The following is a 57063-nucleotide window of genomic DNA, read 5'->3' as shown; positions in this document are numbered from 1 at the left end:
GGACAAGGGCATCGGCGACACGGTGGAGTTCTGGTTCGCTGACGGTCAGCAGGCGAAGCTGAAGGTCGTCGCGACCTACGAGCACGATCTCGCGTTCGGCGACTACGTGCTGTCCGCCGCCGACGCCCGTGCCCACACCACGGCCGGCATGGACAGCGCCGTGCTCGTGAAGGGCGCGGACGTCACCGCTCTCAACGGCCTGACCAGCCTTTACCCAGGCCTGCAGGTGACCGAACGGGTCGCGGCGCAGGACCGCGGCGCCGAGCGGACCCAGTTCCTGCTCAACCTGGTCGCGGTCGGCGTCATCCTCGGCTACGTCGCGATCTCCGTGTCGAACACGCTGGTGATGTCCACGGCCGCCCGCCGCCGCGAGTTCGCCCTGCTGCGGCTGGTCGGCACCGGGCGCCGGCAGATCGTCCGGATGATGCGCACCGAGGCGCTGCTGACGGTCGGACTGGCCGCCGTGCTGGGGTCGCTGGTGGCAGTGGTGCCGCTGGGGATGCTCGCGCTCGGCCTCACCGGGAGCCCGCTGCCCGCCGGGTCGATCCTCGTCTACCTGGGTGCGCTCGCCGGTGCCGCGTTGCTCGGCCTGGTGTCGATCGCGGTGTCCACCCGGTTGTCGCTGCGCGCCAAACCCATCGACACCATCGGCAGCCGCGAGTGAACGCGACAAAGGCCACCCGGACCGGGTGGCCTTTGTCGCGTCGTCATCAGCCCACGGGCGGGGCCATGTCGAACCAGTTGAAGCCCTCCACCAGGACCGTGGTGGTCGACGTGGAGCCCGCCGTGGTGAGCTGCCAGCGGGTCACCGTGCGGTAGGTGCCCGGCGTGAGGCTCTCGTCGGTGTCGGTGTCCGGGTTGTCGGTCACCGGGCTGTACTCGTAGACGGACCTCTTCGTCAGCGTCGCGGTGACCGTTGAGTACGCGGACTGCGTCTTGAGGTAGTCACCGACGCCGTGGTCGGCCGCCTTGGCCGGGTCCATGTAGCGGACCTGCACGGTGTTGCCGCCGAACGACCCGTCGACCGCGGTGACCGTGACGAGGTGCCCGCCGCCCCGCTGCAGGCTGTTCTGCGGACCGGCCGAGTAACGGCCGTAGAGCATCTGCAGCGGCCCGCGGGCGAGCCTCTTCGCCATGTCACCGCCGAAGTCCGCGTTGCCGTGCGGGCTGATGCCCTCGGTGGCGGTGCTCCAGCCCGCGTCACGGGCGGGCTTGGTCGCGATGGTCCACGCGGTCCGCAGGTTGCTCAGCTTCGTGCCCTTGCTGGTGTACTTCGCGTCGACGCCGATCCGGCCGACGGAGTTGGTGATGATGTTGTGGTCGGCCGGGTCCTTCGGGTCGAGGTTCTTGACCTTCGTGGTCAGCCAGCCGACCGGCGCGTTCCTGTCGTGGGCCCAGTGGTGCAGCACGTTGTAGAGCGACGACGGCCCGCAGTAGGAGCCACCGTTGTTCTCCAGACCCGCGCGGTACTGGTCGACGTCGCTGACCCCGCACTGCTTCACCGAGAAGTCCGCACCGGCGAGGTCGGCGACCTTCACGCACGGCACGGGCTGGCCGATGATCGGGTCCGCGGCGGCCACGGCCGGGAGTGCGATGGTCGAGAGGGTGGCGGCGGCGATGATGGCCTGGCGGATCATGGTCTCTACCTTCCGTTCGCGGAATGCGGTGGTAGGCAAAGACTGTTCGATCGTGAACGCGAAGGCATGAGGGATGGACCCTCAACCCCGACGGCGAAAAGTTGGGTGTATCAGGCCATCCCCCACGCGCCTCCGTCAAAGAACCTGCTGGATCGGGCTGGGCTGCGCGCCGAGGTGCATCGGCATCGAATGCAGCCCGTAGACGATCGAGAGCTTGCGGAACGACAGGTCGCCCGGCGCGACCGCGAGGCGCATCTCCGGGAACCGCTTGACGAGCGCCGGGTAGGCGATCCGCAGCTCCATCTTCGCGAGCTCGGCGCCGATGCAGCGGTGCGCGCCGTAGCCGAACGCGAGGTGCTGGCCCGCGGGACGCTCCGGGACGATGACGTCGGGGCTGGGGTACGCGCTCGGGTCGCGGTTCGCCTGGGACAGCGAGCACGCCACGATGTCGCCCGCCTTGATCTTCGTGCCGGCGACCTCGATGTCGTGGCGCGCGATCCGCAGGAACGCCACCGACACGACGCTCAGGTGCCGCAGCAGCTCGTCGACCAGCCCGTTCACGGCCTTGTCGTCGCCGAGCGCCTGTTCGCGCAGGCCGGGGTCGCGCAGCAGCGCGAGGGTGCCGAGCGAGATCATGCTCGCCGTCGTCTCGAACCCGCCGGTGAGCAGGCCGTCCGCGAGGCCCGCGAGCTCGTCGTCGCCCAGGTCGTCGCCGTGCTTGCGGACGAGCTCGCCGAGCAGCCCGTCGGTCGGGGCCAGCCGCTGGGCCCGCACGAGCTCCCGGAAGTAGACGATCGACTCGGACACGGCCGACAGCGACGTCGTGGCCGCGCCGCCGAGGTCGAACCGCGAGACGCTGCGGCGCTGGAACTCCTCGCGCTCACTCGCGGGCACGCCCAGCAGCTCGCAGATCGTGAGCGCCGGCACGGTCATCGCGAAGTGCTCGACGAGGTCGACGGGACCGTCCTTCATGGACATCAGGTCGAGCTGGTCCGCCACGATCGCCTCGATCCGCGGCACGAGCCGGGAGAGGCGGCGCATGGTGAACTCCGGCGTCAGCACCTTGCGCAGCCGCGTGTGCTCCGGCGGGTCGCTGAACCCGAGCCCGCCCGGCGCCTCGTCCGAGAACAGCCCGAGCTCGCGCAGGTGCCCGAAGTCGTTGCTGAACGCCACGGAGTCCGCGAGCACCTGCTTGGACGCCTCGTAGCCCGTCACCAGCCACACCGTCACGGGCAGCGGCAGCCTCGTCACCGGGCCGTGGGCCTGCATCCGCGCCATCTCCGGCACGGGGTCCAAGCCGTTGCGCCGCAGCGGAGCGAGCACCCGGGAGGGCACGAACCAGGACGACTCGAGGTCGAACCCGGTCTTGCTGAGGTGTGCGAGGAACCGCTTCCCCATCCACTCGGTCACGCGCGACCGGACGTCGGTCGCTGACTGCAGAACTTCCCACATGACGCGGCTGTCCCTCCGGCGGAAAGGGGGTTACGGCTGACGGTGTCCAACGGAACGGACAATAACGACGTGGCCGCCCGCTCGCGTCATACCTGGGCCTAACGCGCCGTCATACTTTGGTCCAGACGTGTGTCAGAACCAGTGCAGACAATGCGGAGGGCGTTCGGCACGGAACAGAGCGTCAGCTTTCACAACTGATCCGTGCGCCTTCACATGTCCGGCGCGCACGAGAGTACTGGGCGTCGTTCCTCCCAGGTAGACCGAGCCCAGGTCACGCACGTCCAGGGAGAGGTCCGGATCACGGGTCGTCTCCACGCATTCGGCCATCCCGCCCTCGACGGTCAGCAGATACCGGTGGTGCTCCCCGAGGAACGGGTCGTCGACGTCGAGCACGATCTCACCGTCGGTGAGCCAGCCACGCGCGGTGAGCGCCCTCGGCACGTCCAGCAGCCGCACCCAGAGCCAGTCCATCTCGCCGCTCGTCGGGCCCGCGTCGAAGTCCGCGAGCACCCACCGCAACGGATGGTCCGTGGGGACGTGCTTGAACACCACCTCGGTCACCAGGTCGTGGTCCAGCGCGAACCGGGCCAGCGCCGCGAACACGGCGTCGTCGGCGGTGATGACCTCGTCGATGGTCAGCGTGCCGTTGTCGAGCACGTAGGTGGTGTAGCCGTCCGGGACGCCGTGAGCGTCGCGGTGCACGGCGACGTAGCGCGGCGCGGGCGCGACGGGAGGCATTCCCGCGCCCAGGGCCCACCACCGGTGCGGCCTCGACAACGCGCCGGGCTGGGTGCGGCGGTAGCGGTCGTAGACCTCCCCCATGATCTCCGTGGCCTCGGACCGGGGGAGGACCTCGATCGCGCTCCAATGCACCTGGGTCCTGAAGGCGCTCTGCGCGCGCTGCACGGTCATGCGGCGCGTGTAGGTAGCCGGGCCGTAACCGAACCTGCCGTAGATCCCGCCCTCGGTCGCCAGCAGCACGGAGAGGAACTCGCCGCTGTCCCGCAGTGCGCCGAGCTGGTACCGCATCATCGCGGTGAGGACGCCCTGCCGCCGGTGCGTCGGCAGCACGCCGACCGAGGTGATCCCGGCCGCAGGGGCGAGGACCGAGCCGGGCAACGTGAGTTCGAACGGGTACGAGATGGCCGTTCCGACGGCCCTGCCCGCCGTCTCGGCGATGACACCGCGGTCCATCTCGAAGGCCGACCACCAGACACCACCGCCGTGGGCGTCCGGTGTCTCGGGGAAGCGCCCGAACGCGGTGTGGACGGTGCGGAGGAAGACGTCGAGGTCCTGCGCTGTCGTGGAACGGATCTGCACGCGCCACAGTGGACCGGGCGAAAGCCACGAGCACAAACGCGTTTTCTGGCAAGGTCTGCGCGGTGACGAGTGCTGAGGACTTCGACCGCTGGTACGCCGATCGGGCCACCTCGCCGCTGGCCGATGACCTGGTGCGCCGGACGCTCGGCCTCCCGCCGGGCCTCGAGTCGACCAGTCTGCTCGGCGGGCAGGGCCTCGACGAGGTCGTGCCGGCACTGCGCCTGGCGGCGGGCCGGGTGCTGCTGGACCTCGCGTGCGGGCGGGGCGGGTACGGACTGGAGATCGCGCGCCGCACCGGGTGCCGCCTGGTCGGTGTGGACTTCTCCGCCGTGGTCGTCGACCAGGCCAGGAAGGCCAGCGACGGCGGCGACTTCCGGGTCGGCACGCTGACCGCCACCGGCCTGAGCACGGCCTCCGTGGACGCGGTGCTGGTCGTCGACTCCGTGCAGTTCGCGGAGTCCAAGCCGGACGCGCTGCGGGAGTGCCTGCGCGTCCTGCGCCCCGGCGGACGGCTCGTCATCACCTGCTGGCAGGCGGCCGAGCCCGCGGACGAGCGCGTCTGGCGCCGCATCCGCGAGCTCGACCTGGCCCGTCAGCTCCCCGAGGCCGGCTTCGCCGACGTCGAGGTGGTCGACCGGCCGGAGTGGCGGGAGCAGGAGAAGCGGATGTGGGAGGAGGCTCTCGCCACCGACGCACCCGGCGACCCCGCGATGGCGTCGATGCGGAAGGAGGCGCGGAGCGTCCTGGAGACCTTCGACCGGAAGCGCCGCGTCCTCGCCACCGCGACCCGACCCCGCTGATCAGTGGCAGTGGCCCTGCCGCCCCAGGGTCCGCACCGGCGTCGCACCCGGCCGCGTCCACTGCGGCACGGGCCTGCTGTCCTCACCCCAGCTGGAGTCGCCGTCGGCGTTCGTCCGCCAGAACCACCCCGCCTCCCGCGGCGCGGGCCAGCCCTCCGGGTGCTGCTCCCAGACCTCGCCACGCCCGTACACGGTCATGTCGAGCAGCCCCAGCGACCCGTTGACCCGCTCACAACCGCGCCCGGTCGTGGAGTAGGTGAGGAACGTGCGGTCACCATCGCGCAGGTAGCTGGTCAGGTACCCCATGTCGCCGCCGGCGGGACCGTCCACTCCGCGCACGGAGTACCACGGCTGGGCGTAGCCCATGAACTCCACGAACGGCGCCACCTCTTCCCACTCCCCGGTGGTCAGCATCGCGAACGAGACCCCGCGCGCGTTGAGGTACGCGGCGTCGTCGAAGTGCCACGGCACGTGGGTGCACCCCTCGCACTGCCCCTGGTGAGGCGCGCCGTCCCACCACATGTGCTTGTAGACGACGAGCTCGTCACGCCCCTGGAACAGCTCCACGAACGGCACGGCCCCCTCAGCGCCGACGACCTCGACCTTGCCGTCGAACTCGACCATCGGCAGCTTCCGGCGTTCGGCCGCGATCGCGTCACCCTCGCGGGTGTGGGCCTTCTCGCGGACCAGCAGCGCGTCACGGGCCTGCTGCCAGGTGGCGAGGTCGGCGGCGGGCGGGCGTCCGGTCATGATCAGTCCTCCGTGGTGTGCGGGTGAGTCCTTGCACAACCACGTCGAAGCTGGTTCCGCCGTCTCGACATCACTCGCCGGACCGAGATCGGTACGGCCGTCCCCGGCGCGGGCCAGGTCTCCCCTGTCTGCGGATGCCCGGGGCACCATCGGGAGATCGGCTCGGGCGGTCTTGCCTGGCCCGGCCGGCACCCGAGGTCCGCGGAGTTCGTCCTGGCCGCCTCAGCGCGTCGAGATGCCCCGGAACAGGTCAGCAACAGGCCCGTCCGCGGCGGCCACAGGCGCGTCCCGCGCGGCGAGCGCGACCACGTCTGCGATCCCCACGCGCCTGGGCCACCACAGGCCGCTATCAGTCAGCGGCACCCTGTCCCGGTCGAACGCATCCCACGGCCGCACCGGGTCCGGCTCACCGGCAACCTGCACGGCACCGGGTGCGAAGCGCACCACCGCGCACAGTGGTCCACCGAGACTCTCACAGCCCGATCTCCGCGCCCTCCCACCGGCGTCGCAGCCACCGGTCGTGGCTCGCCAGCACGATCGCCCCCGGACCCGGCCCCAGCGCGTCCTCCATCTCGTCGCACAGGGTCGGCGACAGGTGGTTGGTCGGCTCGTCGAGCAGCAGCAGGTGCGGCGGGTTCGCCACGAGCAACGCCAGCGCGAGGCGGCGTTGCTGGCCCACCGACAGCGCGCCGACGGGCTTGCCCAGGTCCCACTTGTGCAGCAGCCCCAACGACTCCAGCGGCACCTGCGCGATCCGTTCGGCACCGAGTGCGCGGCCGTACGTGGCTCGCGCGGTGAGGCGGGGGTTCGCGAACGACGTGTCCTGGTCGAGCAGCCCGACGCGGACGCCGGGAGACCGCCGCACGCCCGAGGCCGGGAGGCGGCCGGCCAGGACGAGCAGCAACGTCGACTTGCCTGCGCCGTTCGGGCCCGTCACGAGCAGGCGGTCGCCGTCGCGCACGTCGAGGAAGTCGAGTGCGAGGCGGCCGGGGACCCTGATCTGCCGCAGCGACACCAGGTCCTCCGCCTGCAGCGCGACCGTGTCCGGTGCGAACCGCAGCGGGCGCGGGGGAGCGGGCACGGCGTCGCGTTCCAGCTCTTCGAGGCGGCGGGTGGCGTTGCGGACGCGGCGGGAGATCTGGCTCTGCACGCGGTTCGCGCGCACGCCGTAGCCCATCTTGTCGCTGTCGCGCATGGCCCGGTTCGGTGCGACGCGGCCCGCGATCAGGCCCAGCGAGTCGCGCACCGAGGCCAGTTCCTCCTGTTCCTCGGCGTGGCGGCGTTCCCAGCGGTCGCGGTCGGCGCGCTTCTGCCGCAGGTAGTCGGTGTAGGTGCCGCCGAAGCGGACCGGGCCGTCCACCGCGGGGTCGAGGTCGACGAGGTCGGTGCACACCGCGTCGAGGAACGCCCTGTCGTGGCTCGCCAGCACGACGATGCCGGGCAGGGCGCGCAGCTGCTCCTCCAGGAACGCGGCCGCGTCGTCGTCCAGGTGGTTCGTGGGCTCGTCCAGCAGCAACGCGGCCGGGCGCCGGATCACCAGCGCGGCCAGGTCGAGGCGGCGCCGCTGACCGCCGGACAACGACCCGAGCGTGCGGTCGTGAGCCACTTCGCCGAGCCCGAGTCCGGCGAGGACGATGCCGGCCCGGCGGTCCGCGTCCCAGGCCTCGTGCCGCTGCGCGAGCTCCAGGCGTTCCGAGTACTCCTCCAGGTAGGCGGGGTCGGCGACCAGCGCTCCCAGCCGTTCCAGCTCGGCCAGGTCCTCCCGCGCCTCGGCCAGCGCGTCGTCCAGGACCTCGGCGACCGTCGCGGAGTCCGGGAACGGCATCTCCTGGCGCAGGAAACCCAGGTCCGGCGGTCTCGTGACGACACCGCCGTCGGGCTGGTCGACGCCCGCGAGCAGCCGCAGCAGCGTCGACTTGCCCGCGCCGTTCTCGCCGATCAGTCCGATGCGGTGGCCGGGTGCCGCGGTCAGCGACACCCCGTCGAGCACGCGCCGGCCACCGAACCCGCGCACCAGTTCGGTGGCGACCAGTGCCTCAGCCATGGGTGGCCTCCAGCAGCTTGCCGTCCTCCAGGCGCAGCCGGCGGTCGATCCTCACCTCGCTCAGGAACCGTTCGTCGTGGCTGACGACGACGAACGCGCCCCGGTACGCGTTCAGCGCGCTCTCCAGCTGCCCGGCGCTGACCAGGTCGAGGTTGTTCGTCGGTTCGTCCAGCAACAGCAGCTGCGGCGCCGGTTCGGCGAACAGGACGCACGCCAGCGTGGCGCGCAGCCGTTCGCCGCCGGACAGCACGCCGACCGGCAGGTGCGCGCGCGTGCCGCGGAACAGGAAGCGCGCCAGCAGGTTCATCCGCTCGGCAGGGGGCATCGCCGGGGCGAACGCGGCCAGGTTCTCCGCCACCGTGCGCGAGTCGTCGAGCAGGTCCAGCCGCTGCGACAGGTACGCGACCCGGCCGTCGGCCCGTTTCACCTCACCGCTGTCCGGCGCCAGGGAACCGTGGACCACCCGCAGCAGCGTCGACTTGCCGGCGCCGTTCGGGGCGGCGAGCGCGATGCGTTCCGGCCCCCGGATCGCCAGCGAGAGGTCGTCGAACAGGTCCCGCACCCGGATGTCCGTGCCGAGGAACAGCGTGCGGCCCGCCGGCACCGCCGTCTGCGGCAGCTCCAGGCTGATCTTCTGCTCTTCCTTCAACGCCCGTTCGGCCTGGTCGAGCTTCGAGCGGGCCGCGCCGAGCCGGTTCGCGTGCGTGCCGTCGGCCTTGGCCGCCGACACCTCCGCGTTGCGCTTCATGGTGCCCGCGAAGATCTTCGGCAGCCCTGCGTTCGAGAGGGTGCGCTGCGCGTTGGACGCCCTGCGCGCGGCACGTTCGCGGGCCTGCTGCATCTCCCGCTTCTCGCGCTTGACCTCCTGCTCGGCGCTGCGGATGTTCTTCTCGGCGACCTCGCGCTCGGCCGCCACAGCCTCCTCGTACTCGCTGAAGTTCCCGCCGTAGAACCGGATCTCACCGCCGTCGAGCTCCGCGATCCGGTCCATCCGGTCGAGCAGCGCCCGGTCGTGGCTCACCACGAGCAGGCACCCGCGCCAGTCGTCCAGCACGTCGTAGAGCCGGTGCCGGGCGTCCAGGTCGAGGTTGTTGGTCGGTTCGTCGAGCAGCAGCACGTCCGGCTGCTTCAGCAACTGGGCCGCGAGCCCCAGCGAGATGACCTGCCCGCCGCTCAGCGTGCCGAGCGGCCGGTCGAGCGCGAGGTCACCGAGCCCGAGCCGGTCGAGCTGGGCGCGCGTGCGTTCCTCCAGGTCCCAGTCGGTGCCGATGGTGGTGAAGTGCTCCTCGCCGACGTCACCGGACTCGACGGCCGCGATGGCGCGCAGCACGTCCGCGACACCGAGCACCTCGGCCACGGTCAGCCCGGCGGTGAGCGGCAGGTCCTGCGGGAGGTAGCCGAGGACGCCCTCGACGGACACGCTGCCTCCGGATTGCGCCAAAGCGCCCGCCACGAGCTTGAGCAGCGTCGACTTCCCGGCACCGTTCGGGGCGACGAGACCGGTGCGCCCGCCCGGCACCGAGACGGACAGGCCGTCGAACACAGGGGTGTCGTCCGGCCAGGAGAAGGACAGGGACGACACGACGATGAATGCGTCGGACATGGGTGTGAGACCTCAGGAATGTGCCGCGCGCGCAACGAGCGCGCGTGTGGAAAAGGGGACGACTGAACGGCCATCGCGGACGATGGCCTGTCACATCCAGGGCTCACCCTGAGATGTCGTCTTCACCCACCAGCACGTCGAGCTCCTCATCGAGGGCGGTTGATCTCACTTCCACAGTAGCAGCGTCCCCGGAGGTCCGCAGATAGTGTTTTCGTCATGACGGTTCTCGAGTTGCTGCGCGAGCGCAAGCAGCATCAAAGCGTTCCAGGGCAACGGAACGACGACGCGCGGCTCGTCCTGCTGGTCGAGGGCGGGAGCTCGCGCGGTGTCTACTCCAGCGGGATGACCGTCGCGATCGAACGGCTCGGGCTGCTGCCGTTGTTCGACGCCGTCTACGGCAGTTCGGCGGGCTCGCTGAACGCGGCCTGGCTGCTGTGCGGCCGGGCGGACAGCAGCAAGCACGCCTGGTGGGACCCGGCCGTCATGCGCGCCACCATCAACCCGAGGCGCGCGTTCACCCGGCGGCCGGTCGTGGACACCCACCACCTCGTCCACACCGTCTACACGCAGGTGCATCCGATGGGGTTCCAGGAGATCCTCGACAGTCCCGTCGAGTTCCACCCGATGACCACGGACGGGCTCACCGGTGACGCGGTCGACCTGCACGGGTACGTGCGCGACCAGCTGAGCCTGCAGACCGCGCTGCGGGCGTCGGCCGCGATGCCGTTCCTCGCGGGCGATCCCGTCCGGATCGACGGCCGCCCGTACGTGGACGCCGGGCTGAGCGAGACGATCCCCGTCGGCACGGCGATCTCGCAGGGGGCGACGCACGTCGTCGCACTGCGCACGCGGCGCGAGGACGAGTTCCTCGGCGTGCCACCGTCCCGTGGCGAACGCTTCGTGCTGTCGCGCTGGTTCGCCCGGCACGCACCGGGAGTCGTGGCGAACTGGTTGCGCCGCGAGGAGATCAGGGCCAAGGACGAGGAGCTGCTCGCCACCCACCCCGCCTGCCTGCAGATCCGGCCACCGCTGGGCAGCGCGGTGATCGGCCGCACGGAACGCCGCCGGCGCGTCATGCAGGACGCGCTGGACGTCGGGGTCGAGGCCGCGATGAGCCACCTGGGCAACGGGCACTTGTGATGCCGTGCCGGGAGCCCTACGGTATCGCTACAACTTGTAGTGAATTGGAGGGGTGCCGGTGGCAGGGCGTCCGCGGGATCCCGATCTCGAACAGCGACTGCTGGCGACGGCGTGGTCGCTGCTGACCTCGCACGGCTACGACGCGCTGACGTTGACGCAGGTCGCGGCCCAGTCCGGTGCGCACAGGACGGACGTCTACCGGCGCTGGCGCAGCAAGGTGCGGCTGGTGGCGGACGTGCTCGACGCATACCTACCACCGGTGCCGGACCCCGACACGGGCACGTTGCACGGTGACCTCAGGGCGTTCGCGCAGGACCTGGCGGGTGCCTGGGACGAGCCGTGGAACGACGGCCTGGTCGGCTTCCTGGCGGACCTGCGCGGTGACGCCGAGGCCGGGCGGACGTTCCGCGCCCTCGCCGTGCGCCGGTCACAGCCGCTGGTCGACGCGATCGCGCGGGCCGTGCGGCGCGGGGAGATCACCGAGGTGCCGGAGCTGCCGTTCGTCGGCAACCTGCTGGAGGGCCCGGTGATGCACCGGCGGATGTTCGGTGGCGCACCGATGACGCCCGAGGAGCTCGACGTGGTCACGTGGTCGGTGCACCGCCTGCTGACCGGAACCACCGTGAAGCCATGAGCCTGCACGAACTCACGGCCGCGCAGCAGATCGAGGCGTTGCGCGCCAAGGAGATCAGCTCCCGCGAACTGACCGCGCACTACCTCGCCCGAGTCGAACGGCACTCCGGGCTCGGCGCGTTCGTGACGATCAACGAGAACGCGCTCGACGAGGCCGCACGCGCGGACGAGCGGCTGGCCGGGGGAGACCGGGCCGCGCTGCTCGGACTGCCGCTGGGCATCAAGGACCTCGCCGCGACGGCGGGCATCCGCACGACGCTCGGGTCCGCGGCGCTGGCGGACCGCGTGCCGCAGGAGGACTCCTGGACGGCAGGGCTGCTGCGCCGGGCCGGAGCGGTGGTGCTGGGCAAGACGAACACCTCGGAGTTCGGCGCGACCTGCTACACCGAGAACGACGTCACCCCGAGTCCGGCCGTGACCCCTTATGCCCCAACGCGGTACTCGAGCGGCTCCAGCGGTGGCGCGGCCACGGCGGTCGCGGCGGGACTGCTGCCCGTCGCGCACGCCAGCGACGGCGCGGGGTCGATCCGCACGCCCGCGGCGACCTGCCACCTGGTCGGGATGAAGCCGAGCCGCGGCCTGGTGAGCCCGGCGCCCGCCACGTCGTTCCTGCTCGCGAGCACCGAGGGGCCGATCGCGCGGACCGTCGAGGACGCGGCGCTGCTGCTGGACGTGATGGCGTCGCCCGCACCGGGTGACCTGTACGGGTGGCGCAACGAGGGCAGCTTCGCCTCGGCGCTGACACTCCGGCGCCGGCTGAAGGTCGCGATGTGGACGGACAGCGGCACCGACGAGGACACCGACCCGCAGGCCGAACTGGCCGTGCGGCGGACCGCGGAGGTCCTCACCGCACTCGGTCACGACGTGCGCGAGATCCCGTTGCCGTGGCGCTGGGACCGGCACATGCGGCGGGCGGTCACGCACTGGTTCGCCTACCAGGTCGCCGACGTGGTCAGGAACACGGTGGCGCCGCCGCGGATTCCCCTGCTCCGGCCCTACACGCGGCACCTGCTCGCCACGAACGAGACCTTGAACGTCCAGAGCGTTGTCGCGGGGCAGGCGACGCTCGCCCGCTACGCCAGCGCGTTCCTCGCCGCGGTCGACGACTACGACGTCGTGCTGACGCCCACGAGCAACGGGCCGCCGGTCCCGATCGGCCACTACACCGGCGACGAGGCCGACCTGATGCTGAAGTGGTCCTGCTACACCCCGTGGGCCAACCTGGCCGGAGTACCCGCGATCTCGCTCCCGTCGCATGTGGACGGTGACGGGCTGCCGCACGGCGTGCACCTCGTCGGCCGCGCCCGCGGTGACGCCGAACTGCTCGCTCTCGCCGCACAGCTGGAAAGCGCGGCGCTGTGGGACGAGCTGCACCCGCCGAGCTGGCACCAGTGAGAGGCCTCGTGATGCTGGAGGAGTTCGTCACGCTCCCGGACGGGCGGGGGATCCGCGCGGTCACGGCGGGGGAGGGCCCCGGCCCGCTGATCGTCTTCGAGGCCGGGATGAGCGCGCCCGGTTCGTCCTGGATCCACACCCAGCGCGAGGTGAGCGCCCGCTACCGCACGCTGTCCTACGACCGCGCGGGCTACGGCGGCAGCGACGCCGACCCGCACGACCGCACGCTCGACCGGATCGCGGACGACCTGACCGCGCTGCTCGACGCGCTCGGCGAGACCGAGCCGGTGCTGCTGGTCGGGCACAGCTGGGGCGGCCCGATCATCCGGGTGTTCGCCGACCGGCACCCGGAGCGCGTGGCCGGGATGGTGTTCGTGGACGCGACCCTCGCCGAGATCATGTCGACGCGCAACGCCAAGGTCGCGGCGGGGTTCTTCGGCCTCATGGCCGTGCTGGCCCGCCTGGGGGCCAAGGGGCTGATCAGGCGGCAGGCGTTCCGCAACGGCGTCTCGCCGGAGATCTCCGCGGCCGACGTGGAGGTCATGACGCGCGACTACACGACCGTGCGGGCGATGAAGGCGGGCAGCAGGGAGGCGTCGCAGATCGCGTCGTCCCTGCCGGTGATGCGCCGGGTGCAGGACGCGGGCACCCCGGACGTTCCGACGGTCTGCCTGCAGGCCGGTCTGGTCGAGCGGGGGATGGCCAAGTGGCGCCCGCTGTTCAACCGGTACACGGCAGAGCTGATGGACGCCGTCCCGCGCGGCAGGACGATCGTCGTCGAGGGCGCGGGGCACCTCATCCCGCAGGAGAACCCCGCCGTGGTGCGGGAGACCATCTTCGGGGTGGCCGAGCAGCTACCTTGAGCGCGTGGACTTCGACGAGTACCGGAAGTACGACGCCACCGGGCTGGCCCGGCTCGTCGCGGACAGGCACGTGTCCGCGGCCGAACTCCTCGCGGTGGCGAGGGAACGCGCCGCGGAGGTCAACCCCCGGCTCAACGCGATCGTGCGGGACGTTCCGGCCGAGCCGTCCGACGACCTCACCGGTCCGTTCGCCGGCGTCCCGTTCCTGATCAAGGACCTGGGCCAGGACTACGCGGGCCTGCCGACCTCGAACGGGTCGCTCTCGCTCAAGGGGCTGAAGGTCGCCGGGCACTCGACCGTCGTCCAGCGCTGGATCGACGCCGGCCTGGTGATCTTCGGCAAGACCAACCTGCCGGAGTTCGGCGCCAAGGCGATCAGCGAGTCGACCGTCTGGGGCCCGGCGCGCAACCCCTGGAACCTGGAACGGACTCCCGGCGGTTCTTCGGGTGGCTCGGCGGCCGCGGTCGCGGCCGGGATCGTGCCCTGCGCGGGCGCGAACGACGGCGGCGGCTCGACCCGGATCCCGGCGGCCTGCTGCGGGCTCGTCGGGCTGAAGCCCGGCCGCGGCCTCACGCCGTTCGGGCCGGAGACCGCCGAGATGATGCACGGCGCGGCGGTGCAGGGCGTCGTCTCGCGCACGGTCCGCGACACGGCCGCGATGCTCGACGTCATCTGCGGTGGTGAGCCGGCCGGGCCGTACTCGCCCGCGATGCCGCCGGAGTCGTTCGCCTCCTACGTCGGCCAGGCGCCCGGCCGGCTCCGCATCGGCGTGCGGGTGCCGTCGGCGATCAACCCGGACCCGCACCCCGAGGCGGTCGCGGCCGTCGCGTCGGCCGTCCGCGTGCTCACCGACCTCGGGCACCACGTGGAGGAACTGCCGCAGGCGCCGTTCGACGACGCGGTGCTGGCCAAGGACTTCCTGCTGACGTGGTTCGTGAACCTCGCGTGGAAGGTCGCCGACGCGAAGCGCCTGACCGGGGCGCCGGACCTCGCGTTCGAACGCGACACGCTGCTCATGGCCGCCCTGGGACGGGCCACGAGCAGCGTCGACTACGTGGACGCGGTGCAGCGGCGGCACGAGCACACCCGCCGCCTCAGCACCTACTTCGAGTCCTACGACCTGCTGCTGACGCCGACGCTCGCGACCCCGCCTCCGAAGGTCGGCCAGTTCGACCTGCCGGTGTCGTTGCAGCGGGCGACCGACGTGCTGCTCAAGACCGGCACGGCCCGGTTCCTCAAGCACACCAAGATCGTCGACGACATGATCTCCGAGAACCTGGGCTGGGTGCCGTACACGCAGCTCGCGAACATCACCGGCAGGCCCGCCCTCTCGCTGCCGCTGCACTGGACGGCGGACGGGCTGCCGCTCGGCGTCCAGTTCGTCGCGCCGCTCGCGGGGGAGGCGTTGCTGATCAAGCTCGCGGCGCAGCTCGAAGAGGCGCTGCCGTGGTCCGACCGCATGCCGGTCATGAGCTGAGGAAGCGCAGCAGTTCGGCGGTGACGAACGCCGGGTTCTCCTCGACCAGCCAATGTCCGGCCTTCGGGACGTCGAGCGTGCGCACGATGTTCGTCATCCGCGGCGCGGCCGTGCCCTTGATCGCCTCGGCCTGGCCCTCCGCCGCCATGACCAGGGCCGGAGCCCGCACGGGCCGGGCGGCCTCGGTGTCGCGGACGTCCTGGTCGAGCGCGCGGTACAGCTCGAAGCCGTTCGAGAGGGCGGAGCTGTAGGTGCGCGCGTACTCGTCGATCTCGTCGTCCGCGAACGGCGACTTCGTCGACGTGCCGCCGAACGCGCTGCCCTGGTAGGACACCTGCGGGTAGAAGAGCGCGAGGTAGTCGCGGACGTCGTCGCGGACGACCGCCTCGGGGACCTCCGGCTGCGAGTGGAACGCGATGTGCCAGCTGAGCGTGCGGTAGGTGCGCGCGTCGATCGCCGGGCCAGGTAGCGGCAGGTCGAGGTAGCCCAGGCGGGCGGTGTCCTCGGGGAACTGGCTGGCGTACTGGAACGCGACCGCCGCGCCGAGGTCGTGGCCGACGATCGCGGCGTCGCGGAGGCCGAGCCGGCTGGTCAGCGCGTGGACGTACCGCGCGAGGGTGGCCTTGTCGTAAGCCTTGGGCGTGCCGGTGCTGTCGCCGAGTCCGGGCAGGTCGAGCGCGTAGACGGTGTGGCGTTCGGCGAGCGAGGGCATGATCGGCCACCAGCCGTACCAGGTCTGCGGCCAGCCGTGGATCAGCACGACCGGGCTGCCGCTGCCGCCCGTCACGTAGTGCATCCGCACGCCCTCGACGTCGGCGAACTCGTGCCGGAAGGTCTTCTGGAAGGCCGGGTCGTTCTGGGTGACGGCGGCGTGCGCCGGGGTCTCCTGGGGTGTGGCACAGGCCGTGATGAGGAGCAGCAGGGCGAGTACTAGGCGTTTCATGCGGTCAGCTTCGGCTGAGGTTGCTGGATCTGGCACGAAAACTTGCCAGTGTGGCAAGCTCGGCCCGGTGAACCGCGAAACCGAGGACGTTCTGGACGGGGTGGGCGCGCGGCTGCGCACTCTGCGCCGGCACCGCGGCATCACGCTCGCCGACCTCGCGACGACCACGGGGATCTCCGAGAGCACCCTGTCGCGGCTGGAGAGCGGGCAGCGCCGGGCGACCCTGGAACTGCTGCTGCCGTTGTCGCGCGTCTACGACGTGCCGCTGGACGACCTCGTCGGCGCCCCGCGGACCGGCGACCCGCGCATCCACCTCAAGCCGATCCACAAGTACGGCATGACGTTCGTGCCGTTGTCGCGGCGGCCGGGCGGCGTGCAGTCGTTCAAGATGCTCATCCCGGCCGTGCCTGAGCCGTTGGAGCCCACTCTGCAGACGCACGACGGGTTCGAGTGGCTCTACGTCCTGAACGGACGGTTGCGGCTCGTGCTCGACGACCTCGACCTGACGTTGCCGCCGGGTGAGGCCGCCGAGTTCGACACCTCGAAGCCGCACTGGCTGGGCAGCGCCGACGGCGGCGCGGTCGAGCTGCTGATCCTGTTCGACCCCCAGGGGGTGCGCACGCACGTCCACGCCGACCGGGTCAGCCCCGGTTGACCCGCACCACCGCGACCACGCTGACCAGCGTCACGATCGCGACGGCGATCCCGTAGCCGATCGCCATGGTCGCCGCGCCGACGACACCGACGAACAGCCCCGCGATGATCGCCGAGCTGCCCATCGCGAGGTAGCCGACGAAGAAGATCGCCGTGAACAGCCCGGCGCGCTCGTGCGGTGCGACCTCGGGCACGAGCCCGCGGGTGGTGCCGGCGAACGAGGCCCCGATGCCGCCGCCGCCCACGATCGCGGCGGCCCAGAGCAGGGGCAGCGAGGTGGCGCCGATGCTGCCGATGAACAGCACGGCCCCGGCGACCATCGCGATCGTCCCGCCGAGCCGCAACCGCGGTGCCTTGACACCGCTGGAGAACGCGGAGGCCACAGTGGACGCTCCGAGCGCGACGAAGGCCAGCAGCGAACCGACGATCGGGCTCTGCACGGCGAACACCGCGACCAGCAGCGCGGGCACGAGTCCCATGAACGCCGTCATCGTCATGAACCCGCCGACGATGCCGGGAACCGAAGTCCAGTAGAGCCTGCGGACCTGGACGGGCAGGGAGATGCGGGGGTTCAGCGAAGCCACGGCGCCCGGCTTGCGCGTCGCGGTCTCCGGCGTGAAGACCGCGAAGATCGTCCCGGCCGCCATGACCACCGCGAGCACCAGCCACACCTCGAAGGTCGCGTCCGAGGCGAACTCCGCCAGCAGACCCGCGAAGAGCGCGCCGATCGCCAGTCCGCCGAGCGGCGCCATGCTGGTCATCTGGGCGCCGAGCTTCTTGAACCGCTCGGGTGCCAGTTCGACGACGGCAGCGCTGAGCGCACTGGACGCGGCACCGGTCGCGACACCCTGCACGACCCGTGCGGCGATCACCCAGCCGATGCTCGGCGCGAACAGGAACATCACCATCGCGACGAGGTCGATGGCCAGCGCCGCGATCATCAACGGCCGCCGTCCCACGTAGTCCGACAGCGATCCGATCACCAGGATCGAGACCAGCAGTGAGAAGGCGTAGATGCCGAACGCGAGGGTCAGCACCCACGGCGCGAACCCCCACTGGTGCTGGTAGATCGGCAGCAACGGGGTCGGGGCGCCGGCCGCCACGAGGATCGCGACCATCGCGGCCGAGATGCCCGCGAAGCCGACTCCGCGGGACAGGAACGGCCGCCGCACAGCCGTGCCGGTGCGATCGAGCAGCGCGGTCATCGCACTTCCTTCGAGTTCGAGGGGGTGGTGCGACGACCGTAAGGGAGTCCACTTCGTTTTTGCAAGTGAACTTTGAATCACGCAGTGAGCTGCGCTTGTGCAAGCTTGCTATGGTTCGGCTGTGAAGCGACGTGATTTCGGCCAGTACTGCGGCCTCGCCCGCGCGCTGGAACTGGTCGGCGAGCGGTGGGCGTTGCTGATCGTGCGCAACCTCATCGTGCGGCCGCGCCGCTACACGGAGCTGCAGACCGGCCTCGCGGGGATCCCGACGAACGTGCTGGCCACCCGTCTCAAGGAACTCGAGCAGGCGGGCATCGTGGAACGCCAGGTGGCTCCGGCGCCCGCCCGCGGCGTCGTCTACGCACTGACCGCCGTCGGCCGGTCGCTGGAGCCGGCCCTGCTGTCGCTGGCCCGCTGGGGCGCGACGCAACTGGGCGAGCCGCAGAAGGGCGACGTCGTCACCCCCGAGGGCATGGTGCTGAACCTCCGCGCGGTCTTCCAGTCCGCGGAGGCGGCCGGCCTGACGGCGTCGTGGGAGATCCACGTCCGGGACGTGGTGGTGCACGCGGTCGTCACCGACGGCGCGCTGCTCACCGGCCTCGGTCCGGCACCGGTGGGCCCCGACCTGACCATCACCGTGGAACTGGACGACGACGAACTGGCGTCCTACCGCGCGATCGTCAGCTCGATGCGGGACGGAACGGTGGAGCTGGCGGGCGACCGCAAGCTGCTCGGCACCTTCCTGCGCGTGTTCACCGTTCCGCGCGTGGCCTGAGTGCCACCGAACCCGCCAGGAGCAGTCCGGCGGCGACGAGCAGGGCGTGCGGCACGAGCAGGCCTGCCGCCACCAGGGCGAGAGCGGCGAGGTGGAAGGGCCAGGTCCGCGTGCGGCGGGTGGTCGTGGGGATCATCGGGCGCCTCCAGAGCGGTTGAGGGCGTCTGACTCCACGATCCGTCATGCCCGCCGGTGGCCGCGATCCGTCCTGGCACTCAACCTGCGGCAGCCCGGACGAGGGATCAGCTCCGGGCGTGGGTGCCGGCCCCTGGGAGAGCGATCCGCACCGCTGCGCCGGGCGTGACCGTCCCCACCCCGGCTCGCCGCGCAGCCCGCCGACCGGCACACCTGCCAGACCCCGGCGAACATGGGTGTTGCCACGGATGGACAGGTGGTGCTCTCGACCGTCAGCCTCGCAGGCGTGGCGGGAGGTGATCACGGAGAGGCGGCGCGCGTGTCGTTGTTCGGGCGGATCTTCCTGCTCAACGCCCTGGTTCTGGTGATCGCGGCCATGTTGCTCGTGTTCGGGCCCGCGACGGTGTCGACGCCGGCGCCGTTGCGCGAGGTGGTGGTGCTGGCGGCCGGGCTGGTGGTGATGCTGATCGCGAACGCCGTGCTGATCCGGGTGGGGCTGGCGCCGCTCGGGCGGCTCACGCGGGCGATGACCACGATCGACCTGCTCAAGCCCGGGCCCCGGTTGCAGGCCACGGGGCACGGGGAGATCGCGGAGCTGATCACCACGTTCAACAGCATGATCGACCGCCTGGAGACCGAGCGCGGGTACAGCTCGGCGATCGCCCTCTCCGCGCAGGAGTCGGAGCGGCGGCGGGTGGCGCAGGAGCTGCACGACGAGGTGGGGCAGTCGCTGACGGCGGTGCTGCTGAGTCTCAAGCGGGTGGCGGACCAGTCGCCGCAGGAAACGCGCGAGGAGCTCCTGCAGGTGCAGGAGACCACGCGCAGCACGCTCGACGAGATCCGCCGCATCGCGCGGAGGCTGCGGCCCGGTGTGCTGGAGGAGCTGGGGCTGGTCAGCGCGCTCAAGGCCCTCACGCGGGAGATCGGCGACCCGGCCGGTCTCACGATCAAGCGGTCGTTCGACAAGAACCTGCCCGCGCTCGACGCCGAGACCGAACTGGTCGTCTACCGCGTCGCGCAGGAGGGTCTCACCAACACCGTCCGGCACGCGAAGGCCGACGAGATCGAACTGACGCTGACGGCTCGTCCGTCCGAAGTGGAGCTACGACTGCGCGACAACGGCCGGGGGATCGGTGACAGCCAGGAGGGGGCGGGCATCCGCGGCATGCGGGAACGGGCGCTGCTGGTCGGCGCCGACCTCAGTGTCGGGCCGGCGCTGGAGGGCACCGAGGTCAGGCTCGTGGTGAAGGCCAAGGGGGAGGGCGAATGACCGTGCGCATCCTGCTCGCGGACGACCACGCGCTCGTCCGCCGCGGTGTCCGGTTGATCCTGGACAACGAACCCGACCTGGAGGTCGTCGGCGAGGCCGGCGACGGCGCGGAGGCGATCAGCCTGGCGCGCAGGGACAAGCCGGACCTGGCGATCCTCGACATCGCCATGCCGCGGCTGACCGGGTTGCAGGCCGCGCGGGAGCTCTCGCGCCTCCTGCCGGACCTGCGGATCCTCATCCTCACGATGTACGACAACGAGCAGTACTTCTTCGAGGCGCTCAAGGCGGGCGCCTCCGGGTACGTGCTGAAGTCCGTCGCCGACCGCGACCTGGTGGAGGCCTGCCGCGCGGCCATGCGCGGCGAGCCGTTCCTCTACCCCGGCGCGGTGAACTCGCTGATCCGCAACTACCTGGACCGCGCCAGGGAGGGCGGCGGCTTCCCGGCCAAGGCGATCACCGACCGCGAGGAGGAGATCCTCAAGCTGGTCGCGGAGGGCCATTCCTCCAAGGAGATCGCGGACATGCTCGTGATCAGCGTCAAGACCGTCGAGCGGCACCGGGCCAACCTGCTGCAGAAACTCGGGCTCAAGGACCGCCTCGAGCTCACCCGGTACGCGATCCGCGCCGGGCTCATCGAACCCTAGGACACTCGAGTGAACGTCGAAGTGACGCCCCTGCCCGGCATAGGGGTCAGGCAGGACTTCTCCATCCGTTCCGGCCGCCGGATCGGCGTGATCTCCTACCGCGACGGCAAGTTCGAGCTCATCATGTCCAAACAGGATGATCTCGACACGACCGCCGCGTCGATCCCGCTCACGCCGGAGGAGGCGGGCACGCTCGCCGGGCTGCTCGGGGCGCCGCAGCTCGTCTCGAAGCTCGCCAGACAGCACGCCGACATCACCGGGATCACGACCCGCCAGCTGCCGGTCACGGCGTTCTCCAGCCGCACCCTCGGCGACACGGCGCTGCGGACCCGCACCGGCGCGTCCATCGTCGCGGTCGTGCGTGCGGGCAACGCGCATCCGTCGCCCGGCCCCGACTTCCTGTTCGAGAACGGCGATCTCGCGGTCGTCGTCGGCACCGCGGACGGTCTTGATGCCGCCGCGGACATCCTGACGGGCGGCTGAAACTGTGCACGACACCACGATCGCGCTGATCCAACTGGGTGCGGTCTTCTTCGGACTGGGCCTGCTCGGCCGCCTCGCCTGGAGATTCGGCATCTCGCCGATCCCGCTCTACCTCGTCGGCGGTCTCGCGTTCGGGTCCGGCGGACTCATCCCGTTGCACGGCATCGAGAACTTCACCCACCTCGCCAGCGAGATCGGCGTGGTGCTGCTGCTGCTCCTGCTGGGCCTCGAGTACTCGGCATCCGAACTGACCACCGGCCTGAAGAAGTCGTGGATGGCCGGCGTCCTCGACATCGTGCTCAACGCGGCACCCGGCGCGATCGTCGCGCTGATGCTCGGCTGGGGCACGGTCGGCGCGCTGGCGATGGCGGGCGTCACCTACATCTCGTCGTCCGGCATCATCGCGAAGGTCCTCGGCGACCTCGGCCGCCTGGGCAACCGCGAGACGCCGGTGATCCTCTCGGTGCTGGTGTTCGAGGACCTGGCGATGGCCGTCTACCTGCCGGTGCTCACCGCGGTGCTCGCGGGTGTCAGCTTCGTCGGCGGGCTCACGTCGGTCGGCATCTCGCTGCTCGCGATCACCATCGTCCTGGTGGTGGCGCTGAAGTACGGCCGCGTCATCTCGGCCATCGTGGACAGCCCCGACCACGAGGTGTTCCTGCTCAAGCTGCTCGGCTCGGCGCTGCTGGTCGCCGGTATCGCCTCGGAACTGCAGGTGTCCGCCGCGGTCGGCGCGTTCCTGCTGGGCATCGCGATCTCCGGCTCCACCGCCGAGAACGCCACGCGCCTGCTGGAACCGTTGCGAGACCTGTTCGCCGCGATGTTCTTCGTGGTGTTCGGCCTGAACACCGATCCGCGCACGATCCCGCCCGTGCTCGGCATGGCGGTGCTGCTGGCCGTGATCACCACCGTGACGAAGGTGGCGACGGGCTGGTGGGCGGCGCGACGGCAGGGCATCGGACTGATGGGCCGCGCCCGCACGGGTGCCGCGCTGGTGGCGCGAGGGGAGTTCTCCATCGTCATCGCCGGGCTCGCGGTCGCCTCCGGTCACGTGAACGAGCAACTGGCCGCGCTCGCCACCGCGTACGTGCTGCTGATGGCGATCATCGGCCCGATCGCGGCGCGCTTCGTCGAACCGGTCGGCGAGTTCTTCCTCCGCAGGCGGGCAGCCGCTCAGTGAGGTGGCTGGCACTCCTGCTGGCCCTGCTGCTGGCGTTCGTCGGCACGAGCACCCGCGACACGACCGCGGACCGGCCGGGATCGGGGCTCAACGCTCCGGTCTCGGCCGTCCACGTGCAGACGACGGCGTCCCCGGACGCCTGCTGGGCGCTGCTCGGCCCCGCGACCGGCCCGTGCCCTCCACCGGCCCGCGCAGCCGTCGTCGCGGCCGCCGCTCAGAACGCAGAAGCGACGACCGCAGGTCACCGGTCGAGCCGGGCACCGCCGCACGCGGCCGCTCCCGGCTCCACCCACCCCCTGACCTGAGGACCTCACATGTCGTACGTCGTTCTGGTGTTGCTCGTCGCGTCCGTGCTCGTCGGTGTCGGCGCGCTGGGCGCGATGCTGAAGAAGAAGGAGCCGTTCTACGGCGTCATCGGTCTCGTGACCATCTGCGTCCCGAGTTCGCTCCTGGCGTTCCTCTACATGGCCGTGGCCTGATCAGCGGACTGGTCGAGCTGGGCGATCCCCCGCGCCACGCCCAGCTCGACCAGGTCCTGCGGCCGCAACCGCAACTCCTCCGCCGTCTGCCGCGCCCGCGCGGGGTCCCGTTTGAGGATCGCGTTCGCGAGCTCCGGTGAGATGACCGCGAAGTAGCCGTTCGGCGTCACCCACATCCGGTCCGGCGCGGCGAACGCCAGCGCGCCACCGGAGCCGCCCTCGCCGATCACCAGCGTCGTCACCGGCACGCGCGCGGCCGCGACCGCGGTGAACATGTCGGCGATCGCGGCGCCCACCCCGGCCTTCTCGGCGGCCGCGTCGTTGGCCGCGCCCGGTGTGTCCACGAGCGTCAGCACCGGGATGCCCAGCCGGTCCGCCAGCCGGACGAGACGGGCCGCCGTGCGGAACCCGGCGGGCCGGGTCGCCGTGCCGCACTGCGCCGCGTAGGCGATGGTCCGCCCGTCGCGGTGCCCGAACCCGCACAGCACACCGGGGTCGACGCCGCCGCCGCGGTCGCCGTTGACCGGCTCGTGCCAGTCGAAGTAGGCCGCGAGGTACTCCTTGGCGCGCGGACGGCCCAGCGTGCGGGCGCGCACCACCGCGTCCCAGCCTGTCTTCGGCAACGTCATCTCGCCCAGCGCCGCCGGCACGGGGGCGGGGCCGCCGGTGGCCGTGGTGAGCAGCCGCAGCCAGCGCTCCAGCCGCTCGCGCAGCTCCTCCGGCGGCACGAGCTGGTCGACGAGACCGGCCGCGAACTGCTGCGTCACCGAGTACCCCGGCGGCCGCACCCGTGACCCGGCGAACCCGACCTGCGCGCCGCGCAGTCCCAGCACGACGTCCGCGCCCGCCCCGAGCGTGGCCCAGCCGCCGCCGGTCGTGGGGTCGCGCAGCACGGCGACGTGCGGCAGCCCGGCCTCGCGGGTCAGCGTGAGCTGCCGGGCGATCCGGGGCAGCTGCATCAACGCCAGCGTGCCCTCCTGCATGCGGCTGCCGCCGGTCGCGACCAGCGAGACCACCGGAAGGCGGCGCTCGCGGGCGTGCGTGAAGGCCTGCTCGATGCGGGCGCCGGTGCGGGTGCCCAGCGAGCCGCCGAGGAACCCGAACTCGAACGCCACCACCGCGGTCGTGACGCCGCCGATGTCCGCGACCCCGCAGACGACGGACTCGCGTTCGCCGGTCGAGGCGGCCGCCCGCGCGAGCTGGTCGCCGTACCCCGGCCAGCCGAGCGGTCCGTCCCCGGCGAAGTGCCCCAGGTCGTCCGGCAGCTCCTCGAACGCCGGCGCCAGCCGGCCGATCAGCTCACGAGCGGACTCACGCCCGCAGGGCACGCTTCATCACCTTGCCCATGTCGTTGCGCGGCAACGACTCCACGAACCGCACCACCCGGGGCCGCTTGTGCGGGGTGAGCAGCCGCGCCACGTGGTCGGCGAGCTCGTCCGGGGACGGCTCCGCCCCGGCGGGCACGACCCAGGCGACGATCCGCTCGCCCAGGTCGTCGTCGGGCTCGCCGGTCACCGCCACCTCCTTCACACCGGAGTGCTCCAGCAGGGCGTTCTCGATCTCGCCCGCGCCGATCTTGTAGCCGCCGCTCTTGATGATGTCCGTCGCCTTGCGCCCGACGATGCGGAAGTAACCGTCCTCGTCGCGCGTGCCCACGTCGCCGGTGCGGAACCAGCCGTCCGCGAACGCCTCGGTGGTGGCGTCGGGCCGGTTGAGGTACTCGGTGAACAGGTTCGGCCCGCGCACCTGGATCTCGCCGATCGCGCCGACGTCGTCCAGCGCCAGCCCGGCGTCGTCGACCAGCCGCACCTCGACGCCGGGCAGCGGCACGCCGACCACGCCCGGCCTGCGGTCACCGTCCGCGCGGACGCTGGTGTTCATCAGCGTCTCGGTCATCCCGTACCGCTCGACCACGCGCTGCCCGGTCGCGGCGGTGATCCGCTCGTGGTCGCGCACCGGCAACGCCGCCGAGCCCGACACCAGCAACCGCGCCCCGCTCAACGCGTTGGCGAGCTTCAGGTCGCCGCCCACCTCCTCCGCGATGCGGTGGTACATCGTCGGCACGCCGAACATCATCGTGCCGTCGTCGTCCAGCGCCCGGACGACCGCGTCGGTGGAGAACTTGCCGAGGTGGTGCACCGTGCCGCCCCGCCGCAACGGGCCGAGCACGCCGAGGATGAGGCCGTGCACGTGGAACAACGGCAACGCGTGCACCAGCACGTCCTGCGAGGTCCACTCCCACGCCTCCGCGACCGCGTCCAAAGTGGACACGATCGCCCGGCGCGGCAGCACGACGCCCTTGGGCGCACCGGTGGTGCCCGAGGTGTAGACGATCAACGCCGGGGCCTCGTCGCCGGGATCGGCGAACGGCTCGACGTCACCGCCGTCGAGCGTGACGTCGCGGCGCGGCACCGAGTCCAGTCCAGCGGGAAGCGGTGTGCCGGGAGCCGCGAGCACCTGCGCGGGCGCGCTGTCCGCCACGATGTGCGCGAGCTCGCGTTCGCCGACCTTCGGGTTGAGCGGCACGGCGGGCACCCCGGCGAGCAGGGCCGCGACCACCGCGACGCACGTCTCGATCGTCGGAGTCGCCCAGATCGCCACCCGCGGCAGACCGGACAGCTGCCGCGCCAGTGTTCCGGCGCACGCGGCGAGCTCGGTGTGGGTGAGGGTGCGGTCGCCGAAGCGGAGGGCGACGCGGTCGGACTGCAGGTCGAACATCAAGGTCACCAGATTCCCGGGACGACGAGGGCGAGCCAGACCAGCGGCGGCGCCGCCGCGACCATGATCCCGCCGTAGACCATCAGTTGCTTGAAGAACTTGTCACGGTCGACGTCCTGCGCGCCGGCCAGCACCAGGGCGCCGTTGGTGGAGAACGGGCTCACGTCGACCACGGTCGCCGACACCGCCAGAGCCGCGATCAGGCCGATCGCGCTGACCTCGCCCTGCAGCAGGAACGGCACGGCCAGCGGGATCAGCGCGCCCATGATGCCGACGGACGAGGCGAACGCCGACACGATCGCGCCGATGTAGCAGATCAGCAGGGCGGCGAGCAGGGGAGCGCCGACACCGGCGACCGAGTCGCCCGCCCACTTGATCGTGCCCATCGTCTGCAGCACGGCGACGTAGGTGAGGATGCCGCAGATCAGCAGCACCGTCGGCCAGGTGATCTGGGTGATCGCCTGCTTGGACGTCTCCGGCCACACCACGCTGAGCAGCACGGCCACCGTGATCGCGGCGAGGCCGACGTCGAGGTCGAACACCAGCGCGGCGATCACGAGGGCCGCGAGGCCGAGGAGGGTCGCGATGCGGGGCGCGGTCAGGGCGACGCGCTCTTCGGCCACGTCGGTCACGTCGCGGGTGTCGTCGTCGCCGACTCCGCCGCCGAGCGCGTCGTCACCACCACCGGTACGGGCCAGCGCGGGCGCTTCCAGAGGTTGCCTGGCGAGCTTCATGCCGCCCAGCACCACGAACACCACGGCGGCGATCAGCAGGTTCACCACGAGGCTGGCCAGGAACAGCACGACCTCGTTGCCCGGCAGGCCTTCCTTGGCCACGATGCCGTTGACGATCGTGCCGTAGATGCTGATGGGGGAGAACCCGCCGGCCTGCGCGCCGTGCACGACCATGACGCCCATCAGCAGCGGGCTGATCCGGTACTTGGCCGCGAAGCCCATCGCGATCGGCGCCACGATGGCGACCGCGGCCGGGCTCACCGCGCCGATCGCCGTCAGCACGCCGGTGATCGCGAACATCACCCACGGCATCAGCGCGATCCGCCCGCCGACCAGCCGGATCGCCCTGTGCACCAGCCAGTCCGTGGTGCCGTTGGCGCGGGCGATGGCGAACAGGAACGTCACCCCGACCAGCACGACGAACAAGGAGCCGGGGAAGCCCTTGAAGATGTCGTCGGTCTTCATGTCCGCCACCAGCGTGCCGACCCCGAAGGCCGCGGCGAAGGCGAGCGCACCCATGTTGATCGACCTGGTCGTGGCGAGGACGAACACCACGACCAGCACGAGTATCGAGATCAGTTCGGCGGACATGCGGGGCTCCCGTCGTTGGGGCTGTCCGGGTGGGTTGGCCTGAGCCGGCTCAGTGGCCAAGTGGTTCAGCCACTTTCCGCCCACGGTCCAGCCGCTGTCAAGAGGTGGCCTAGTGGCTGAGCCACTTGGCCGGTTATCCTGGGACGATGTCCGAAGCACTGAGGCCGATGGTGAAGTCCCGCCTGTACGAGCAGGTGCTCGAACGCCTGCGCGCGCACGTGACCGAGGCCGGGCTGAGCGCGGGGGACAGGCTGCCCGCCGAACGCGACCTCGCCGCGAGCCTCGGGGTCAGCCGCGCGTCGGTGAAGCAGGCGATCGTGGTGCTCGAGGTCCAGGGCCTGGTCGAGGCACGCCACGGCGGAGGCACCTACCTGGTGCGCGACACCCTCGACGTCGAACCGGTCGAGCAGCTCGTCGAACGCCGCAAACGCCTCCCCGAGGTGCTGGAGGCCCGCGAGGCGCTGGAGACCAAGCTCGCCGAACTGGCCGCCGAACGCCGCACCGACGCCGAACTGGAGACCATCCGCGAGGCGCTGGACTTCATGCGCGACGAGATCGACGGCGGCGACAACGGGGTGGAAGGGGATCGCCGCTTCCACGCCGCCGTCACCGCCGCCGCCCACAGCTCGCTGCTCGCCGAGTTCATGAAGACCATCGCCGAGCAGATCACCGAGAGCCGCACCGAGTCGCTGCGCCAGCCGGGGCGCCCGTCCCGGTCACTGGCGCAGCACACGGCGATCTACGAGGCCATCGCCGCGGGGGACGCGAAGAAGGCCGCCGCGGCGATGCGGAAGCACGTCCGCACCGTCGCGAAGGTCAGGCTGCTCACCTGGGTGCCCGAAGACTGACCACCGCCGGCGAGTTGCGCGCCTGCACCACGTGGCTGGACCCGTCCGCCTTGTGCACGACGAACTTCCAGTCCCGCTTGGACACCTTGCCGGACAGCAGGACGATCGTGTCGCCGTGCTGGATGATCCGGGTGCGCCCGCCGTCCTCGTACAGCGTGAACTCGCCCTTGGCGCCGGCCGTCACGTGCACGGTCAGCGGGCCGGCCGGGTTCTGCACGTCGTTGGCCACGTCGGCACTGCGTTCGACCAGCATCCCGCCCGCGCGCATGAACACCGGCATGGTGTCCAGGCCCGCGCTGACGGTCGCCCAGGTGTTGCCCTGGTAGACCTGCCCGGTGAAGTAGTCGGTCCACTGCCCCGGCGGGAACCAGACGCGCGTCGAACCGGAGTCTCCGGGCGTCGTGATCGGCGCGACCAGCACGTCCGGCCCGAGCAGGAACTGGCTGTCCGCGGTGGAGTAGGCCTCCGGGCTGCCCGGGTACTCGAGCCACGCCGGCCGCTGGATCGGCACGCCGGTCCGGTTCGCCTGCTCCGCCAGCGAGTAGATGTACGGCACGAGCCGTTCGCGCAGGTTCAGGAACTTCGTCGCCGATGCCTGAGCGGCCGCCCCGTACTGCCACGGCAGCCGGTCGCCGTGGTTGCTGTGCAGCCGCGTGATCGGCTGGAACGCGCCCAGCTGCACCCACCGGGCGTACATGTCGTCCGGCATCTTGGTGGTGTAGCGGACCTGGCCGTTGTCGAGGTAGGTCTCCGACCCGCGCAGCCCGGTGGTGTCGTTGTGGCCGCCGATGTCGTGGCTGATGTTCGACATCCCGGTCGACACGCCCTCGGCCGAGGTGTAGCCGATGGTCGCCTTCAGCGTGCCCCACGTCGACGACGTGTCGCCGGTGAAGTGCAGGGTGTTGCGCTTCTCGGCCCACGGACCGGTCGGCAACGGGCCGGAACCGCTGTACCCACCGGCCTGCAACGAACCGAAGCCGCGCGAGAACGCGAACGAGCCGATCTTCGCGTACTGCTCGTTGATCCACGAGTCGGGCGTGACCCCGCGCAGGGACGAACCCGAGCCGTCGCAACACCAGTCGAGCCACCAGAAGTCGGTCGGCATCTTCCGGTGCAGCTCCAGGTACGCGCGCAGCTGGTCGGGGTCGCCCCAGTCGAACACGTAGCAGTTCGTGCAGGAACCCTTGGCCAGCTTGCCCTTCGCGGTGGCCTGCGCCTGGGCGAAGTCCGGGTCGTCGCCCTGGATGCTGGGGTGGATGTTGAGCGTGCTGTGCAGGCCTTCACCGTGCGCCCAGTCGAGGAAGCCCTGCGGGTCCGGGAACTTCGCCTGGTCCATGCGCCAGCCGTTCCACAGGTTGTGCCCCTTGAAGTCGGTGTCGACCACGAGCACGTCCAGCGGTACGCCGTGCTGCCGGAACGCCGGCAGGATCCGGTCGCGGAAGTCGGCGGCGGTCCGGTCGATGTACTCCGAGTACCAGACGCCGTAAGCCCAGCGCGGCAACAACTTCGGCCCGCCGGTCAGCGCGGTGAGGTCACCGAGCGCCGTCTTGTAGTTCTGGCCGTAGCCGAACACGTAGCCGTCCTGGTACGGCTGCGCGCCCCGGTCCGCGCGCGGAGTTCCGCCGCGCAGAGCGGATGTCGTGTCGTCCAGCAGGTACCAGCCGTCGCGGTACATCAGGCCGGGCGTCAGCTGCGGGTCACCGTTGTTGCCGGTGTAACCGTCGAGCGAACGCCGGTAGCCGCCGAGCGGCAGGTGCTGGACCGAGCTGTTGACACCGACGGTGTCGAGGTTGACGTGGCACCCCCTGTCCGGGCACGTGACGGTGAGGTCGGAAGTGCCCGCGGGCAACGACACCTGCGCCGTCGCGGTGGACCACGTGCCCCAGTTCGCCGTGACGGGCAACGTGACGGCCTGACCGTTGAGCAGCACGGTCCGAGACTCGTGCTTGCCGTCGCCACCGACACCGTTGGCATAGCGCAGCACCACGGGGTACGTGCCCGCCGCCGGAACGCTGGTCACGCGCTGGCTCAGCCGCGTGCCCCCGACGAGTTCGGCGACGAACCCGGTGCCCGCGAACCCGGCGTGCTCGACGGCGACCTTGGCCGAACCGCTCAGCACGCCGTTCTCGGCCTCGCAGCTGGTGCCGAACCGGCAGTCGTCCACCGCTCGCACGCCGGGGTAGGCCTGGTCGCCGCTGAGCAGGGCGAGGCTGTCAACGTTGACGTTGCCCGAATCCGCGGCACCGCGCGTCAGCGACACACGATGTTCGCCGGCGGACAGGTCGACGTCCGTGGACACCTGCTGCCAGGCACCCCAGTCGGCGGTCGCGGGCAGGGTGACCTGACGAGGAGCCTGCCCGTCGACGGCGAGCCCGAGCGTGCGGCTCTCGTGCCTGCCGTCACCACCGCGCCCGTTCGCGTACTTCACGACCAGCCGGTGCCTGCCCGCGCTGGAAGCGCGCACCGTCGCCGTGATCCCGTTGTTGAGGTAGGAGAACCCGGCGACGAACCCGGCACCGGAGTGCCCGGCATGGTCGGCCGCGACCAGCAGGCCTTCCCGTTGCTGGTCCTCGGCCTCGCAGAGCTGCCCGGTCGCACAGACCACCCGCCGCCACGGGGACGCGGTCGTGCCGGCCGTCTTCAGCTCGAAGTTGTCCGCGCGGAACGGCCCGGACCCCACGCGGTACCGCAGGGTCATGGCCGACGTGGTGATGGTCAGCCAGCCGTCCTGCACGCGCGAGGTGTAGGCCGTGCGGGGGAAGGTGCGGTTTACAACGTTGTAAGTGCCCTGGTCCTCAAAGCGGCGATCCCCGGCGAACTCGGAGCGCACGAGGGTGGGGGACAGGATCTGGAACCTGGCCTGCCCGGAGACCACCGTGCCGTTGGGCTGGGCGGTCGCGGGTGCGGGGAGGACCAGGCTCAATAGGGCTAGCAGAGGGACGATCGTCGTGCGTTTCCGCATTCGTGCTCCTCGTCTGACGCCGTCGGCTTCCGAGGTGTTCAGGTACCTGAACCTTCCTCACCTTGGCCTGACGATGTGGAGCGATCAAGAGGCCATTCAGCGCACGACGCGGTACGTCACATGCGTGAAGGCGGCGCCCGCACGGGAGTCGACCTGCTCCAGCTTCAGCCTGGGAACGCCGTCGAACAGCCGCGAGCCGGCCCCGATGGTGATCGGCACGATCCGCAGCCGCAGCTCGTCGATCAGACCCGCGGCGAGGTACTGGTTGATGGTGGCGGCGCCGCCGTGGATGGAGATGTCGCCGTTCCCGGCCGCCTCGCGGGCGAGCTCGAAGGCTGCCGCGATGCCCTCGGTGACGAAGTGGAACGTCGTGCCACCCTCCATCGGCTGGGGTTCGCGCGCGTGGTGGGTGAGCACGAAGACCGGACCGTGGTACGGCGGGTTGTCGCCCCACCAGCCGTTCCACGGGCGGTCCCAGGGGCCGCGGACCGGGCCGAACATGTTCCGCCCCATGATGAACGCCTTGGTGTCGGTCATGCGGTCCATCTGCCACTTCTGCTCGGCGGGGTCCTCGAACCACCCGTGCAGCTCGCTGCCCCAGCCGTCGCCGCCGTCGTCGCCGAACGGGCGTTCCTCGGTCTGGCCGAGGCCTGCCGCGTAGCCGTCGAGGGAGATCGAGAGGTCGCACGTCACCTTGGTCATGGGATCAGCGTGGCTCGCCCGACCCATGACGTCCAACGCCCAAGAGCGGGTGTTTCAAGGGCTTCCGCTTCGTCCACCTCGGCGACGATCCCCTCCACCTGATCAGCACGCGGCCGGACGACAGCCTGGCGAACCACCGGCACTCGGCGTGGATCGGCGGGTGCGACGCGTGCCGGGAGGAGCTGGAGACCGTCTGCCGGAGCGAGGGCTTCGCGCCGCGCATCGCCTCGCACAGTGACGACATGGTGGTGGTGCAGGCACTCGTGGCCGCCGGCGCGGGCGTGGCGATCCTGGCCGGGCTCGGGTTGCAGGCGCACCGCCGGCCGGACGTGCACGCCACCGAGCTCGTGGGTCTGCACCGCGAGATCCACGCCGCGACGTACGGCGACCCGCCCGACCCACCGGGCGTGGCCGCCGTACTGGCCGCGTTGACGCGCTCGTTCAGCGCTTGAGCGTGAAGGTGAAGTCGCCGGAGACCTTGCCGGTCAGCCGGATCGCCGACACGACCTTGCCTTCGGTGATCAGCCGTTCGACCTCACCGCGCGTCAGGCCGCACGCGTCCGCGATCAGCCGCACCGGCCGGACCGGGATCCGCGCCGTGAACCGGACCGACACGTCGGCCACCTCCTGGTCGAGGTGATCGGACCCGCCGGTGTCGAGCCGCCACGCGCCCTCCCAGTCGAGGGAGACGTGGTTGCGGCGCTGCAGAACGGTGTCCTGCAACAGTTCCGCTACCAGTGACGGGTCGTTGGCGTGCAGCCGGTCCAGCAGTGCGGGCCGGACCGCGCGGACGTGGGTCCGCTCGAAGATCGTGAGCTTGGCCGTGTCCCCGCAGCCCGTGCAGAGCACGAGGAGCCAGGCGTCGAGGACCTTGTGGTTGGCGTTGACGCGGAACTTGCCGCTCGCCCGGAATCGGTCGGCGGCGCACACGTGACAACGACGGCGGACTTGAGGAAGGCAGGTGGGCACGACGGCCCAGGTGATGAGCACAGGAGTACACCGTTCGGTGAAAAATCCGCAGCAAAGGGAGCACGGCGCTCAGAGAGCGTCGCGCAACGAGAACCAAGTGCTTGGGAGAATTCACACGGTGTACAACGGCACGTCCTTGCCCCGGGGATCAGTCCGGCAGGAACGTAACGGCCTGGGGTCGCACCGTTCCACTCAATTTCGGCACGGTCGCGGAACCGAGGGCGCTCTCCAGTTGCTCCCACCGCGTCACCAGGTCCGCGAGCATCAGCATCATCACCTCGGGGAACGCGTACAGGAAGCTCTGATAGCGGTAGTGGTCGAGGTAGAACACCACGACGTCGTCGGTCAGCGCCGTCACCGAGGTGGTGCGGGCGTTGAAGAACATGTCGTGGTGGCCGAGCAGTGCGCCCCGGCCGAGCACCGACCGTTCGTAGATCCCGCCGAAGTCGATCTCGACATGGCCGGACGCGACCAGGAACACGCCGTGCGCCGCGTCGTCCTCGTGGAACAGCGTGTCGCCCGCCGCGTAGGGGATCTCGTCGAACATGGAGGCGAGCGTCTCCAGCTCGGAGTCGGCGAGCGCGCCGAACAACCGCACCCCGTGCGGGTCGACGCTGCACCGCAGGCACGCCACCCGCTCGGTCAGTTCGCGCTCGGTGATGTGGTTCATCCGCATCCGCACGAACCGCAGCATCCGGTCGGTGTTGCGCGACTGGGCGCGGGACTTGCCCGCGCTGGGCGGGGTGTAGAGGTCCGAGTCGCCGCTGATGCGCGCGGCCTCGCGGCGGCCTGACTCGTACGCGCTGTGCACGCAGCCCCAGTGGTACGGGTTCGTGCCCTCGCCGGCGAAGAACAGCCTGTCGCCGACCGGTTCCGCGAGGGTCGCGATGTCCTTCGAGGACGAGTCGACGCCGATGCAGGTGTACGACCCCAGCGCGTACGGGTCGGAGGACCACGTCGTGCGCGAGACGCCGGAGGGCGCGGGCGCGTCCTCACCGAAGAGGTCCTGGACGACCTCCGCCGCGTACGCCGAGACCTCTTCTGAGGACCACGTCTCCATCGCACGGCCGAGCGAGGCGCCGAGCAGCATCACCAGAACCGGTTTGCCGTGCGACTTCCACATGCTGATGACGACGGTGGGGTAGCGGTCCGTGTCGCGGCAGAGGTAGCCGAACACGTACTGGTCGCGCGGCCAGAACGGTTCGTCGTAGTGCAGCGCGATCTTGTTGAGCGTGCCGAACCCGAGCCGGGCGATCGCCGACCGCTTGGCCTCGGGCAGCGGCGGCACGAACTCGACCGCGGCGGCCTTCAGCACCCCCAGCGGCACCGTGACGAGCACCTTGTCGGCCTCGAACATGCCCTGGTCCGTCGTGACGCGGCCGTCCTCGACGCGCGTGACCACGTGGCCCAGCCGGATGTCGAGCCCTTCGGCCAGAGCGTCCACAACGGACTGGTAGCCCTGGTGCAACGTGCTGTCGCCGTACCCGTAGACGAGGTAGCCGTCTTCCCAGTGCTTCAACGAGAGCTTGTCCGGATCTTCCGCCGCGTCCTCGCGCAGGATCACGTTCAGGTGGTACCGCACGGCCTGTTCGTCCTCTGGGGACAGCCGGCGTTCGGCCAGGACCTGGCGCATCGCCTCGCCGAGCGGGACGTCCGGGCGGTCTTCCTTGCGCGCCACGGCGGCGCGGCGTTCCAGCTCGTGCAGGACCTCGTCGGCCAGTTCGAGGGTGCGGCTCTTGTAGCGGTGGTTCACCGCCCGCCGGTCCGCGCCGAACAGGTCGAGGCTGTCGAACCCGCCGGTGTAGGCGCTGTCCCCGCCCACGTAGCTGTACGGGATTCCCAGGTCCTCCACCAGTTCGGTGATCGGGTTGCCGTCCGTGCCGTGGATCCAGTGCGCGCCCAGGTCGACCCCGTGCTCGTCGGTCCAGATCCGGCCGCCGACCCGGTCGCGGGCCTCCAGCACCGTCACGGGATGGCCGAGTTCGCGCAGCGCGCGTGCCGCCGCCAGGCCGGAGATCCCCGCACCCACCACCAGGACGCTCGGTCTCGCGTCCTCACCACCACCAGATACCGAGGGCATCGCTCGATTGTCGGGCAGCCATGAGTGTCGCGACATTCCCGGATCGTGTGGTCGTACTGGGCCGTACGGGTTGTCCGCGGCGCCCCCGGTTCTCGGTGCCAAGACCCTCACCTGCGCCGCGCACCTGGGCGAACCGGGACTACCAGGTAGTGACTTGATCTACAACCGCCGGTATAACTTGTTCTCATGCGCCCACAGTGAGGAAGATCACATGACCCACACAATGACGTGTGACAACGGTTTCAAGGGTCCTTCACGACGTTCGTTCATTACTGGAACAGGTTCTATTCTGGGAGCTGTTGCACTCGGTGGTGTCACGCCGGTGGCACAGGCGGCGGCTTCGATCGCGGACGCGGCGGTCGTCCCCGCCCTGGTGATCGGCACCGGGTACGGCGGCAGCGTGGCGGCACTGCGCCTCGCCCAGGCCGGCGTCGACGTCCACATGGTCGAGATGGGCATGGCGTGGGACACCCCCGGCGCGGACGGGAAGATCTTCGCCAACACCACCACGCCGGACCAGCGGTCCTTCTGGCTGCGCACCAAGACGAAACAGCCGCTCAGCAACTTCCTGGGCTTCCCGATCGACAAGGCGATCCCGCGCTACACCGGCATCCTCGACGCCGAGGACTTCGCCGGCATCACCGTCTACCAGGGACGCGGCGTCGGCGGCGGCTCGCTCGTCAACGGCGGCATGGCCGTGACGCCGAAACGCGAGCACTTCGGCGACGTCCTGCCGACGGTGAACCCCGACGAGATGTACGGCACCTACTACCCGCGCGCCAACGCCGAGCTCGGGGTCAACATGATCCGGCCGGCCTGGTTCGACACGACCGAGGCCTACCAGTACGCACGGGTCGGCCGGAAGCACGCCCAGCGGTCGAACTTCCCGTACGTCTTCGTGCCCACCGTGTACGACTGGAACTACATGGAACAGGAGGCGGCGGGAACGGCGCCCAAGTCGGCGTTGGCCGGAGAGATCCTCTACGGCAACAACTACGGCAAGAAGTCCTTGCAGAAGACCTACCTCAGCAAGGTCAGGGCGACCGGGCGCGTCACCATCTCGCCGCTGCACCGGGTCGTGAACGTCGTGCCCGCCACGGGCGGCTACAAGGTCACCATCGAGCAGCTCAACACCAACGGCGACCCGGTCGCGGTCAAGGAGGTGACCGCGGCGAAGGTGTTCTTCGCGGCGGGCAGCGTCGGCACGAGCAAGCTCCTGGTCAAGCTCAAGGCCACGGGCGCGCTGCCGAACCTGAACGGCGAGGTCGGCAAGGGCTGGGGTGACAACGGCAACGTCATGTGCGGCCGCGCGAACCACATGTGGGACCCGACCGGCAAGCTGCAGTCGTCCATCCCGACCCTGGGCATCGACAACTGGGCCGCGGGCGGTGCCTTCGCCGAGGTGGCACCGCTGCCGACCGGCATCGAGACCTACGCGTCGTTCTACCTGTCGATCACGAAGACCCCGAACCGCGCCCAGTTCACCTGGAACGCCGCCGCGGGCAAGGTCGACCTGAACTGGCAGACGGCGTGGAAGAGCGTCTCGATCACCGCGGCGAAGACCATCTTCGACAAGATCAACTCAAAGGAGGGGACGATCTACCGGACGGACCTCTTCGGCGTCTACAAGATCTGGGGCGACCACCTGACGTACCACCCGCTGGGCGGCGCCGTCCTGAACAAGGCGACCGACAACTACGGGCGCCTGCACGGCTATCCGGGCCTGTACGTGGTGGACGGGTCGTTGATCCCCGGCACCACCGTGGTGAACCCGTTCGTCACGATCACGGCGCTCGCCGAGAGGAACATCGAGAAGATCATCGCCACCGACCTCTGAGTCCGGGGTGGACCTCAGAGTTTCGGTAGCACGCAGATCGCGTCGAGGCCGAACACCCGGTTCAGCCTGCCGAAGACGAGCCAGGCCCCGACGCTCATCGTGAGTTCCACGATCTCCACCTGGCTGTAGTGCGCGGTCATGCGAGACCAGAACTCGTCGTCGAGACCGTGGTGATCCAGTGCGTACCGCTCGGCGTACTCCGCGGCCAGCCTCGCCCGGTCGTCGAAGGCGTCGGTGGTGCGCCACTGGGTCACCGCGTCGATGAAGTCGTCCTCGACCTTCTCACCGTCGCGTTCGGTCCGCCACTCGAGGCAGAACATGCAGCCGTTGATCTGCGCGATCCGCAGCCGCGCCGCCTCGAACTCGCGCAGTCCCAGCGTGGTGTGCTGGTACACGGCCAGCGAGAGGTTCGCGGCGGCCATGCCGATGCCCGGCACGAGCTCGCCCCACACGTAGCCGATGGGGTCCTTGCCCTCGGGGATGTCGATGTTCACGACCTGCTCCTTCCGAGCTTGCCCGCCGCGGGCCGCAGCGGGACGTCGAGCGCGTCGTAGAGTCCCGGCTCTGCCTCGGTGAGCCAGTCGATGGCGTTCACGATGCGGCCGACGGCGGTCGCGTTGCCTCCCGCGGAACGGTTCTCGCCCTCGTCGGCGGACTCGACCGAGACCTCGATGCGCGGCCGGCCCTCGATGATCACCTTGTGCGTGCCGTCGCCGGACGGGGGCATCGGCCAGTCCGTCGCGCACGAGCTGTGGATGCGCGTCACGTGTTCGATGACGATGAGCGGCTCGCCGTCCACGATTCCCTGCACCTCGAACCGGATCGCGCCCTGCGTGCCCTTCTCGAACTCGCCCATGGTCCGCGTCGTGACCGTCTCGTCGAGCGCGCGCCGGTCGACGGTCTCGCGGATCTCGTCGAGCTCGACCCCGAACGCCCTGGCCATCAACCGGACCTGCCCGCCCCACACCATGGTCGGCACCGTCGGCATCAGCATCGGCGCCTGGTAGTCGAGCGGCTGCCCGAACCCGATCAGCCACCGCACCGCGTCGGGCTGGTCGTAGGTGGAGTAGTCGAAGATCTCCTGGCAGCGCACGGCGTCGATGGTGTGGCCGAGCCCGCTGACCAGCAACGGCAGGATGTCGTTGCCCCAGCCGGGGTCGACGCCGGAGACGAACAGCGACCCGCCGCCCTCCTTGATCGCGGCTAGAACCGGTTCTCGAAGTTCGGGCGGGGCGCTGCGCGGGTCGTACAGCGCGTACAGCGACGGCGTGACGACCACCGCGCCCGCGCGGATCGCCTTGGTGATGTCGGCCAGCGCGTCGTCCGGCCGGATGTCACCGGACGCGGCGTAGACGACGGCCCGCGGACTCGTGGCGAGCACGGCGTCGATGTCGTTCGTGGCCGCGACTCCGAGCTTCTGCTCGATCCCGGCGAGATCGCCGGCGTCGCGGCCGGCCTTCTCGGGGTTGTGGACGACCACGGCCGTCAGCTTCAGCGCCGGATGGGCATCGACGGCGCGAATGGCGGCACGGCCGACGTTGCCGGTGCCCCACACCACTGTGGCGATCATGTGGTGCAGATTACCTAGAACACGTTCTAGTTGTACAGCGCCCATCCGGCGAGAAACCCGCTCCTCGATCAGCTGTGGAGCTTGAGGACCGACAGCTGGCCCGCAGGCCAGGCCGTGTTCCCGGTGAACGTGAGCCGCACGTACCGGACCTGGGTGCCGGGCAGCGTGGCCGTGGCGGAGTTGCCCGTCGCCGGGTCGAAGACGTACCCCGACGGACCGGCGAGCCGGCTGAAGGTCTGGCCGTCCGCGCTGCCCTCGATCGTCACGGTCTGGGTGCGCCGGCCCCAGGCGGGGTTCGGTGGGAGCGCGAGCACGGCCCTGCGCACGGCGTGCGCCGCACCGAGGTCGACCTGGATCCATTGCGGGAGGGCGTTGTTCGCGCTCTCCCAGTAGGAGTGGGGATCGCTGTCGACGGCGAACCCGCTGCCGTAGTGCTGGGTCTGCGAGCTCTGGGTGGTCGGGCGCCCGGCGGCCAGGTCGGCGTCCGGCGTGGGCGGACCGCCGATCCACGGCTGGGTGGGCCTGACCGCGGTGAGGGCGATCTCGCCCTTGAGCATCCTGCCGCCGTCGCCGGTCAGCCTCATGTAGTAGTCGGCGGAGCACCGGGTGCCGTCCTCGTCCAGTGCGAGGTAGCCGGACCCGACCGGCACGTCGGCCAGTGTCTCGGCGGTCTTGCAGATCTGGTTGCCCTCGTTGAACTCGTCGAACATCGAGATGTAGATGCCCTGCGCGCCGAGGCGGACCATGTTGTAGAACTGCCTCCACATGAAGTCGCCGTGCAACCGCTGCCGCGAACCGACGTCGCCCGGCAGCACGCACGGCTGGTAGTCGATCCCGCGCGCGTTGCACTCGGTCTGGTCGGGCGTGTTCACGTTGGTGTGGAAGCGATCCGTGTCCGCCGGGGTGCCGATCCGGCCGACCATCCACGGCGAGATCATGTCGAACGACCGGTAGACGCCGCCGAAGCCCTTCCGCGAGTCCTCGACCTCCAGCCGCCAGTGGGTCGGGACGCCGCCGATCACGTAGCAGCCGCGCGCCTTGAACCAGTCGACGACGTCCTGGCAGGCCTCCGGCCCGAAAGGCCGGCCGGGGTCGTTGAACCCGAAGCCCCAGATGCACACGACGGGTTTGCCGTTCTGCCGGGCGTAAGCGGGGGAGGACGTGTAGGCGGACATCTTGCCCAGCCAGTCGGCCTTGATCTCCGACTGCATGTTCGTCCAGTTCGTGACGTCGTACATGATGTAGAACTTCCGCCCGGTGGCCTCCGCTGCCGGCCGGACGTGCGCGGTCACGGCGTCGCGGATCGGGCCCTCACCGCCGGTCGGGTCGAACCGCTGCAGGGCGGCCGTGTCGATGTTGTTGTCGCGCATCCACTGGAAGTGCACGTCGACGGTCTGCCGGTCGTAGTGGGAGAAGAGCGTGGCGGGCCGCCCGTCGCCGAGGTTGCCGAACGCGGTCGGGTACGTGCGCGCGTAGTCGCGGACGTCCGGCCACGCGACGATGGAGCTGGTGGGCGGTGCGGGCGGCTGGCTCCAGTCGTCGTTCCAGTGCCACCAGCCGTCGATGGGGGAGTTGTCTCCGCGGCAGGCGAACCAGCCCTGGTACCCGACGGTGATCTTGCCGACGACGTCGCCGGGTGGGCTTGCCGCGTGCGCCGGGGCGGACAGGAGCCCCAGGGCGGGAGCGGCGAGCGCGGTGCTGAGCAGTGTTCGGCGTGACAGGGACATCGCGAACTCCTTTGTCGGCGATTCGACTCCAGAGTGCAAGATGTCAACAGGATCACGCAATAATTTGACGAACCGGAACTTCGGCCGTGAGACAGGACGGGTTCGGACGCGTGTTCAGCGGTTCGAGTGGGGGAAGCGGCCGTCCGTGCTGCCGAGCGCCACCAGTTCGGTGTACTGCTCCTGCCACGACCGCTCGGTCGCGAGCAGGTCGGCGAGCCGCTGCACCCACGCCTCGTCGACCGTTCGCGCGGTACCCGCGGCCAGGTGGCGGGCCGTTTCCTCGCGTGCTTTGAGCCATTCGGACAGCGTGGGCGCGAGCGCCGGTCCACCTTCGTCTTCGGGCATGGATCGACGATACGCGGCGCGGTCTGGCGCTCGCCCCTGCTCAGTGGGCTACTGTGGGTGAGTCGGGGCACCAGCGAGCGGCATCGGGCCGATGCGGTTCCCGACCCCCGTCCGGTCCGGCGTTCTGCGGCCGGAGACAGGAGAACCGGCTTGCAGCCGGAACGCCAGACTTCGCCTTCTTCTCTTGGATTCGGCAAGCCGCGTCACGCGGCTCAGGACTTCGCGCAAGCGCGACTGGACGCCGAGATCACCGGGATCAACCACCAGCGTCAGGCCGCCAAGATCGTGGCGGGACGTTCGCATGATGCCGTCGACTGCCGTGAACTGCTGTCCATGCTCGGCCTGGCGAACCTGCCGGCCTCCACCGCACTTCACGCATAAGGGGGCACGCAGGTGACCAGAGGAACTGTCAAGTGGTTCAACGGCAGCAAGGGCTTCGGCTTCATCGCTCCCGAGGGCGGCGGGCCCGACCTGTTCGTGCACCAGTCCGAGGTGCAGGACTACGGGCACCATGGCATTGACGACAACCAGGCCGTGGAGTTCGAGATCGGTGAGGGGCAGAAGGGGCCGCAGGCTCGCGCCGTGCGCCTCGTCTAGACCTGGTAGGTCCACTGTGGAGTGATCGGCCCCGGCCGCTCGCTCCACAGTTTTGCGTGCGGACCGAGTCAGTCCGGCAGCAGCGGCACGGAGATGCCGGGATCGCGGCCGAGCAGCGTCGCCCGCGTGACCGACCTCGACCCGAAGCGGTCGCGAACGTGGTCCAGCGCGGCGTCCAGTGCCGCCGGCTTCCGCTCCTCGAACGGCAGCGCCAGCTGCATCGGCGCCTCGTTCTGGAGGTTGGTCAGCGAGACGCCCAGCAACGTGATGCCCCGGCCCTCGATCATCGGCCTCGCGGTGCCGAGCAGTTCCCTCGCCGCCGCGAGCAGCACCTCCGTCTCCGTCGTCGGGTGCCTCAACGTGTGCGACCGCGTCGCGCGCGTGAAGTCCGCGAACCGCAGGCGCAGCACAACCGTCCGGCATGCGCGTTCGGCCGTCCGCAGCCGCCGTGAGATGCCGTCGAGCAGTGAGGCGAGGACGGCGTCGAGGTCGTCCCAGGTGCGTTCCCGGCGGCCCAGCGCGCGTTGCGAGCCGATCGAGCGGCGCCGCTGTCCTGTTCGGACCGGACGTGGGTCGTGGTTGTGCGCGAGCGCGTGCAGGTGCCGCCCCGCCGCCCGGCCGATCATCGAGACCAGCGCGGCCTCGCCGAGCCCGGCGACCTCGCCGACCGTGCGCAGGCCCAGGGCGTGCAGCTTGGCCGCCGTCACCTCGCCGACGCCCCACAGCCGTTCGACGGGCAGCGGGTGCAGGAACTCCAGTTCTCGGTCGGCCGGCACCACCAGCAGTCCGTCCGGCTTCGCGACCCCACTCGCGACCTTGGCCAGGAACTTCGTCCGCGCCACCCCGACCGTGATCGGCAGACCGGCCCGCGCGAGCACGTCCGCCCGCAGTCGTGCGGCGATCACCTCCGGCGGGCCGGCGATCCGGTGCAGGCCGCCGACGTCGAGGAACGCCTCGTCGATCGACAGGCCCTCGACCAGCGGTGTCGTGCCGCGGAACACCTCGAACACCGCCTTGCTCGCGGCGGAGTAGGCCGACATCCGCGGCGGCACGACGATCGCGTGCGGGCACAGGCGTCGTGCCCTCTCGCCGCCCATCGCCGTGCGCACGCCGAACGCCTTGGCCTCGTAGCTCGCGGCCAGCACCACTCCGCCGCCCACGATCACCGGACGGCCGCGCAGGCTCGGATCGTCCCGTTGCTCGACCGACGCGTAGAACGCGTCGAGGTCGGCGTGCAGGATCGGGGTGCTCACGAACACATGTTCGCATCCGTCACCCGTTCAGAACAGTCCCGTCAGGACATGAGTGCGCGCGCGATCGGCCAGGCGCCGGACGAGGTGTTCGACAGGACGGTGATGGTGGTGCCGGTGTGCGGGTCGTGAGTGGACTTGAACGACTCGCCGGCGTCGTACCCGGCGAGGATCACGGTGTCGCTGGTCTGGTGCAGCCAGAACCCGAGGCCGTAGCGCAGCGACTCCTCGGGCACGTCGTGCCGAGGCCTCGTGACCAGCTCGGCGTCCCCGCTCGCGAACAACGCCCGCCAGAACTTCGACATGTCGCCCGCGGTCGTGTGGATGCCGCCGTCACCGTTCGCCAGCACCGGCAGGTGGAGGACGTTCGAGCGGTCGCCGCCCTCCAGGTAGCCGACGGCGGCGTCGGCGGGCAGTTCGTCGGAGCGCAGGAAGTCTGTCCTGGTCATGTCCGCCGGGCGGAGCACCCTGGAGCGTACGAGGTCGTGGTAGCCCTCTCCGCTGACTCGCTCGGCGAGGAGAGCCAGTACGACGTAGCCACCGTTGCAGTAGCCGAACCGCTCGCCGGCCTTGAACTTGACCGGAATCCCGTCGAGCAGCGGCAGGAAGGCCTCGGTCGTGGTCAGCTCGTGCACGGCGCCGATCACGTAGTCGTCGGCCTCCCAGTCGGTCTCCTCGTCGAGGTAGTCGCCGATGCCGGACGTGTGCGTGAGCAGGTGCTCGACCGTCACGTCGCCGGCGATCAACGGCAGGTCGTCACCGAGCAGTGAACGGGCGGTGGTGCCGAGGGAGAGCTTGCCCTCGTGGACCAGCGAGAGCACGGTCAGCGCGGTGAAGCCCTTGCCGCCGCTGGCGATGCCGAACCTGGTGTCGACGGTGTTGGGCACGCCGTACGCCCGGTTGGCGAGCCCGTAGGCCTTCGCGAACTCGATCTCCCCGGCGCGGTCGACCTGGACCACGCCGGAGAAACCGGTGTCCTCAGCGATCTTGTCCAAGTCTCCCAACGGCATTCGCGCAGGCTAGCCCTGTGCCGCCGTCTCGCTGAAACGAATTTTCCGCTGCAGCACCAAGGGCAGCAGCACGACGACCGCGGCGAGCACGAAACCGAGCCGGAACGAGCTCCCCGCCACGAGCAACGCCGCCGCGACCTGCACTCCCAGCGCCGCACCGATCGCACGGGCGATCCCGCACGTCGCCGCCGCCACACCCGTGTCCTGGTCGCGGACCGAGGCGATCACGGTGGTGTAGGTGGCGGTGGACGCGGTCCCGACGCCGAGCCCTAGCGTCACCAGCATCCCGGCCGCGATCTGCCACGGCGCCTCGTGCCACCCGGCCACGAACAACGTCCCGGCGGCGGTGAGCGCGAGCCCCGTCACCAGCGCGGCGCGAGTTCCCGCGCGTCGCACGAACACCCCGGACAACGGCCCGACCACTACGGCGACGGCGACGGTGGGGAAGAGGTACAGGCTGATCTCGCTGGCGGTGGCACCGAATCCGGAAAGCAGTTGAGGCACCAGGAAGTACGTCGCCGAGTAGCTCGCGCCGAGCGCCCCGGCCGTGATGCTCGCCGTCCACACCCCGCGCGCCCGCAGGATGCCGAGATCGACCAGGGGATGGTCGGCGCGGCGTTCGACCGCCACCCACCCTGCGCCGAACGCGAACGCCACCACGAGCAGCACCACGGCGGCGAGAAGTCCCTGTGGAGCCAGGAAGACGGCCAGCATGAGCGTGGCGAGCGCCAACGCCAGCAGCGTCGCGCCCGGCCAGTCCAGCCGGGTTCGCCGCACGGTGTGCGGACCGGGCAGCGCGGACGGCGCCACGATCGCCACGGCGGCCACGACCAGCGCCGGCAGCAGGAACATCCACTGCCGCGACAGGGCGTCGGCGAGCGGCCCGGCGACGAGCACGCCCAGGCCGCTGCCGACCGTGAACAGTCCCGTGAGCACACCGACCGCGACCGGCGTCGAGTCGCGGAAGAGCTGCCGCGCCACGACGAACGACACCGGCAGGACGCCGCCGCCCAGGCCCTGCAGGAACTGCCCGAGCAGGATCACGGGGAACGACGTCGCGAACGCCGACAGCACGGCCCCGGCGACGATGCACCAGGTCAGGACGAGCAGGGTGCGGCGCCCGCCGCGGTCGTCGGCGATCTTCGCGACGACCGGCATGGTGATGGCCGACGTGATGATCAACGTCGTGGACAGCAGGCCGGCCTGGGCGGGGTCGAGGCCGAGCTCTCGTTGCAGCAGGGGCAGCGCGGGGAACGGGATGCTCTCGAGCGCGCCGATCGTGACGGCCAGAGCGGCCAGGACCGCCATCGCGGGCCGGGTGGAGTTGTGCGGGGTCACGGCTGGTCTCCCTCGTCCGGGGGCCAGTAAAGCTACAAGGTGTAGCTGAAATGCGACAGAGGATTTCGCAACGATCTGTAGCGGATGTGTGGAGCAACCGATCCGGCGGGCATCCCGTTTCGGGAAGTGTCGGGTTTGTTCACCCCCCGTGAGAGGACCAAGCGGTCTTGTCGCTCGCCACGATCCAGCGCCCTGTCGAGGCGCTGCCGCCACCGGTGCCGGTGAGAGCACCGCGGCGCCGGCTGTTCGCGCTGGCCGCGGCCGTGCTGCTGGCGCAGATGGCGATCGCGATGGTCACCACGGCGGTCACGCAGACGCCGACCGTCGACGAACCCGTCTACATCGGCGCGACGGTCGTCCAGCTGCAGCAGCACAGCCTCCGGTACAACCCCGAGCACCCGCCGCTGGGCAAGCTGATCATGGCGACCGGACTCGCGTTCGCCGACGTCCACCTCGACCCCGGCTTCCAGGGCGACCAGACCGAACTGGGCCGGCACGTGCTCTACGAGTCGGGCAACGACCCCGGCGCACTGCTGCTGGCGGCGCGGCTGCCGATGATCGTGCTGACGCTGCTGTTCGGGGTGGTCGTCCTCCTGTTCGCCCGCGACGTCACGAACACGTCCGGCGGGCTCGTCGCGCTCGCGCTGTACACGTTCTCGCCGGACCTCATCGCCCACGGATCCTTGGCCACACTGGACGTTCCGGCGGCCGGGTTCCTGCTCACCTCGGCCTGGCTGTTGTGGCGTGCGCGCACCGACCCCGGGCTCTACCTGCCGCTCGCCGGACTGGCCCTCGGCGCGGCCCTGGCGACCAAGATGAACACCCTGGCCGCGGTCCCGGTGCTGCTGTTCCTGGCCTTCTGGCACGCACGCGTCAAAGCCGTGCTCGTCATGGTGCTGGTCGCCGTCGCGGTGGTGTGGGCGTCGTACCTGGCCGTGGACCCGTTGCTGCGCTGGGAGACCCCGCCCGGCCTGCCGGGTGCGCCGGTCGGCCTGCTGCCGTTCCCCGAGCCCTACCTCGACGGCATGCGCGTCCAACTGGGGTTCGAGAACCGCGTCTGGGGCGGCTACCTGTTCGGCACGCACTACGAGGGCTCACACTGGTACTACCTGCCGGCCGCGCTGCTGGTGAAGACACCGCTGGGAGCCCTGCTGCTCTGGGCGGCCGGAGCCGTCGCGATGGTCGAACGCCCGGCGGCCGCCTACGTCCTCGCCCCCGCCGCCGTCCTGCTGCTCGTCGCGATGACCGGCAACCGCGACCTCGGCGTCCGGTACGCGATCTTCGTGCCCATGTTCCTCGCGGTCGCCGCCGCGGTGGTCGCGCACCGCCGTTACGCCGCACTCGCGGTCGTGGCGGTCGCCGCCAGTTCACTGTGGACGTTCCCCTACTACCTGCCTTACTCCAACGAGATCTTCGGCGGCCCGTCCAAGACCCACCTGCACCTGCACGACTCGAACGTCGACTGGGGCCAGGACCTCGGCAGGCTGGCCGAGCGGCTGAAGCGGTACTCCGGCGAGCGGAAGTGGCTCGTCTACAAGGGCTCCGGCGTGCCCGAGCACTACGGCATCAGCGCCGCCGACCCGCGCGAGGTGCCGCCGGACCAGGTGCAGGGGCTGCTCGTCGTGTCCAACACGGCCATCGCCAAGGCCGACGACGTGCTGCGAGCGCTCATCGACACGAGCACCCCGATCGACGTCGTGGGGCACTCCATCACGATCTTCCGCCGCCCATAGGGCACGGCCTGTGCCGAGGTCTGGAGAAAGTTCCGTACCCCTACGGATGCGAACCCTGATTGTTCCGCACGTGCGCGGCTCCGACAGTGATCGCAGCGAACGGCCGCCGTCCCTGCCCTGAGGAGGCCGTTCCGAGATCCGGAGAGGAACCAACGTGACGAGAACACCACGGTCCTGGGGCCTGCTGGCCCTGGTCGCGGCCACGGTGCTGACGCCGGTCAGCATCGCGAACGCCGCACCGCCGAACGCCCCTGCGGCGAACTACCTGGGGGACACCGTCCCCGCCAACCTCGGTGACGCCTCGCCCATGTTCGTCGGCGGGCAGAACGCCACCGTGAGCGAGTTCCCCGGCATCATCGCGGGCATCCGCGCCGGTGGCACCCGGCCGGAGGGCCAGACCTGCTCCGGCACGGTCGTGGCGCCGCGCAAGATCCTGATCGCGGCGCACTGCGCGGACGCCCAGGGGGAGAAGAGGTTCGTCTACGGGCTCGACGACCTCAAGGACTTCAAGGGCGGCTCCGGCACCGGTTTCGCCGTGAACGTCGTCAGCTACAAGAAGCACCCGAAGTACGTCAACTTCGACCAGGGGTACGACGTCGCCGTCGTGACCGTGGACCGCGACATCGCGTTGAAGGGCGGTGCCGCGTACCCGAAGTTCGCCACCTCCGCGGACGCCGGTGGTGCCGCGCCGGGCAAGACCGGCCTCGGTTTCGGCTACGGCAAGAAGGACTTCAACGACAGCTCGGCCGACGTCACCCTCGACAAGGCGAGCCTGCCGGTCGTCAACGGCGACAGCGTCTGCCAGGGCGTCGGCGCGGGCTTCAAGTCGGCGACCATGATCTGCGCCGGGTACTCCGACGGCCGGACCACGATCCTGCCCGGTGACAGCGGTGGCCCGCTGATCTTCGACGGCAAGATCTACGGCGTCGCGTCGTGGAGCCGGTCGGACTTCAAGTGGTACTCGATCTACGGCCGTCTCGACAACGAGATGGGCGACTGGGTCAAGACCGAGGTCGGCGAGCAGCCCCCGGTCGGTGACTTCGGGCTGACCGTCGCGCCGGGCAGCGGTTCGGTGGCGGTCGGCAAGACGGTGTCCGCGGGCATCACCACCACGGCCGGTTCGGGTGGCGCTGAGAACGCCACGCTGTCCGCCTCCGGTCTGCCCAGCGGCGTGAAGGCGGTCTTCCAGCCGGCGTCGGTGACCACCGGCAACTCGGCCAAGGTCACGTTCGAGGCGAGCACCACGGCGCCGAACGGCACCTACGAGATCACCGTCGGCGGCACCACATCGAGCGGTAAGACGGCGTCCGGCAAGTACTCGCTGACCGTCACCGGTGGCGGCGACCCGCAGCCGGGCGACTTCACGCTGGGAGCCTCGCCGAGCGGTGTGAAGGCGGCCAAGGGCAAGTACGTCTCCACGACCATCTCCTCCAACGGCGACGGCCAGACGATCAGCCTGTCGGCGTCGGGCGTCCCGAGCGGCGTGAAGGCCACGTTCCAGCCGGCCTCGGTGGGTGCGGGCAGTTCGTCCAAGCTGACGCTGGACGTCTCCAGCAGCGCGACCGCCGGTACGTCCACCATCACGGTGACGGGCACGGACGCGGGCGGGAAGACCGCCACCACGACGGTGTCGCTCACGGTCGAGGGCAGCGAACCGCCGACCGGTGAGGTCACGGTGACCGCGTCGCCGTCGTCCGCCACCGTCAAGCAGGGGCTGCTCGGCCAGACCGTGGTGAAGGCCAGTGGTGGCACCGGAAACCTGACGCTGACCGCGTCCGGTGTGCCCACCGGCGCGCAGCTGTCGTTCAACCCGGCCACGATCGGCCAGTACGGCAGCAGCAACGTCTGGATCTTCACCAACTTCTCCACCCCCGCCGGCACCTACCCGATCACCGTCAAGGCCACCTCGGCCGACGGGAAGACCGGCACGACCACGTTCACGCTGACCGTCACCCGCTAGACCCCGCAAGGGGAACGGGAAGCGCCCCGGAGCACTGCTCCGGGGCGCTTCTCGTTGCCGCACGACGATCAGACCGTCAGGGTCCAGGTGTCGATGTTGCCGACGTCGTAGGTGTAGACGTCCTTCACCTGCAGTTTCCAGGTGCCGTTGCGCGTCTCCGAGGACAGGTCGACGGTGTAGGTCTCGTGGACCCCCGCCGACGACGAAGCGCCGCCCGCCTTCTTGAGCACGTAGGACTTGCCGGACGGGCTGACCAGGTCGATGGCCAGATCGCCGGTGTAGGTGTGGTTGACGTCGACCTTGACGGTTGCCGAGGCCGTGGAGTTGCCGGTGCAGCCCGAGATCGTCACCGACGACGAGACGGCGGTACCGGTGTCCGGAATGGACACGTCGTCACCGTTCGTGCCGGGACCGCACACCGGGTCGGGACCGCCGCCGATGAAACCGCTGTACAGCAGCTTGTTCGGCGAACCGGTACCGGGGTTGGTGACCTTGCCGTCGGTGGCGCCGTTCACCAGGGCGTCGCGCAGGGCCTGTGGGCTCGCGGACGGGTTGGCCGACAGGTACAGGGCCGCGACACCCGCGACGTGCGGGGTGGCCATGGACGTGCCGGACATGGTGGTGGCGCCGCCGTTCAGCCCCAGCGAGGTGATGCCGTCACCGGGGGCGAAGATGTCCGTGCACGAGCCGTAGTTCGAGAACGAGGCGCGTGCGTCGTTGGACGAGGTCGCGTTCACCGTGATCAGCGACGCGATCTTGGCGGGGCCGGTGGAGCAGGCGTTCGCCGAGCTGTTGCCCGACGCGACGGCCATCTGCACGCCGGAGGCGACCATGCCGGCGATGGCGTCGTTGCCGATGTCGGCGGTGTCGAAGGTCCAGGAAGCGTTGACCACGGCGGGTTTCTGCGCGTTCGCCGTGATCCACTCGATGGCCTTCACGCCGGCCGAGTCCGGACCGCTGCTCCCGCAGCTCGTGCCGAGCATGCGGACCGAGACCAGCTTGGCCTTCTTCGCCACGCCGTAGGTCTTCGACCCGACCGTGCCGGCCACGTGCGTGCCGTGACCGGAGCAGTCCTGACCGTTCTGACCGTCCTCGATGAAGTCGGCGCCCACGGACGCGCGCCCCTCGAAGTCGGCGATCGATGTCTTCACGCCCGTGTCGGTGATGTAGACCGTCACGTTCGACGCGCCACCGCTGGGGTAGGTGAACTTCTTGTCCAGCGGCAGGTTCGCCTGGTCCACGCGGTCCAGGCCCCACGTCGGGTTCGTCTGCACGTCCAGCGCCTTCGCGGTGCCGTCCTGGTAGACGGCCTTGACGGCGGGGTCGGCAGCCAGTTTGCGCGCCGCGGCCTCGGTCAGGTTCTTGACCTGGAAGCCGCGCATGGCGTGGGAGAACACGGCGTCGAGGGTGCCGCCGTACTTCTGGGTGAGAGCGCTCGACGACGCCTGGACGGCGGCACCGGGCTTGAGGGACACGATGAAGCTGCCGCCGGCCGCGGGGTTGCGGGCCTTGACGAAGTCGGCCTCAGCCGCCTGCGCCGGAGTTGCCAGCAGGGCGGAGGCGACGAACAGAACGGCGAGCCCGCAGGTGGTGCGGTGCATGGGAAGTCCTTCCGGGCGTCGTCAGAACGTCAGGGTCCAGGTGTCGATGTTCCCGGCGTCGTAGGTCCAGACGTCGGTCACCTGCAACTTCCACGTGCCGTCGCGGTTCTCCGCGGAGGCGTCGACCGTGAAGGTCTCGTGCACACCGGCGGACGAGGTGGCGCCCTTGGCCTTCTTGAGGCTGTAGGTCGCGCCGGACGGACCGACCAGGTCGATGGCCAGGTCAGCGGTGTAGGGGTGGTTGATGTCGACCTTGACCTGGGTGGTGGCCGAGGCCTTGCCGGTGCAGCCGGTGACGTTCACGGGCGACGTGACAGCGGTGTTGGTGTCCGGAATGGACACGTCGTCACCGTTGGTCGCCGCGGCACACGGCTCGGGGTCCGGGCCACCGCCGCCGATGAAGCTGATGTTGAGCAGCTTGTTCGGCGAGCCCTGGAGGTCGGTGATCTTGCCGGTCGTGGCGTTGTTCACCAGCGCGTCGCGAACCTGGGCAGGGGTTGCGGACGGGTTCGCGGACACGTACAGCGCGGCGGCACCGACGACGTGCGGGGTGGCCATCGAGGTGCCGCCCATGGACGTGGTGCCGCCGCCGTTCTTGGTCGACGTGATGTTCGAGCCGGGCCCGAAGAGGTCGACGCAGGAGCCCCAGTTCGAGGCCTGCCCGCCGGTGTAGATCGACCGCTTGTCGGCCGAGTCGCTGGCCGCCACGGTGATGCCCTCCGGCACGCGGGCGGGGGAGGTGTTGCAGGCGTTGCCGTTGTTGTTGCCCGCAGCGAGGCCGAACGTCACGCCCGCCGCGATCGCGCGCTTCACCGCGTTGTCCACAGTGGAGTCCGCGCCGCCGCCGAGGCTCATGTTCGCCACGGCGGGCTTCTTCGCGTTCTGGGCCACCCAGTCGATGCCCTTGATGATCTGCGAGTACTGGCCGTTGCCGGAGCAGTCGAGCACGCGGACCGCGACCAGGTTGACCTTCTTCGCCACGCCGTACGTCTTCGACCCGACCGTGCCGGCGACGTGCGTGCCGTGGCCCTGGCAGTCCGAGGCGTCCGGGTCGTTGTCGATGAAGTCGTAGCCGTCCTTTGCCCGGCCCTCGAACTCGGTGTGCGCCTTGTAGATCCCGGTGTCCAGGACGTACGCGGTCACGTTCGGCGCGGTGTTCGGGTAGGTGTACTTCGCGTCGACGGGCAGGTTCGCCTGGTCGATCCGGTCCAGCCCCCAGGTCGGGTTGGTCTGGGTGTCGGAGATGCTCGCCCAGCCGTCCTGCTGCACGTAGGCCACCGACGGGTCGGTCGCGAGCCGCCGCGCCGCCGCCTCGTCCAGCTTCACGGCGAAGCCGCGCACCGACGCGACGTAGGTGTTGCTGACCTTGCCGCCGTGCTTGCGGGCGAGGTCGAGCGCCTTGGCGTTGGTGGTCGGGACGTCGCTGGCACCGTCCTTGAAGACGACGATGTAGCTGCCCGCGACGGGCTTGTCGCTCTTCTGGATCGAGCCCGTCTGAGCGGAAACAGGGCTGCTCACCGCCGCCGCGACGGCCAGGCCGATGCCGGCGGCCGCGAGCACGCGTGTCGTGCGATCGAGTCGCATCTCGGGTTCTCCGTTCTGGCCGCCACTGCAGGGATGGGCGGCACGTGCCGATCACCATCGATCGAGGCCGAACGGCGAACAATCCGGATATCTCTACGTAGGGATACCCGTCTTTCGCCTAACATCGGTGCGGATGAGCCGGACACCGAAGTCCAGGGCGCGGCGCTGCGACCCCGGCGGACTGATGCGCACCAGCTCGCCGGTGCTGGTGGGCCGGGGTGACCAGCTCGGCGCGCTGCGGGCGGCCGTGCCGAACCAGCCCGCGGTGGTCATGATCGAGGGCGAGGCGGGCGTCGGGAAGTCGCGCCTGGTGCGGGAGTTGCTGGACGCCGATCTCGGGCCGCTCTCCGTCCTCATGGGCCACTGCCAGCCGGTGGGGGAGCCGTTCCCGTACGGCGCGGTGCTGGAGGCGTTGCGCGACTGCACGGATCGCCTGGCGCGCAACCACTCGCGGCTGAGCCCGGTGTCGGGTGTGCTCGGTTCACTGTTGCCGGAACTCGCCGGGTACCTCCCCGCGCCCCTGCCTCCGACCGGCGATCCGCGCGCGGACCGCCATCGGTTGTTCCGCGCGATGCGCGAGCTGATCGGCGTGCTCGGGCCGGTGCTGCTCGTCGTCGAGGACCTGCACTGGGCCGACGACGGCTCCCGGCAGCTGCTGCGGTTCCTGATGGGCGATCCGCCGGCCAATCTGTCCATCGTGGTCACCTACCGGCGCGAGGACGTGCCCGGCGGTGTGCCGCTCGGCTCGGCGTACCGGCCGCCCACCGGCATCACCAGCGCGTTGCTCGAGCTCGAACCGCTCGACGTGGCCGAGGTGCGGGCGCTGACGTCCGCGATCCTCGACGGTGAGGCGGTGTCGGCGGAGTTCGCGGCGAAGCTGCACGAACGCACGGCGGGCATCCCGTTCGTGGTCGAGGAGACGTTGCGGGCGTTGCGGAATCCCGCCGGTGCCGTGCACGCGGACGGCGCCACGGCCCGCAGGCTGCTCGACAACGTGGACGTTCCCGTCCTGCTGCGCGACGCCATCGCCGAACGCCTGGCCGCGCTGCCCGCCGCCGCGACCCGGCTGGTCGAGGCCGCGGCGGTGCTGGGCGCACCCGCGTCCGTCGAACTGCTCGGTGAGGTGGCCGAGATCGGTGAGAGCCGTGCTGCCCTGACGCACGCGCTGACGGGCCACGTCCTGCACGAGGTCGACGCACGGCGCTACGGCTTCCGGCACGCGCTGGCCCAGCAGGCCGTCTACGACACCTTGAGCGGACCGGACCGCCAGGAGCTGCACCGTCGCGCCGTCGAGGTGCTCGACCGGGTCGAACCCCGCCCGCTCGTGCAGCTCGCCGAGCACAGCGAACGCGCCGGGCGCACGTCCGAGTGGCTGCGCTACGGCGAGGCCGCCGCGGACAGGGCGGTCGAGAACGGCGACGCGGGCACCGCCACCGCCCTGCTGCAACGGCTGTTGCGCGACCCGGCCGTGCCCGTGGCCGACGTCGACCGGCTCGCGATCAAGCTCGGTCAGGTCGCCCACCAGGGCCTCGACCAGTTGGACCCGACCGAGGCGCTGGAGCGCCTGCTGTCGGACCGGCGCCTGTCGACCGCCGCGCGCGGGCAGGTCCGGCACTACCGGGGTGTGCTGCTGATCCGCCAGGCCGGCGGGATCGAGGAGGCCCGTTCCGAGCTCGAACGGGCCGTCGCCGACCTGACCGAGCTGCCGGAGCTGGCCGCACGGGGAGAAGCCGTGCTGGGGCTGTCCTACCTGGGCATGACTCCGATGAGCGAGGTCCAGCCCTGGCTCGACCGCGTCAGCCGGGCCCGCGCCGCCGAGACCGACCTCGAGCAGAAGATGGCGTTGTACGCCAACGAGGTCGGTTCCAAGATGCACACGGGCGACCCGTCGGTGCTGGCCGAGTGGGACTTCCGGCCGGCGTCCACCTCCGGCGAACTGCGCCAGCTCGCCCGCGCCCACTGCAACCTCGCCGACGCCATGACCACGACCGGCCATTTCAGCCGGTGCGCCGACCTGCTGCGCGACGGGCTGCGGTTCGCCGCCGAGTGCGGTGCCCCGTTCACCGCGAGCACCGCCCACGCGACGAGGACCCGCCTCGACTGGATGACCGGCAACTGGGACGGCCTGGCCGACCGGGCCTTGAGCCTGCTCGACGAGTACCGCGACCTGTTCCCGCTGGCCAGCGAGCTGTGCCTGGTCCTCGGCTCGCTGGCGATGGCGCGGGGGGAGTGGGCGGAGGCGACCAGCTACCTCACCGAGACCGGCGCGTTCGCCCCGGAGGAGTCGATCACGCCGGTCGCCGTCGCGGGCTGCGCGGCGCTCGCTCGCACGATGCTGGCCCAGGACGAGATCACCCGCGCCTGCGTGGACGTCGACCGCGGCCTCGCGATCGTGCGCACGAAGGGCGTGTGGGTGTGGGCGACCGAACTCGGCCCCGTCGCCGTGGCCACGTTCCTCGCGGCCGGGCGGGAGACCGACGCCGAGACGCTCATCGAGCAGATCGCGGCGGGGATCGAGGGCAGGGACGCCCCGATGGCGTTCGCCGCCCTGGCCTGGTGCCGCGGCCTGCTCGCCGAGGCCCGCGGCCGGTTCGACACCGCGATCTCGCTGCTCCGCGAGGCGGGGGACCGGTACTCGGCACTGCCCGCGCCCTACCCGGCCGCGCTGGTCGCCGAACGCGAAGCCGCCTGCCTGCTGCCGTCCGACCACGAGAAGGCGGCCGAGCTCCTCTCGGCCCTGGTGGACACGTTCGACGGCCTGGGCGCCACCCGCGACGCGGCCCGCTGCCGGCACCAGCTGCGCAGCATCGGCGGCGGCAAACCGTCGCGGCGCGGCAGGCGCGGCTACGGCGACGAACTGTCGCCGCGCGAGCAGGAGGTCGCCCGGCTGCTGGTCGCCGGCCACACCAACCGCAAGATCGCCGACGTGCTGTTCCTGTCACCGCGCACCGTCGAGCAGCACGCGGCACGGGTGCTGCGCAAGCTCGGGGTGTCGTCGCGGGCCGAGCTGCAGGCCGAGGACCTGGCCTAGGTGCGTGTCCCGTAAGTCTCGTTCGCGATAGTCGCGGTCGAGGGCCCCGGAGGCGGCACCGCCGCAACACCCGAATACGCCCGGTATGAGGGCGCCGGGGCGGCACCGCCTCCGGGTCTCTCGACCGTGACTCTCATCGAACGGACTTACGGGACACGCCCTAGAAAGCCGTTGTCACGCCACGGCTTCGCGGCCACCGGTGTCCACGTAGACCACGCCGTCCCGCACCACGACCGGATACGTGCGCACGGCCTTCTTGGCGGGCAGGCACGTCGGCATGCCGGTGCGGAGGTCGAAGAGGGCGGCGTGCAGCGGGCATTCCACGAAACACCCCTCCAGCCAGCCCTCGGACAGCGACGCGTCCTGGTGGCTGCAGGTGTCGTCGATCGCGTAGAACTCGCCGTCCGCGTTGAAGACCGCGATCGCCGGCTTGCCGTCGATCCGCATGGACTCGCCCGGTGGCAGGTCGTCGACGGCGCATGCGGTGATCATCAGAAACCCTCCGTTGCGTATTACGGAACTGGGTGTGCGATACGCAACAGGAGGATGACGGAGGCGCTCGCGACGCGTCAAGGGTCCAAAGTCACGCACCTGTGCACGTCGCTCTCTCGGGGCAACGCCCTGCTGTTCATCCGCAACACAGCGTTGCGCCAATCGGATACCGTTGCGTGATGAGCAACAACGGGGAGGCGCGCGACCCGGCGCTGGTGCAATCGGTCGACCGGGCGGTGGCGGTGCTCGAGTTGCTGGCCCGCAACGGGGAAGCGGGGATCACCGAGATCGCCGCCGAGCTCGGCGTGCACAAGTCCTCCGCGTCCAGACTCGTCTACACGCTCCAGGCCCGTGAGCTCGTGGAGCAGGAAGGCGAGCGCGGCCCGTTCCGGATCGGCATCGGCATGCTCCGCTTCGCCGGCGCGGTGAGCGGCCAGCTCGACTACGTCCGGGTGGGCGGTCCGGTCTGCTCGGCGCTGGCGGACCGGCTCGGCGAGACCGTCAACATCGCGATCCTCGACAGCGACGTGGCCCTCAACGTGAGCCAGGCGCGGGGGAGTTCGGCGGTGGCCGCGCAGAACTGGATCGGCCAGCGCACGCCGTTGCACGCCACGTCGAGCGGCAAGGTCCTGCTCGCCGCCGCGCCACCGGCCGAGCAGGAGCGCCTGCTCTCCGGCGACCTGGAGTCCTGCGCCCCGGGCACGATCACCGACCCCGTGAAGCTGCGCTGCGTGCTGCGCCGCACCGCCGAGGACGGGTTCGCCACCTGCATGGAGGAACTGGAGGCCGGACTGCACGCGGTCGCCGTGCCCGTGTTCGGCTCTCGTGGCGACGTGGTGGCGGCGATCAGCGCTGCTGGACCCGCCTACCGGCTCTCGCAGAAGCGCATGCCCGAGATCGTCGAGGAGCTGCGGGTCGCGTCGCGGGACCTCTCCGTCCGCATGGGGCATCCCGTGCTGTGAAAGACCTTCGGGACAAGAGCCCTCGGCCACGGCCGGGGGCTCTTTCAGTTTTTTGGATGCCTCCGTCCGTGCGACATGGGGTTGACAACGGCTCGTGCGGGTCGCACCGTGATGCGGCTGCAGTTGCATAATGCGAACTTGGTTGCGTATTACGGAACTTGCTCGGAAGGGTTGGCCCGTTGTCGCTCTCCGTTCCCACCACCACGGTTCTGGACCAGGACCTCGACGAACTCGACCCGGAGGTCGCCGCCGGGATCCGCGCCGAGCTGCACCGCCAGCGGTCGACGCTGGAGATGATCGCCTCCGAGAACTTCGCGCCGGTCGCGGTGCTGCAGGCGCAGGGGTCGGTGCTGACCAACAAGTACGCGGAGGGCTACCCAGGCCGCCGCTACTACGGCGGCTGCGAGCACGTCGACGTCATCGAGGCGCTGGCGATCGAGCGGGTGAAGGCGTTGTTCGGCGCCGAGCACGCGAACGTCCAGCCGCACTCCGGCGCGCAGGCCAACGCCGCGGCGATGGCGGCGGTGCTGCAGCCCGGCGACACGATCATGGGTCTCGACCTCGCGCACGGCGGCCACCTGACGCACGGCATGCGGATCAACTTCTCCGGCCGGCTCTACGACGTCGTCGCCTACCACGTGGACCGGGAGTCCGGGCGCGTGGACATGGCCGAGGTCGAACGGCTCGCGCTGGAGTCGCGGCCCAAGCTGATCATCGCGGGCTGGTCCGCCCACTCCCGGCAGCTCGACTTCGCCGAGTTCCGCCGCATCGCCGACCTCGCCGGCGCCAGGCTCATGGTGGACATGGCGCACTTCGCCGGTCTCGTCGCGGCCGGCCTGCACCCGAACCCCGTGCCGTTCGCCGACATCGTCACCACCACGACGCACAAGACGCTCGGTGGTCCGCGCGGCGGTGTCGTCCTCTGCCGGCGGGAGCTGGCCAAGAAGATCGACTCCGCGGTGTTCCCCGGCCAGCAGGGCGGGCCGCTGCAACACGTCATCGCGGCCAAGGCCGTCGCGTTCAAGCTCGCGGCGGGCAGTGAGTTCCGCGAACGCCAGGAGCGCGTCCTCGAAGGCGCGAGCATCCTCGCCGAACGCCTCATGCGGCCCGACTGCGCCGAAGCCGGTGTGAAGGTGCTCTCCGGCGGCACCGACGTGCACCTCGTGCTCGTGGACCTCGTCGAGTCCGAACTGGACGGCAAGCAGGCCGAGGACCGGTTGCACCGCATCGGGATCACCGTCAACCGCAACGCCGTCCCGTTCGACCCGCGCCCGCCGATGGTCACGTCCGGCCTGCGGATCGGCACCCCCGCGCTCGCCGCCCGGGGCTTCGGCGCCGACGACTTCGCCGAGGTCGCGGACATCATCGCGACTGCTCTGCATCCGTCCTCCGACGAGGACGACCTGTCCGCTCGCGTCGCACACCTGGCCGCGAAGCACCCCCTCTACCGTTACCTGAGGTGTGAGTGAATGTGAGTCCACTGTGTTCAGGCAGCCGGCGCCTTGCGGCGTCGGCGTTGGCCCGCCGGGGCGGGTCTTCC

The 57063-nt window shown here is 70.6% G+C and carries 51 protein-coding genes and 1 pseudogene (1 of these 52 only partly in view); 25 read left to right on the top strand and 27 right to left on the bottom strand.

What is annotated here, in order from left to right; translation table 11 throughout:
- Positions 1 to 664: the final stretch of an ABC transporter permease gene (locus DFR72_RS43285; protein WP_090073670.1), read on the top strand. The gene continues 1814 nt to the left of window position 1, outside the view; 664 of the gene's 2478 nt are visible here — the last part of the coding sequence; its start codon lies beyond the left edge, outside the window; the stop codon is at positions 662 to 664.
- 46 nt (positions 665 to 710) lie between these two features.
- Here DFR72_RS43285 and DFR72_RS43280 read toward each other — a convergent pair whose 3' ends face one another.
- The 3 genes from DFR72_RS43280 to DFR72_RS43270 form a co-directional block, all read right to left on the bottom strand.
- Positions 711 to 1637 (bottom strand): hypothetical protein, encoded by a 927-nt coding sequence (locus DFR72_RS43280; protein WP_090073673.1) that lies wholly within the window; start codon positions 1635 to 1637, stop codon positions 711 to 713.
- 135 nt (positions 1638 to 1772) lie between these two features.
- The gene (locus DFR72_RS43275) at positions 1773 to 3089 is read right to left on the bottom strand and encodes a cytochrome P450 (protein ID WP_090073676.1); all 1317 of its coding nucleotides are present in this window, start codon (positions 3087 to 3089) and stop codon (positions 1773 to 1775) included.
- 132 nt (positions 3090 to 3221) lie between these two features.
- Positions 3222 to 4409, bottom strand: coding sequence for a GNAT family N-acetyltransferase (locus DFR72_RS43270; RefSeq protein WP_090073678.1), 1188 nt, complete (start codon positions 4407 to 4409; stop codon positions 3222 to 3224).
- A gap of 62 nt (positions 4410 to 4471) precedes the next feature.
- Between DFR72_RS43270 and DFR72_RS43265 the strand changes: the two genes are divergently transcribed.
- On the top strand, positions 4472 to 5209 hold the full coding sequence (locus tag DFR72_RS43265) for a class I SAM-dependent methyltransferase (protein ID WP_170176672.1): 738 nt from the start codon (positions 4472 to 4474) through the stop codon (positions 5207 to 5209).
- Here the strand turns inward: DFR72_RS43265 and DFR72_RS43260 are convergent, their stop codons facing one another.
- The 4 genes from DFR72_RS43260 to DFR72_RS43245 all read right to left on the bottom strand — a co-directional run bounded on the left by DFR72_RS43260 (position 5210) and on the right by DFR72_RS43245 (position 9606).
- Positions 5210 to 5959, bottom strand: a complete 750-nt coding sequence (locus tag DFR72_RS43260; RefSeq protein ID WP_090073683.1) for a DUF899 family protein — start codon at positions 5957 to 5959, stop codon at positions 5210 to 5212.
- Between the two features lie 222 nt (positions 5960 to 6181).
- A complete protein-coding gene (locus tag DFR72_RS43255; protein WP_143087010.1) occupies positions 6182 to 6403 on the bottom strand; it encodes a hypothetical protein in 222 nt (73 codons plus the stop codon).
- 28 nt (positions 6404 to 6431) lie between these two features.
- On the bottom strand, positions 6432 to 8003 hold the full coding sequence (locus DFR72_RS43250; protein ID WP_090073686.1) for an ABC-F family ATP-binding cassette domain-containing protein: 1572 nt from the start codon (positions 8001 to 8003) through the stop codon (positions 6432 to 6434).
- Complete coding sequence (locus DFR72_RS43245) at positions 7996 to 9606, bottom strand: ABC-F family ATP-binding cassette domain-containing protein (protein WP_090073688.1); 1611 nt, start codon at positions 9604 to 9606, stop codon at positions 7996 to 7998. Before DFR72_RS43245 ends, DFR72_RS43250 begins: the two co-directional genes overlap by 8 nt.
- Before the next feature lie 216 nt (positions 9607 to 9822).
- Between DFR72_RS43245 and DFR72_RS43240 the strand changes: the two genes are divergently transcribed.
- The 5 genes from DFR72_RS43240 to DFR72_RS43220 are packed head-to-tail and all read left to right on the top strand — an operon-like array spanning position 9823 to position 15114.
- Positions 9823 to 10746 carry a patatin-like phospholipase family protein gene (locus DFR72_RS43240; protein WP_090073692.1) on the top strand — a complete coding sequence of 308 codons (924 nt, stop codon included), beginning with the start codon at positions 9823 to 9825 and terminating at the stop codon, positions 10744 to 10746.
- Between the two features lie 58 nt (positions 10747 to 10804).
- Positions 10805 to 11380 carry a TetR/AcrR family transcriptional regulator gene (locus tag DFR72_RS43235; RefSeq protein ID WP_170176671.1) on the top strand — a complete coding sequence of 192 codons (576 nt, stop codon included), beginning with the start codon at positions 10805 to 10807 and terminating at the stop codon, positions 11378 to 11380.
- The gene (locus DFR72_RS43230) at positions 11377 to 12774 is read left to right on the top strand and encodes an amidase (protein ID WP_090073696.1); all 1398 of its coding nucleotides are present in this window, start codon (positions 11377 to 11379) and stop codon (positions 12772 to 12774) included. The genes DFR72_RS43235 and DFR72_RS43230 overlap by 4 nt, the downstream gene beginning before the upstream one ends.
- Positions 12771 to 13637, top strand: a complete 867-nt coding sequence (locus DFR72_RS43225) for an alpha/beta fold hydrolase (protein ID WP_090073698.1) — start codon at positions 12771 to 12773, stop codon at positions 13635 to 13637. Before DFR72_RS43230 ends, DFR72_RS43225 begins: the two co-directional genes overlap by 4 nt.
- Positions 13638 to 13641: 4 nt before the next feature.
- Positions 13642 to 15114, top strand: coding sequence for an amidase (locus DFR72_RS43220; RefSeq protein ID WP_090073702.1), 1473 nt, complete (start codon positions 13642 to 13644; stop codon positions 15112 to 15114).
- On the opposite strand, the gene DFR72_RS43215 is transcribed toward DFR72_RS43220, so the two are convergent.
- Positions 15104 to 16057 (bottom strand): alpha/beta fold hydrolase, encoded by a 954-nt coding sequence (locus DFR72_RS43215; RefSeq protein WP_090073704.1) that lies wholly within the window; start codon positions 16055 to 16057, stop codon positions 15104 to 15106. The genes DFR72_RS43220 and DFR72_RS43215 overlap by 11 nt on opposite strands.
- Positions 16058 to 16124: 67 nt before the next feature.
- Here DFR72_RS43215 and DFR72_RS43210 point away from each other — a divergent pair, with 67 nt between their 5' ends.
- On the top strand, positions 16125 to 16712 hold the full coding sequence (locus DFR72_RS43210; RefSeq protein WP_090073707.1) for an XRE family transcriptional regulator: 588 nt from the start codon (positions 16125 to 16127) through the stop codon (positions 16710 to 16712).
- Here the strand turns inward: DFR72_RS43210 and DFR72_RS43205 are convergent.
- Positions 16699 to 17916 carry an MFS transporter gene (locus DFR72_RS43205; RefSeq protein ID WP_090073709.1) on the bottom strand — a complete coding sequence of 406 codons (1218 nt, stop codon included), beginning with the start codon at positions 17914 to 17916 and terminating at the stop codon, positions 16699 to 16701. The genes DFR72_RS43210 and DFR72_RS43205 overlap by 14 nt on opposite strands.
- A gap of 121 nt (positions 17917 to 18037) precedes the next feature.
- Here DFR72_RS43205 and DFR72_RS43200 point away from each other — a divergent pair, with 121 nt between their 5' ends.
- Positions 18038 to 18691, top strand: coding sequence for a winged helix-turn-helix transcriptional regulator (locus DFR72_RS43200; protein ID WP_090073712.1), 654 nt, complete (start codon positions 18038 to 18040; stop codon positions 18689 to 18691).
- Here DFR72_RS43200 and DFR72_RS46110 read toward each other — a convergent pair.
- Positions 18669 to 18827 (bottom strand): hypothetical protein, encoded by a 159-nt coding sequence (locus tag DFR72_RS46110; RefSeq protein ID WP_170176670.1) that lies wholly within the window; start codon positions 18825 to 18827, stop codon positions 18669 to 18671. The genes DFR72_RS43200 and DFR72_RS46110 overlap by 23 nt on opposite strands.
- Before the next feature lie 255 nt (positions 18828 to 19082).
- Here DFR72_RS46110 and DFR72_RS43195 point away from each other — a divergent pair, with 255 nt between their 5' ends.
- Genes DFR72_RS43195 through DFR72_RS46105 form a run of 6 tightly spaced genes read left to right on the top strand, consistent with a single transcriptional unit; the run spans position 19083 to position 22882 of the window.
- Positions 19083 to 20096: a HAMP domain-containing sensor histidine kinase gene (locus DFR72_RS43195; protein ID WP_245983997.1), complete on the top strand. Its 1014-nt coding sequence runs from the start codon at positions 19083 to 19085 to the stop codon at positions 20094 to 20096.
- The gene (locus DFR72_RS43190) at positions 20093 to 20740 is read left to right on the top strand and encodes a response regulator (protein ID WP_090073716.1); all 648 of its coding nucleotides are present in this window, start codon (positions 20093 to 20095) and stop codon (positions 20738 to 20740) included. The genes DFR72_RS43195 and DFR72_RS43190 overlap by 4 nt, the downstream gene beginning before the upstream one ends.
- A 9-nt stretch (positions 20741 to 20749) precedes the next feature.
- Positions 20750 to 21223, top strand: coding sequence for a cation:proton antiporter regulatory subunit (locus DFR72_RS43185; protein ID WP_090073719.1), 474 nt, complete (start codon positions 20750 to 20752; stop codon positions 21221 to 21223).
- Between the two features lie 4 nt (positions 21224 to 21227).
- Positions 21228 to 22403, top strand: coding sequence for a cation:proton antiporter (locus tag DFR72_RS43180; RefSeq protein WP_090073722.1), 1176 nt, complete (start codon positions 21228 to 21230; stop codon positions 22401 to 22403).
- On the top strand, positions 22400 to 22708 hold the full coding sequence (locus DFR72_RS43175; protein WP_090073724.1) for a hypothetical protein: 309 nt from the start codon (positions 22400 to 22402) through the stop codon (positions 22706 to 22708). The genes DFR72_RS43180 and DFR72_RS43175 overlap by 4 nt, the downstream gene beginning before the upstream one ends.
- A 9-nt stretch (positions 22709 to 22717) precedes the next feature.
- A complete protein-coding gene (locus DFR72_RS46105; RefSeq protein WP_170176669.1) occupies positions 22718 to 22882 on the top strand; it encodes a hypothetical protein in 165 nt (54 codons plus the stop codon).
- Here DFR72_RS46105 and DFR72_RS43170 read toward each other — a convergent pair.
- The 3 genes from DFR72_RS43170 to DFR72_RS43160 are packed head-to-tail and all read right to left on the bottom strand — an operon-like array spanning position 22864 to position 26925.
- On the bottom strand, positions 22864 to 24210 hold the full coding sequence (locus DFR72_RS43170) for a carboxyl transferase domain-containing protein (RefSeq protein WP_090073726.1): 1347 nt from the start codon (positions 24208 to 24210) through the stop codon (positions 22864 to 22866). The two genes, DFR72_RS46105 and DFR72_RS43170, sit on opposite strands and share 19 nt — an antisense overlap.
- A complete protein-coding gene (locus DFR72_RS43165) occupies positions 24194 to 25600 on the bottom strand; it encodes an acyl-CoA synthetase (protein WP_090073803.1) in 1407 nt (468 codons plus the stop codon). Before DFR72_RS43165 ends, DFR72_RS43170 begins: the two co-directional genes overlap by 17 nt.
- Positions 25601 to 25605: 5 nt before the next feature.
- Positions 25606 to 26925, bottom strand: coding sequence for an SLC13 family permease (locus DFR72_RS43160; protein WP_090073728.1), 1320 nt, complete (start codon positions 26923 to 26925; stop codon positions 25606 to 25608).
- A gap of 146 nt (positions 26926 to 27071) precedes the next feature.
- On the opposite strand from DFR72_RS43160, the gene DFR72_RS43155 reads away from it, so the two are divergent.
- A complete protein-coding gene (locus DFR72_RS43155) occupies positions 27072 to 27773 on the top strand; it encodes a FadR/GntR family transcriptional regulator (RefSeq protein WP_090073731.1) in 702 nt (233 codons plus the stop codon).
- Here the strand turns inward: DFR72_RS43155 and DFR72_RS43150 are convergent.
- A complete protein-coding gene (locus DFR72_RS43150; RefSeq protein ID WP_090073733.1) occupies positions 27751 to 30735 on the bottom strand; it encodes a TIM-barrel domain-containing protein in 2985 nt (994 codons plus the stop codon). The genes DFR72_RS43155 and DFR72_RS43150 overlap by 23 nt on opposite strands.
- A 96-nt stretch (positions 30736 to 30831) precedes the next feature.
- Entirely contained in the window at positions 30832 to 31437 is a 606-nt protein-coding gene (locus tag DFR72_RS43145) for a dihydrofolate reductase family protein (protein ID WP_090073735.1), read from the bottom strand.
- A gap of 71 nt (positions 31438 to 31508) precedes the next feature.
- Between DFR72_RS43145 and DFR72_RS43140 the strand changes: the two are divergent.
- Positions 31509 to 31889, top strand: a pseudogene (locus tag DFR72_RS43140) (LysR substrate-binding domain-containing protein); the annotation flags it as partial.
- Here DFR72_RS43140 and DFR72_RS43135 read toward each other — a convergent pair.
- Complete coding sequence (locus DFR72_RS43135) at positions 31879 to 32427, bottom strand: DUF1062 domain-containing protein (protein ID WP_090073739.1); 549 nt, start codon at positions 32425 to 32427, stop codon at positions 31879 to 31881. The pseudogene DFR72_RS43140 and the gene DFR72_RS43135 overlap by 11 nt on opposite strands.
- Before the next feature lie 127 nt (positions 32428 to 32554).
- Positions 32555 to 34486: an FAD-dependent oxidoreductase gene (locus DFR72_RS43130; protein WP_245983993.1), complete on the bottom strand. Its 1932-nt coding sequence runs from the start codon at positions 34484 to 34486 to the stop codon at positions 32555 to 32557.
- 322 nt (positions 34487 to 34808) lie between these two features.
- On the opposite strand from DFR72_RS43130, the gene DFR72_RS43125 reads away from it, so the two are divergent.
- Positions 34809 to 36323, top strand: a complete 1515-nt coding sequence (locus tag DFR72_RS43125; protein ID WP_484169683.1) for a GMC oxidoreductase — start codon at positions 34809 to 34811, stop codon at positions 36321 to 36323.
- A 14-nt stretch (positions 36324 to 36337) separates the two neighbouring features.
- Here DFR72_RS43125 and DFR72_RS43120 read toward each other — a convergent pair whose 3' ends face one another.
- From DFR72_RS43120 to DFR72_RS43105, 4 genes are all read right to left on the bottom strand, one after another.
- Positions 36338 to 36817 (bottom strand): carboxymuconolactone decarboxylase family protein, encoded by a 480-nt coding sequence (locus DFR72_RS43120; RefSeq protein ID WP_090073743.1) that lies wholly within the window; start codon positions 36815 to 36817, stop codon positions 36338 to 36340.
- Positions 36814 to 37893 (bottom strand): NAD(P)H-dependent amine dehydrogenase family protein, encoded by a 1080-nt coding sequence (locus tag DFR72_RS43115; RefSeq protein ID WP_090073745.1) that lies wholly within the window; start codon positions 37891 to 37893, stop codon positions 36814 to 36816. The genes DFR72_RS43120 and DFR72_RS43115 overlap by 4 nt, the downstream gene beginning before the upstream one ends.
- Positions 37894 to 37961: 68 nt before the next feature.
- On the bottom strand, positions 37962 to 39620 hold the full coding sequence (locus tag DFR72_RS43110; RefSeq protein WP_090073747.1) for a glycoside hydrolase family 99 protein: 1659 nt from the start codon (positions 39618 to 39620) through the stop codon (positions 37962 to 37964).
- Positions 39621 to 39734: 114 nt separating this feature from the next.
- Entirely contained in the window at positions 39735 to 39965 is a 231-nt protein-coding gene (locus tag DFR72_RS43105; RefSeq protein ID WP_090073749.1) for a hypothetical protein, read from the bottom strand.
- 150 nt (positions 39966 to 40115) lie between these two features.
- On the opposite strand from DFR72_RS43105, the gene DFR72_RS43100 reads away from it, so the two are divergent.
- Positions 40116 to 40346 carry a hypothetical protein gene (locus DFR72_RS43100; RefSeq protein ID WP_090073753.1) on the top strand — a complete coding sequence of 77 codons (231 nt, stop codon included), beginning with the start codon at positions 40116 to 40118 and terminating at the stop codon, positions 40344 to 40346.
- 12 nt (positions 40347 to 40358) lie between these two features.
- Positions 40359 to 40562 carry a cold-shock protein gene (locus tag DFR72_RS43095; protein WP_030479798.1) on the top strand — a complete coding sequence of 68 codons (204 nt, stop codon included), beginning with the start codon at positions 40359 to 40361 and terminating at the stop codon, positions 40560 to 40562.
- A gap of 68 nt (positions 40563 to 40630) precedes the next feature.
- Here the strand turns inward: DFR72_RS43095 and dinB are convergent, their stop codons facing one another.
- The 3 genes from dinB to DFR72_RS43080 are packed head-to-tail and all read right to left on the bottom strand — an operon-like array spanning position 40631 to position 44160.
- A complete protein-coding gene (gene dinB / locus DFR72_RS43090; RefSeq protein WP_090073755.1) occupies positions 40631 to 41821 on the bottom strand; it encodes a DNA polymerase IV in 1191 nt (396 codons plus the stop codon).
- Between the two features lie 35 nt (positions 41822 to 41856).
- Positions 41857 to 42822 (bottom strand): serine hydrolase domain-containing protein, encoded by a 966-nt coding sequence (locus DFR72_RS43085; protein WP_177224661.1) that lies wholly within the window; start codon positions 42820 to 42822, stop codon positions 41857 to 41859.
- Between the two features lie 9 nt (positions 42823 to 42831).
- Positions 42832 to 44160 (bottom strand): MFS transporter, encoded by a 1329-nt coding sequence (locus DFR72_RS43080; RefSeq protein ID WP_090073758.1) that lies wholly within the window; start codon positions 44158 to 44160, stop codon positions 42832 to 42834.
- Between the two features lie 167 nt (positions 44161 to 44327).
- Here DFR72_RS43080 and DFR72_RS43075 point away from each other — a divergent pair, with 167 nt between their 5' ends.
- Together DFR72_RS43075 and DFR72_RS43070 are read left to right on the top strand one after the other, a co-directional pair.
- The gene (locus tag DFR72_RS43075; protein ID WP_245983991.1) at positions 44328 to 45893 is read left to right on the top strand and encodes a phospholipid carrier-dependent glycosyltransferase; all 1566 of its coding nucleotides are present in this window, start codon (positions 44328 to 44330) and stop codon (positions 45891 to 45893) included.
- A 154-nt stretch (positions 45894 to 46047) separates the two neighbouring features.
- On the top strand, positions 46048 to 47853 hold the full coding sequence (locus DFR72_RS43070) for a trypsin-like serine protease (RefSeq protein ID WP_090073760.1): 1806 nt from the start codon (positions 46048 to 46050) through the stop codon (positions 47851 to 47853).
- 68 nt (positions 47854 to 47921) lie between these two features.
- Here the strand turns inward: DFR72_RS43070 and DFR72_RS43065 are convergent, their stop codons facing one another.
- Positions 47922 to 49454 carry a S8 family serine peptidase gene (locus DFR72_RS43065; protein ID WP_090073763.1) on the bottom strand — a complete coding sequence of 511 codons (1533 nt, stop codon included), beginning with the start codon at positions 49452 to 49454 and terminating at the stop codon, positions 47922 to 47924.
- Between the two features lie 21 nt (positions 49455 to 49475).
- Positions 49476 to 51038 (bottom strand): S8 family peptidase, encoded by a 1563-nt coding sequence (locus tag DFR72_RS43060; protein WP_090073766.1) that lies wholly within the window; start codon positions 51036 to 51038, stop codon positions 49476 to 49478.
- A 133-nt stretch (positions 51039 to 51171) separates the two neighbouring features.
- Here DFR72_RS43060 and DFR72_RS43055 point away from each other — a divergent pair, with 133 nt between their 5' ends.
- On the top strand, positions 51172 to 54069 hold the full coding sequence (locus DFR72_RS43055; protein WP_245983977.1) for an ATP-binding protein: 2898 nt from the start codon (positions 51172 to 51174) through the stop codon (positions 54067 to 54069).
- Positions 54070 to 54243: 174 nt separating this feature from the next.
- On the opposite strand, the gene DFR72_RS43050 is transcribed toward DFR72_RS43055, so the two are convergent.
- Positions 54244 to 54561, bottom strand: a complete 318-nt coding sequence (locus DFR72_RS43050) for a bifunctional 3-phenylpropionate/cinnamic acid dioxygenase ferredoxin subunit (RefSeq protein ID WP_090073771.1) — start codon at positions 54559 to 54561, stop codon at positions 54244 to 54246.
- A gap of 179 nt (positions 54562 to 54740) precedes the next feature.
- Here DFR72_RS43050 and DFR72_RS43045 point away from each other — a divergent pair, with 179 nt between their 5' ends.
- Together DFR72_RS43045 and glyA are read left to right on the top strand one after the other, a co-directional pair.
- Positions 54741 to 55523 (top strand): IclR family transcriptional regulator, encoded by a 783-nt coding sequence (locus DFR72_RS43045; RefSeq protein ID WP_090073773.1) that lies wholly within the window; start codon positions 54741 to 54743, stop codon positions 55521 to 55523.
- 179 nt (positions 55524 to 55702) lie between these two features.
- Entirely contained in the window at positions 55703 to 56992 is a 1290-nt protein-coding gene (gene glyA / locus DFR72_RS43040) for a serine hydroxymethyltransferase (protein ID WP_281273469.1), read from the top strand.
- Positions 56993 to 57063 lie beyond the last annotated feature (71 nt).

The organism is Lentzea flaviverrucosa, from assembly GCF_003350445.1.
Lineage (GTDB): Bacteria > Actinomycetota > Actinomycetes > Mycobacteriales > Pseudonocardiaceae > Lentzea > Lentzea californiensis.
This window is presented reverse-complemented; position numbering and strand designations above follow the sequence as displayed.

What these genes read in the sequence shown, in the direction of transcription:
- DFR72_RS43065 (WP_090073763.1), bottom strand. Translation starts at nt 49,454, where the DNA reads ATGCACCGCACCACCTGCGGGCTCGCCGTTCTGTTCGTCGCCTCCGCC.
- DFR72_RS43245 (WP_090073688.1), bottom strand. Translation starts at nt 9,606, where the DNA reads ATGTCCGACGCATTCATCGTCGTGTCGTCCCTGTCCTTCTCCTGGCCG.
- DFR72_RS43190 (WP_090073716.1), top strand. Translation starts at nt 20,093, where the DNA reads ATGACCGTGCGCATCCTGCTCGCGGACGACCACGCGCTCGTCCGCCGC.
- DFR72_RS43145 (WP_090073735.1), bottom strand. Translation starts at nt 31,437, where the DNA reads ATGACCAAGGTGACGTGCGACCTCTCGATCTCCCTCGACGGCTACGCG.
- DFR72_RS43110 (WP_090073747.1), bottom strand. Translation starts at nt 39,620, where the DNA reads ATGTCCCTGTCACGCCGAACACTGCTCAGCACCGCGCTCGCCGCTCCC.
- DFR72_RS43205 (WP_090073709.1), bottom strand. Translation starts at nt 17,916, where the DNA reads ATGACCGCGCTGCTCGATCGCACCGGCACGGCTGTGCGGCGGCCGTTC.
- DFR72_RS43275 (WP_090073676.1), bottom strand. Translation starts at nt 3,089, where the DNA reads ATGTGGGAAGTTCTGCAGTCAGCGACCGACGTCCGGTCGCGCGTGACC.
- DFR72_RS43165 (WP_090073803.1), bottom strand. Translation starts at nt 25,600, where the DNA reads ATGTTCGACCTGCAGTCCGACCGCGTCGCCCTCCGCTTCGGCGACCGC.
- DFR72_RS43115 (WP_090073745.1), bottom strand. Translation starts at nt 37,893, where the DNA reads ATGATCGCCACAGTGGTGTGGGGCACCGGCAACGTCGGCCGTGCCGCC.
- DFR72_RS43155 (WP_090073731.1), top strand. Translation starts at nt 27,072, where the DNA reads ATGTCCGAAGCACTGAGGCCGATGGTGAAGTCCCGCCTGTACGAGCAG.
- DFR72_RS43045 (WP_090073773.1), top strand. Translation starts at nt 54,741, where the DNA reads ATGAGCAACAACGGGGAGGCGCGCGACCCGGCGCTGGTGCAATCGGTC.
- DFR72_RS43150 (WP_090073733.1), bottom strand. Translation starts at nt 30,735, where the DNA reads ATGCGGAAACGCACGACGATCGTCCCTCTGCTAGCCCTATTGAGCCTG.
- DFR72_RS43085 (WP_177224661.1), bottom strand. Translation starts at nt 42,822, where the DNA reads ATGCCGTTGGGAGACTTGGACAAGATCGCTGAGGACACCGGTTTCTCC.
- DFR72_RS43230 (WP_090073696.1), top strand. Translation starts at nt 11,377, where the DNA reads ATGAGCCTGCACGAACTCACGGCCGCGCAGCAGATCGAGGCGTTGCGC.
- DFR72_RS43055 (WP_245983977.1), top strand. Translation starts at nt 51,172, where the DNA reads ATGAGCCGGACACCGAAGTCCAGGGCGCGGCGCTGCGACCCCGGCGGA.
- DFR72_RS43250 (WP_090073686.1), bottom strand. Translation starts at nt 8,003, where the DNA reads ATGGCTGAGGCACTGGTCGCCACCGAACTGGTGCGCGGGTTCGGTGGC.
- DFR72_RS43260 (WP_090073683.1), bottom strand. Translation starts at nt 5,959, where the DNA reads ATGACCGGACGCCCGCCCGCCGCCGACCTCGCCACCTGGCAGCAGGCC.
- DFR72_RS43160 (WP_090073728.1), bottom strand. Translation starts at nt 26,925, where the DNA reads ATGTCCGCCGAACTGATCTCGATACTCGTGCTGGTCGTGGTGTTCGTC.
- DFR72_RS46110 (WP_170176670.1), bottom strand. Translation starts at nt 18,827, where the DNA reads ATGATCCCCACGACCACCCGCCGCACGCGGACCTGGCCCTTCCACCTC.
- DFR72_RS43280 (WP_090073673.1), bottom strand. Translation starts at nt 1,637, where the DNA reads ATGATCCGCCAGGCCATCATCGCCGCCGCCACCCTCTCGACCATCGCA.
- DFR72_RS46105 (WP_170176669.1), top strand. Translation starts at nt 22,718, where the DNA reads ATGTCGTACGTCGTTCTGGTGTTGCTCGTCGCGTCCGTGCTCGTCGGT.
- DFR72_RS43105 (WP_090073749.1), bottom strand. Translation starts at nt 39,965, where the DNA reads ATGCCCGAAGACGAAGGTGGACCGGCGCTCGCGCCCACGCTGTCCGAA.
- DFR72_RS43060 (WP_090073766.1), bottom strand. Translation starts at nt 51,038, where the DNA reads ATGCGACTCGATCGCACGACACGCGTGCTCGCGGCCGCCGGCATCGGC.
- DFR72_RS43050 (WP_090073771.1), bottom strand. Translation starts at nt 54,561, where the DNA reads ATGATCACCGCATGCGCCGTCGACGACCTGCCACCGGGCGAGTCCATG.
- DFR72_RS43215 (WP_090073704.1), bottom strand. Translation starts at nt 16,057, where the DNA reads ATGAAACGCCTAGTACTCGCCCTGCTGCTCCTCATCACGGCCTGTGCC.
- DFR72_RS43130 (WP_245983993.1), bottom strand. Translation starts at nt 34,486, where the DNA reads ATGCCCTCGGTATCTGGTGGTGGTGAGGACGCGAGACCGAGCGTCCTG.
- DFR72_RS43240 (WP_090073692.1), top strand. Translation starts at nt 9,823, where the DNA reads ATGACGGTTCTCGAGTTGCTGCGCGAGCGCAAGCAGCATCAAAGCGTT.